This window comes from Thalassobacillus devorans (assembly GCF_011761345.1).
Taxonomy (GTDB): domain Bacteria; phylum Bacillota; class Bacilli; order Bacillales; family Halobacillaceae; genus Thalassobacillus; species Thalassobacillus devorans.
The window spans coordinates 1-57671 of the sequence record NZ_JAASRY010000005.1; the positions used below are offsets into that span (position 1 = coordinate 1).

Here is a 57671-nt window from a genome sequence, read left to right on the forward strand (position 1 = left end):
GTAAGATCCCTCAGAGACGATGAGGTAGATAGGTCCGAGGTGGAAGCGTGGTGACACGTGGAGCTGACGGATACTAATCGATCGAGGACTTAACTTCATAAATTCGTGAATGACGTACGTGGTTGAATGTTGCTTATCTAGTTTTGAGGGTTTACTAAAAAAACTCTTGATTTTTTAGCGAAAAGTTAATATAATTAATCTTGTCGCTAATATTAAAGGTCTAGTGGCGATGGCGGAGAGGTCACACCTGTTCCCATGCCGAACACAGCAGTTAAGTTCTCCAGCGCCGATGGTAGTCGGGTTTATCCCCGTGAGAGTAGGACGCTGCTAGGCTGTCAATTTTATACTTATCGTAAGTGCAGGAAGAAATGCATTTACATTATCGCGGGGTGGAGCAGTCTGGTAGCTCGTCGGGCTCATAACCCGAAGGTCGCAAGTTCAAATCTTGCCCCCGCAACCAAATTATTTCAACTTCCTACGTCGAGTAATCTTCTTAGCTAGTTGAAAATCGTGTACTGAAAAGTGCAACCAATTTATTTTCACTAACAACGTCGATTATCATTTACATATAGGTTAGTTTTGGTCCGGTAGTTCAGTTGGTTAGAATGCCTGCCTGTCACGCAGGAGGTCGCGGGTTCGAGTCCCGTCCGGACCGCCATTATAAATTCGATATGATAAGCCTTAGGTAAACCCTAAGGCTTTTGTTGTGTCTTCATTTAATAGAAATATTTTTAATGCTAACAAATATGTAGTGGGGACTTCCGCATTTGTAATTGTTATGCATTTTTTTATCTTTGGACAAGTTATTGATATAATGAACTTATCTTTTTACGAACGTAGGAGGCTCACCATCTATGGATGAATTTTCTTTCATCGATTCCATCAAGCAGGATGTTTATTTTCAGCCCTCCGTGTTGAAGGGCATCGGTGATGATGCAGCAGTTTTTCGGGCGAATAACCAGGATATTATAACCGCTGTGGATACACTGGTAGAAGATGTACATTTCTCACGGGATACCATGGCGCCGTTCGATGTGGGCTATCGTGCTCTCGCGGTCAATATCAGTGATTTAGCTGCTATGGGGGCAGCCCCTGCTTTTTATATGGTATCTATTGTGATTCCGGAGGATTGGTCTGTAGAGGAAATTGATGAAATTTATTCAGGTATGAAGGAGCTCGCAAAGCAATACAGGATGGATCTGATTGGTGGCGATACGGTTTCAGGAAAAGAGCTGGTGGTTTCTGTTTCGGTATTTGGTCTTGTACCACCTGATAAAAGCAGGTATCGCAGTTTGGCCAAGCCAGGGGATGTCTTGTTTGTGACTGGCACATTGGGGGATGCACAAGCCGGACTGGAATATTTATTAGGCAAACATCATTTCGATGAGGCTGTTGCTGACTATTTTATTAGCCGGCACAGACAACCGGATCCTCGTGTAGCGTTTGCTCTTCAGCTGCAGTCACTGAAGCGTGTCGCTTTAAATGATATCAGCGATGGTATTGCCAGCGAGTCAAATGAAATTGCTGCAGCTTCCGGTGTTGATCTACATATCAAGTATGAGGATTTGCCGAGAGTAGAATATATGAACGGGCTGGAAAAGGAAGTATGTAAACCATGGATGTTATCAGGAGGAGAAGACTTCGAGCTGCTCGGAGCTGTCCCGGAAAAAGACTGGGAGGCTGTACAACAGGCTGCTGAAGCGTCCTCCACACGTGTAACGAAAATTGGTTCGGTGTCCGAAAAAAAAGCTACGGAACCGGTTGTGTTTTTATATGAAGAAAATGAAAAGTCACGATTAACGAAATCGGGCTATACACATTTACGACAGGATAGGTGATGAGGGTGAAATCTTTTAAAATCACGTCAACTTCCGAGGCGCAGACAAAGGAACTAGCCAGACGGCTTGGCGAGCGTTTACAGGCCGGTGACGTTTTGACTCTTGAAGGTGATCTAGGCGCTGGAAAAACAACTTTCACTAAAGGCCTGGGAGAGGGGCTTGGAGTCAAGCGGACGATCAGCAGCCCGACGTTTACGATTGTGAAAGAGTATGAAGGTCGTATTCCCCTCTATCACATTGATGTCTATCGCCTGGAAGACAGCGAAGAGGATATCGGTTTCGAGGAGTATTTTGATGGAGAAGGAGTTACGGTGGTGGAATGGGCACAGTTCATTCAGGATTTTTTACCGAAGAGAAGACTGGATCTTACTATCATTTATCTGGATGAACGGGCACGTTTCATTGAAGGGAAAACAGAGGATCCTCATTTGGAAAAGATATGCGAGGAGCTATTTTTATGAACGTATTAGCTATAGATACATCTAATCAAATCTTGGGAGTGGCTGTTGTTAAAAATGGAGAAACAGCCGGTGAGTTGATTACAAATATAAAGAAAAACCATTCTGTTAGATTGATGCCGGCCATCGCTCAATTGATGAAGGAAACAGGAGTGACTCCTTCCGATTTGGATAGAATCGTTGTTGCCAAAGGACCGGGTTCCTATACAGGTGTACGGATTGGTCTTACTACAGCAAAATCAATGGGATGGGCATTGAATATCCCTGTTATAGGTGTTTCAAGCCTGGAAGTATTAGCTTATCAGGGGATGTATTTTAATGGCAGCATCTGTCCTTTCTTTGATGCCAGAAGAGGCTTAGTTTACACTGGCTTATACGATCAGGATATGAAGCTTTTGAAAGATGAAACCAATATGCTGATGGCAGAATGGCTGGAAGAATTGAAGGAAAGGGAAGAACCGATTTTATTTTTAAGTCAGGATGTTGAGTTACACCGTGAAGCTATTGAAGAAATATTAGGTGATCAGGCGATTATCCCTCCGCAAGCATGTCATGCCCCTCGCCCAAGTGCTTTAGCTCTGGCAGGGGAGAACAAGGAAGCCGAATCTTTGCATGGTCTCGTTCCTAATTATTTAAGACTGGTAGAAGCTGAAGCTAAATGGCTGGAACAGCAGGAGAAGAAATAAATGGACAACGTAACGGTCAGGGAAATGACTGTCGACGATATTGATGAAGTGATGGAAATCGAGCATGCTTCCTTCGCAATCCCCTGGAAGCGAGAAGCTTTTGTCGGGGAAGTCGAACAGAATAATTTCGCTGTTTATTATGTAATTGAAGACGAAAACCGTATTTTTGGCTATTGCGGATTATGGATGATCATTGATGAAGCCCATATTACCAATATCGCTATTCTTCCAAGCCATCGGGGGAAAGGTTATGGAGCTTTGCTGTTTGGCCATGTCATCGAACAAGCTGTCGAGAAGGGGGCTATCATGCTCTCCCTGGAAGTGCGTGTATCTAATACAGGAGCACAGCACATGTACCGGAAATTCGGGTTGGTTCCTGGTGGGATTCGCAAGCAATATTATACGGATAATGGAGAGGACGCATTAGTGATGTGGGTGAATTTTCATGACGAAAGATAATTATATACTAGCGATCGAAACGAGTTGTGATGAAACAGCTGCAGCAATTGTGAAAAATGGAAGGGAGCTAGCGGCTAACGTTGTAGCTTCACAAATAGAAAGTCATAAACGCTTCGGCGGAGTTGTGCCGGAAATAGCATCCCGCCACCATATCGAGCAGATTACAATTACATTGGAAGAAACATTGTCCCAGGCAGGAATGGTGATTGATGATATCGATGCCATTGCTGTAACGGAAGGGCCTGGACTGGTTGGTGCATTGCTTGTCGGTGTGAATACGGCTAAAGCCCTCGCTTTTGCTAAAAATAAGCCATTGGTGGGGGTCCATCATATTGCCGGACATATTTATGCCAACCGGCTGGAAAAAGAATTTGAATTCCCTTTATTATCATTAGTCGTCTCGGGCGGACATACGGAATTGATTCTGATGAAGGAACATGGTTCTTTTGAAGTAATTGGAGAGACCAGGGATGATGCTGCCGGGGAGGCCTATGATAAAGTAGCCAGAACGTTGAAGCTGCCTTATCCGGGCGGTCCCCATATCGATAAGCTTGCTCAAGAGGGCGACGAAACGATTGATTTCCCGCGAGCCTGGCTCGAAGAGGGGTCTTATGACTTCAGCTTCAGTGGATTGAAATCCGCAGTTATCAACAAGCTGCACAACGCGAAACAAAAAGGTGACACTTTGGAAGACAAAAATGTAGCAGCAAGCTTCCAGGCGAGTGTAGTTGATGTGTTATCCACAAAAACATATCAGGCTGCCAAGGAGCATCAGGTTAAGCAGGTGATTGTAGCTGGAGGAGTAGCTGCTAATCAGGGGCTGCGTAAGGCTTTGGCGGACAAGTTCGAAGGGGAAGAGATCGAATTGTTAATTCCTCCATTAAAACTGTGCACAGATAATGCGGCAATGATTGCAGCTGCAGGTGCTGTTGCTTATCAACAGGGTCATCGTGCCGGATGGGATTTAAACGCCAATCCATCGTTAAGCCTGGAGCGTTATGCGAGCAGATCTATAAAGCATCGTTAAAAAACTCCCTAAAACAGGGAGTTTTTTTATTTGTAATTTAATAATCTTCACCTTTGGTAAAGGATAAAATATTCATTAGGTTCAAACCAAGGTTTTAACAGTGTGTATAAGTCATTGGGGGAAGCATGGGATTATACACAGATGCATAAATATACTGTGGATAATCATTATTAAAGACTTAATTTTAAGTGTTCATATTATCTGTGGAAAAAGTGGATAAATGCGAACCTTCTTGTGGATAATGTGTATAAACCTGTGCAAAAGTAATAAAATAGCTGTTTGACTGTGAATAACTATGTGGATGCTGTTAGCTATTGGATTCATAGGATGCATAAAAGAAGGACTGTCTTAGCAACAGTCCTTCATGCTTAGTTATTGTTCTTTTTTATTGTCATTACAGAGTGTTAATGGACAAAGAATGATCAATGCAATCACTTGTACCAAAAACACTTTTTTGCTTTTTTAAAAATAATCTAAGGAAAGCTCTTTGACTTCCTTTACCATTTGTCGTATTAACTGGCCTGCAGGCAGTTCACGGCTGAGGGAGGCATTCTGTCCTGCCCAGAGGGACATGTAATCGGGTTTGTTTTGTTCAGCGGCTGCTTTCCGCAGTTGTTTCGTTAACGTGTTCATGATGGGATAAGGAGGCAGCTGGTGCTCCTGCTGTCGCATCTGGCGAACGAAGTCATTTTCAATTCCTCGGGCGGGTTTTCCGCTGAACGAGCGGGTGAGCACTGTATCATCTCCGTCACTTTTGAGGATCGCTTGTTTATGAAGCGGTTTTGCGCCACTTTCTGGAGAGGTCAGGAAAGCGGTACCCATTTGTACACCTTTTGCGCCAAGCTTATTTACAGCGACAAAGCCACGCGCGTCCATAATACCGCCGGCGGCAATAACTGGAATAGATATACGGGCTGCCATTCTTTGAACAAGTGACATGATACCGACCGCTCCCTGTTCAAACGAAGCAGCGAATGTTCCGCGGTGACCGCCGGCTTCACTCCCTTGCGCGACGACAAGGTCGATTCCGGCATCTCCATTGATGATTGCTTCTTTAACCGTAGTTGCCGTACCTATCAGGCGAATCTGATGGGATTTTAAACGACTAATCACCTTTTCGGATGGTACTCCAAAAGTAAAACTGCAAACCGGAACTTTTTCTTCTACAATAACGTCCAGCTGCTTTTGGAATGTAGAGGAGGAATGCGATACTTCCTGAGTTGGTTCTATTTGTAATTTTTCATGAAAAGGCTGCAACAGTGCATTGGCGAACGAGATATCTGCTTCAGATCCTGTGCTTTCCTCCGGTACGAATACGTTGACGCTGAACGGCTTATCTGTCCGTTTTTTTGTTTCCCGTATAGCTGTCTGTAAAGCGTCTGCAGTCATATAGCCGGCTCCAATCGTTCCTAACCCGCCGGCATTAGATACTGCGGCGACCAGTTCCGGAGTAGTGACGCCTCCCGCCATGCCTGCTTGTATGATAGGGAACTTAATATTAAGCAGGGAGGTCACTTCATTGTGCTGCCACATCCAATCATCCTCCTAGTAAAGGGTAGCTTTCTTAGCTGCATTTTCATATTCTAGCTTTTTTCTTCACTGCTTAAGATTTGAGGGTTTTTGATATCACAATCGAATACGATTTCACAGCCAATGATGCGGTCATTCAAAGTTATGACCGGCACATTAGCACTAAAGATACCTAAGCATTTCCTATACTCCTATACTTCCAGCTTACCATAGGAGGTAGGAAGTTGAGTCGCCTTTCTGAGGGAATTTTATTATTTTTGTCATATCAACTTTCACCAAGTTGATAATATGTTACACTCGGATGAAATGAAATTCTGCATTGTAGGAGGGTCTCAAATGCCCGATGTATGGATTGGTCTGCTGCTGTTTATTGGAATGGCTCTCAGTGTCTATACTTCCCTTAAATTCACAAGGGCGTTAGTCAGGAAGGGGACTGGCTTAAAGATTGCCCGGGTCATTTATGGATTATTAAGTGGTGCAGGAGTAGCTGCTGTCATGATTGGACTCCTGATAATAGATATGGGTGAAGTGGAGAGCGTCCTTATGAATTTTCCGGTTATAGCGGTTGTTTTCGGATCCATTTTTTATTTTAATAGTAAAGGTAAGCATCGATATCGGCGGAGAGGAACATTTCGGTTTAAAAAGGTCAGCTATGACTTACTGATTGCTGATATCAATGTAAAGAAGCAGTTGAAACAATTCCCGAGAAAGATGAAAATGGCTTGGCAAGACCTTGTAGAGGAAAGTCGTGTATTGGCATTCATTTTGGTTCTTTGTTTCCTCATTCCTGTCGTAATTGGGGGAACGGGAATTTATTTTGAATTCATTCATCCCATCGTTACATAAAGAGGGGGATAAAATGGCAAAAGAGCGAGGGAAAAGGGATAAGATAAAGAGTTTTAGCAAAGCGTTCGGTAATGAAATTCGTGAATATTTTATTATAGGTCTTATATGGAAGGGCCTAACATTCCTCCCGAGACTGCTCATTCGTTTATTCAACTAAAAAACTTTGCTACAAAAAGTAGCAAAGTTTTTTATATACTTTATATGAGTTTTAGCTATAAGGACTTGGAGATAAGCCAAGTTCTTTTAATCATTCAGTATGAAGTTCTTCCCATTCTTCCATTAAACGCTCCAGCTTGTCGTTCAGTTGTTCGTTTTCGGAAGTTAATTCCAGTGATTTTTCATGATCCTGGTAAATGTCCGGATCACATAATAGTTCATCGTTGGTTTCGATGGCTGCTTCGATTTCTGCGATTTCCGTTTCGATTTCTTCGATTCGCCGCTGGCGTTTACGGGCTTCCCGTTTCTGGGCTTTATCCTGATGGAAGCTCGTCTTCGTGTCCGGTGACGTGCTGGTTTCCTGTTGGCGATCTTGGCTTTCCAGCTGTTCCAGTTCATATTCTTCCTGTTTTTTTCCTATATAATAATCGTAATCACCGAGGAACATACGAGATTCCCCAGGGGTCATTTCAAAAATCTGTGTCGCGATTTTATTAATGAAATAACGGTCGTGGGATACGAAAAGAATCGTGCCTGGGAAGTCCACCAATGCCGCTTCTAATACTTCTTTGCTGTCGAGATCCAGGTGGTTGGTAGGCTCATCGAGAATCAACAGGTTCGCTTCCTGCATCATCAGCTTAGCCAGGGACAGCCGGGCTTTTTCGCCGCCACTCAAAGACGAAACAGGCTTCAGCACATCCTCGCCGCTAAACAGGAAGTTTCCGAGAATGGTGCGGATGTCTTTTTCATTTTTCATCGTATAATCATCCCAAAGTTCATTGAGCACAGTTTTTGTAGAATGCAGCTTTGTCTGTTCCTGGTCATAATAACCGACCTGGACATTGGTTCCGATTTGAATCGTTCCCTGGCTGGCTTTTAAGTCGTCGATGATGGTCTTGAGCAGGGTGGTTTTGCCGACTCCGTTCGGACCGACAAGTGCGATGCTGTCCCCGCGATTAACATCCAGGTTGACGTTTTCGAACACGTTTGTTTCACTATCTGGATAACGGAAAGCAAGATCACGCAGGCGGAGGACGTCATTGCCACTTTGTCTGGAAACCCGGAAAGAGAACTTGGCCGATTGATTCTCATCTTTCGGCTTATCGACACGGTCCATTTTTTCCAGTTGCTTTCTTCTGCTTTGCGCTCGTTTGCTGGTTGTAGCCCGGACTATATTTTTTTGGATGAATTCCTCCATCCGTTTGATTTCAGCCTGCTGCTTTTCGTATTGTTTCATTTCCAGCTCGAAATCGGCCTCTTTCTTTTTCAAATAATCACTATAGTTTCCGTGATATTTCCTGGAAGATTGAAAGGCGATTTCATAGACAGTCTTCACAATTTTATCGAGGAAGTACCGATCGTGGGAAACGATGACGACTGCCCCCTGATAACCCTGAAGGTAGTTTTCCAGCCAGCTGAGTGTATCAATGTCCAGATGGTTGGTCGGCTCGTCCAAAATCAGGACATCCGGTTTGGAAAGCAACAGCTTCCCGAGCGCGAGCCGCGTTTTTTGCCCGCCACTCAACGTATTGATCGGGGTAGCAAGGTCGAAATCATGGAAGTTAAGACCGTTCAGTACGGCTTTGATGTCGGCTTCATAATGATAGCCGCCTTCCATTTTGAATGTTTCCTGCTTACTGTCGTATTCCTTCAATAGTTGCTGGTATTCTTTTTCGTTTGCCATCAGGTCTGGGTCCGCCATCTGGCTTTCCATGGAACGAAGCTCGCTTTCCAGTTTCTTCAGGTGGCTGAAGACTTTCTCCATTTCATCCCAGATCGTCCGGTCGGATTCAAGGCCAGTGTTCTGGGCCAGGTAGCCAATGGAAACGTCCTTTGGCTGAAACTTTTCCCCGCCGTCATGGGCCATCTCTCCTGCCATGATTTTCAACAGGGTAGACTTCCCTGCGCCGTTACGACCGACAATGGCAATCCGGTCATTCGTTTGTACTTCTATTTTAATATTCGATAGAATGAGTTCAGCACCGAATCGTTTTTCAATCTGGTTCATCTGCATTAGAATCATGTTTGTTCACCTCAATGAGTCAAGTGTATCTCACATCAAAGCTGGCAGGCAAGAAGCATGATGGCAGATTGTGAAAAACTTAACGACTATCTTTTGCATTTTTGGTAAAATACAAGTAATGTAAATACACATAATAGAATTTCTGCTTCAAGGGAGGCTTTACTTTGACAGAGTTCACTCATTTCAATGAGCAGGGAAGGGCACGAATGGTCGATATCTCGGAGAAGGATGTCACCACACGAACAGCCACTGCTGTTTCCAGTGTCCAGGTCAACCAGGAAATATATCAGAAGATCACCAATAAAGAGATCTCCAAAGGGGACGTGCTGTCGGTTGCTCAGGTTGCCGGAATCATGGCAGCCAAAAAGACTCCCGACTGGATACCGATGTGCCACCCATTACAGCTGAAGGGTGTCGACGTCAATTTCGAATGGAAGCAAGAAGGGGAAGATACCTACCAATTGATGATCGATGCTTCTGTCAAAACAAAGGGAAGTACCGGTGTAGAAATGGAAGCGCTCACGGCAGCTTCAGCGACTGCACTTACCGTTTATGATATGTGCAAAGCCGTTGATAAAGGAATGGTCATTGGACCTACTTATTTGATGGAGAAAAAAGGCGGGAAAAGCGGGGACTTCTATAGAGAAAGCAAGGAGTGAAAGAAATGGATATCGAGCAACATAAAATACCACAAGCGACAGCGAAGCGGCTGCCATTATATTATCGATTCATTAATAATCTACACAGCCAGGGGAAACTGCGTGTATCTTCGAAAGAGCTAAGTGAGGCGGTAAAAGTTGATTCTGCTACCATCCGCCGCGACTTTTCTTATTTTGGAGCCCTTGGTAAAAAAGGCTATGGCTATAATGTCGAATACTTGCTTTCCTTTTTCAGAAAAACGCTTGATCAGGATGAAATTACGAAAGTAGCCTTGATTGGTGTCGGTAATCTTGGTACCGCGTTTTTACATTATAATTTCATGAAGAACAATAATACTAAAATCGAGTATGCATTCGATTCCAATCCGGAGAAAGTGGGAACCGAAATTGGCGGAGTTCCTGTGAAACATATCGATAAACTTGAAGATATCGTAAAAGGGGATATCACTGCGGCGATACTCACTGTTCCGTCTGCAGCAGCCCAGGGCATAACGGATCGGCTTGTCCACTCTGGTGTTTCCGGGATCCTGAATTTCACCCCGGCCAGGATTACGGTGCCGGAACATATCCGGGTCCACCATATCGATTTGTCGATCGAGCTTCAGGCGCTGGTGTATTTCCTGAAACATTATCCACTTGAAGCCGGAGAAGAACAAGAAGAATAAAAAGGGTGACCATCATGGTCGTCCTTTTTTGGTTACTTGGTTCCAATCCCTTAGCCTCCTCGGGCTACCGCCCTGTGGGGTCTTGCCAGTCATTCTATTCCCACTGGAGTCTCGCTGTTTCCCCCTCACCTTTTACAAAATGTAAATATGGAACCTTCTTACCTATGCTTTCTAGTTTAAAGTTTGGTGTGAAGGTGTATATCAAGGGATGGGCAAGTTGAGGGAAGTGGCTTGGTTACTATGGTATAGTAGATAATAGTTCGTGTTTCGAAATAGATAGAATGGGGGGAGCAGAATGGACAAGTTGCCATCCAAGTGGCTGGTTGTCGTTTCGGTATTGTTTGGAACTTTCACGGTCATATTGAATAACAGCATGCTGAATCCGACGCTTCCCCGATTCATGGAAATTTTTGATGCTAACGCAGTTGATGTCGGCTGGATGCTGACGATTTTTATGGTTTCCATGGGGATGACGATGCCTCTCACCGGGTATTTCGGAGACCGGTTCGGCAAAAAGAAAGTATATTTGATAGGTCTCAGTGTTTTCATTATCGGTTCAATTGCCGGTTCGCTGGCTCCTTCGTTAGGTATGATTATTGCTTCTCGTGCGATCCAGGGGATGGCAGGCGGTCTCATGATGCCGATCGCAATGGCACTGATTTTCAATGCTTTTCCTAGGGATGAACGGGGGCTGGCTGTCGGTATCTACGGAATCTCTGTCATGGTCGCTCCAGCCATCGGCCCGACGATCGGTGGCGTTATCATCGAGTTCTTCGCCTGGCAGTGGCTGTTTTTATTCAACATTCCGTTCGGGTTGCTTGGCATATTGTTATCGAGCAAGTATTTGAAGCCGACCGAGACAAAGCCTGATCTGAAGTTCGATGCAGGCGGCTTTGTGATTGTCACCACAGGGATCGGGGCCATCCTTTATGCACTCGGAAGAGGGAGGACGCTGGAATTACTGCTGTCTCCTGTGAGTATGGTTCTAATCATCGGAGGTATCCTGACGTTAGCAGCGTTCGTTTTTTATGAAAACCGCCAGGAACAGCCATTGTTGAACCTCTCTGTATTCAAGGTACCAACGTATTCGGTATCCATCCTTGTCACATCGGCGGCATCGATCGGTCTGTTCTCTGGTATTTTCTTATTGCCATTATTAATTCAAAATGTTTATGGGTTAGGGGAAATCAAAACAGGACTTCTGTTCCTGCCGGCTGCAGCGGCCAGTGGATTATTCATGACGATTGGCGGAAGGCTGCTCGATAAAAAGGGGCCGAAATTCGTCGTTCCACCCGGTCTTGCCATCATGGCAGTAGCAACTCTGGGTTTAAGTTTTCTGAGCCTGGATACGCCATATTGGTGGATCTTATTATTGAATACGATACGAGGTCTTGGTATGGGGATGGGGAACATGCCTGCCACGACATCCGGTATGAACGCAATTCCGGAATATCTCGTAGCACAGGGTTCTGCGATGAATAATATCTTACGGCAGATATCGTCTTCGTTAGGGATCGTTTTCTTCTCTATTTATTATGAAGTAAGACGTGCAGCGATTGCCACCTCGCCCGATTTGGATATGCAGGCAGCAACCTTGCAGACCCTTAATGAAGCTTTTCTAGTTTCCGCAGTCATATTGATCATTGCGATTCCGTTTTCTTTCATCTTAAAAGGTGTCGAAAGTGATAAAAAGGAAAGCCAGGAAACCAATTAACGCCTCGACTCAGCCGAAGAGCTGAGCAGAGGCATTTTTTATTTGATCCATTCATGGTCTAGCAATCCATACAGGTGCATATCGAAGGCTTGTCCGTCACGAAGGAGAAATTCCCGGTGGGTGCCTTCTTTTTGGAAGCCAAGTTTTTCGTACATGGAAATCGCAGGCAGGTTATAGGAGAATACCGTCAACTGCAGGCGGTGGAGGTTGCATTCATAAAAGGCGAAATCGATCAGTAATTGCATCGCCTCCATGCCGTAACCCTTTCCCTGATGTTCTTCATCTCCGATGGCAATGCTGACCCAGCCGTTCCGATGAATCCATAAGATGCTTTCTAATTCCACATATCCGACAAATTCATTGCTTTCATTCCGAATCGCGAAGGTGTATTGGTTGTTTGACTCATTGGACTCATTCAGCCATGATTCCAGCTGGTCCATCGTTCTCGGGGCTGCAGGCAATGCGTCAAACATTCGGGAGAAATGAGAATTGTGATACCAGTCTGCTATCGCCTCCAAGTCGTCCTTGGTCACCTGCGTCAGTCTTACACGTTTTCCTTGTAATAAAGTTTTCATCGTTATGTATCCCCCTCTAAACAAAAAGAAGCCTGTTAAAAAAACAGGCCTCGTGTGTTATTTCTTATTTGAGTTTTTCAGCCTGATGTGCAGATTGAATAAACGGATCGAAACGGCAAAATCAAAAGTGGCCAGGATAGCCAGAAAGATCGTAATGAAATTCCATATCGTATCATCGACACTTTGTGCCGCTATATAGGTAAACACCACTCCCATTATAAAATAAAGGAAGGCCATGAATAGCGGTGATGTTCTCATAGTAAGAAGCCTCCAAAAATGGTTTGTAGCTGGTCAAATTGGTCCTGCATCCGTTTGAAATCTTCTTCCGACAGGCTGTATTGTCCAACGACTACAACGGTATTCATTGCCATATGGGCAATGATCGGGGTAATGATGCTTTTCGTTTTTACATAAAGGTATGCGAAGACGATCCCCATTGCCGTGTATACTACCATATGCGTGAAATCGAAGTGGGAAGCGGCGAATGCCACTGCTGATACGAGCACTGCCACAATAAAGTTCGTCCGTTTATAAATCGTACCGAAGATGATTTTACGGAAAATGATTTCCTCTAAAATCGGTGCAAATAAGACCATGACGATGATAAATACCGGTGACATGCGGGCGAACTCCATCAGGTCTTGCGTATTTTCAGATCCTGGCTTGATGCCAAAGACAAATGTTTCAATTAAAATCGCAATCATTTGAGCGAAATAAGCAAGGAATACCCCAAGGAACGACCATAACGCTATGTTTCCTGCACTTGAACGTTCCCGCTGCATGGAAGCTTGTTTCATATCAGGCTTCAATAAAAATAGAATGATTAAAGTGGCGATAAAAAAGCTGAACACTGCCCAGCTTGTAATCGCTATGCCTTTCTCGAGGCCAACTGCCATCAGGAACGGTACGCCAACGATGGATGATAATTGTGCTGCAATATATATAGCGATAATATACCAATATCTATTTGGCAAAATCGAACGACTCCTTTACGTACAATTTCAATCACTCTCCGTATTTTAACATAGTTTAAAAAGCCGGCGTAACAATAAGGATTTACCCGACATTTTTCACCAATCTTTTTCGAAAAAAATTTACACTTCTTACTTGCAAAATAAAATGTGATTGATTATTATAATAATTGTGTTAGCACTCAAGATTGTCGAGTGCTAATAAATCAATAAGTAAATGAATAGAATCACATTGAGGAGGGTGTCCGAATTGTTAAAACCACTTGGTGATCGTATTGTGATTGAAATTGTAAAACAGGAAGAAAAAACTGCGAGCGGAATCGTACTTCCAGACTCCGCGAAGGAAAAACCTCAAGAAGGTAAAGTAGTAGCAGTAGGATCTGGACGAGTTACCGATAATGGCGAAAAAGTAGCACTTGAAGTTGCTCAAGGCGACCATGTCATCTACTCCAAATTCGCAGGAACAGAAGTTAAATATGAAGGCAAAGAATACTTAGTGATTCGCGAAAGCGACGTATTGGCTGTCATTCAGTAATTCCTTAAGTTTCAAATAAAATACGTACAGATTCGAGTTTGATAAGGAGGGCATTTTTTTATGGCTAAAGAAATTAAATTTAATGAAGACGCACGACGCGCGATGCTTCGTGGTGTAGATTCACTTGCTAACGCTGTAAAAGTGACACTAGGACCAAAAGGACGTAACGTCGTTCTTGAGAAGAAATTCGGTTCTCCACTAATCACAAATGATGGTGTAACCATCGCAAAAGAAATCGAACTGGAAGACCATTTCGAAAACATGGGTGCCCAGCTCGTGTCCGAAGTCGCTTCTAAAACAAACGATGTAGCTGGTGACGGTACAACAACTGCAACTGTACTAGCCCAGGCTATGATCCGTGAAGGGTTGAAAAACGTTGCTTCCGGTGCAAACCCAGTAGGGGTACGCCGCGGAATCGAAAAAGCGGTAGCACTTGCTACACAAGAACTAGCGAACATCTCCAAGCCAATTGAAGGCAGAGAATCCATCGCCCAAGTTGCTTCCATTTCTGCTGGTGACGATGAAGTAGGTCAATTGATCGCAGAAGCAATGGAGCGCGTTGGAAATGATGGTGTCATCACGATCGAAGAATCCAAAGGCTTCAACACAGAGCTTGAAGTAGTAGAAGGTATGCAGTTCGACCGTGGATACGCTTCTCCATACATGGTAACAGACCAGGATAAAATGGAAGCCATTCTTGAAGATCCATACATCCTGATCACAGATAAGAAAATCGGCAACATCCAGGAAGTATTGCCTGTACTTGAGCAAGTCGTACAACAAGGCAAGCCGCTTCTATTGATCGCAGAAGACGTTGAAGGTGAAGCTCTTGCAACATTGGTTGTGAACAAGCTTCGCGGTACATTCAACGCCGTAGCTGTTAAAGCTCCAGGATTCGGTGACCGTCGTAAAGCAATGCTTGAAGACATCGCTACACTAACTGGTGCTGAAGTTGTAACAGAAGACCTTGGTCTTGAACTTAAGAACACTGGCATCGAGCAATTGGGCCGTGCTTCTAAAGTGGTTGTTACAAAAGAAAACACGACAATCGTTGAAGGTGCAGGAAACGCTGAGCAAATCGCTTCCCGCGTAACTCAAATCCGTGCACAAGCAGAAGAAACTACTTCTGAATTCGATAAAGAAAAACTACAAGAGCGTCTTGCTAAGCTTTCTGGCGGCGTAGCAGTCATCAAAGTCGGTGCTGCGACTGAGACAGAATTGAAAGAGCGTAAGCTTCGCATCGAAGACGCATTGAACTCTACTCGTGCTGCGGTTGAAGAAGGTATCGTAGCCGGTGGTGGTACTGCATTCGCTAACATCTACGAAAAAGTAGCAGGCCTTGACCTTACTGGCGACGAAGCTACAGGTGCACAAATCGTCGTACGCGCTCTAGAAGAGCCAGTACGTCAAATCGCACACAACGCTGGCCTTGAAGGCTCCATCATCGTTGAGCGCCTGAAAGGTGAAAAAGTCGGTGTTGGTTTCAACGCTGCATCCGGCGAATGGGTCAACATGGTTGACGCTGGTATCGTAGACCCAACCAAAGTTACACGTTCCGCACTACAAAACGCAGCTTCCGTAGCAGCTATGTTCTTGACTACAGAAGCAGTCGTTGCTGATCTTCCAGAAGAAGACAACGGCGCAGGCGGCGGCATGCCAGACATGGGTGGCATGGGCGGAATGGGCGGCATGATGTAATCATGCACCCATGACCCTTGATATCAAGGGTTTAGCTTCACCCATAATGTCAAAATGACATACTTTTGACATACTTGGCTTAAAAACCTATAAATTTAAAGAGCCTCTCATAAGTTCACTGAACTTTTGGGAGGCTTTTTCTTCCATATTTTCAGTGATATGCGCATATATGTTCATTGTGGTATTAATATCCCCATGGCCTAAACGTTGCTGAATTTCTTTAATCCCAACACCTGCTTCTATGAGAAGAGAAGTGTGGGTGTGTCGTAAAGAGTGAGGAGTGAGGTTTTTGTCTATCCCACTTAGTTTCAATAAACGTTGCATTCTTGTATTTACCGTCTTTAAAAATTCAGGATATCCTGGATTATTGATTTCTTTGGCAAAGACGAAATCTAATTGATTGTAAGAACCGCTAGATTTTTCAATGAGTTTGTTTTGGTGCTCCTTGTGTTTTTTTAACACCGTTATCACATCTGGATCCAACTTAATAGTTCGAATCGATCCTTTTGTTTTTGGAGTAAGCAATTGGTATTCTTTTGTACGATTTGAAGGATTATAGTAGGTCTTTGTCACTCTTAGAGTTTCTCTAGACATATCGATATCTGTCCACTTTAATGCCATAAGTTCTCCAACACGTAATCCACTATAGGCTAAAGTTAAAAACATGGGAAAGTCTTTATCAATTCCATCTTCCTTTGCAGCTGTAAGAAAACGAATGAGTTCAGGTTTCTCCATGAATTTAATTTCTTCTTTATTGTTTTCAACTTCCTCAACCGTTTCTACTTTACGTGGAATTTTAGCAAACTCACATGGGCTATTTTTAATAATGTTAAATTCCACAGCTTTTTTAAATACCATCCGACCTGTTGAATGTATACCATCAAGCGTGTTAAAAGCATAACCTTCTTTATAAAGAGATGTGAGCATAGCTTGATACTGTTTTCGGCTGATATCTTTTATCTTCTTATGGCCAAAGAAGCGATTTAGATGATCTAAATTATGCTTTCGATTTCTTACAGAGCTTATTTTGGCGCTTTCACTATATATTTTAATCCATTCTAAAGAGAAGTACTGGAATGTCGTATCTTGTTCTTTGACATATGTGTTCTCATATACTTCCTTTTCAATTTCTGCTGCAGCGAGTTGGGCTTCTTTTTTCGTTTTAAATCCACCCTTAGATGAAAATTTCTTTTTTCCAGTAATGGGATCTCTCCCTAAGTAAATCTGGCAATACCACTTATTACCTCTTTTTCTGAAATTAGCCATAATATTTCTCTCCTTTTTACATTATGCTACTTGGTTATGGGTTAATATTCGGTACAACTCTCCTTTTAATTTGTTCTAATCGCTCCGCACATAAGTAACTAGGAATTTTAAAATCTTTAGACCATTGCTCAATAATATTAGGGCTATGTAACGAATAATCTTGTATCATATGAGAAGGAAGAGCAGCGTAAAGAGTAAAGTGCTTAGCATCTCTCTCCTGTAGTTCGTAAAAATCTTTAGGCATCATCGATTGACATCCTGCATGTCGCAAAGCATGACAGAGCTCATGAAAGAATTGTTCTCGTTGAACAACATTAGGTAATCGACTATCTACTACGATGGATTTTATATTGCCGATTCTTATATAACTAGCTTGAATCGGTCTAAATTGTAGAGAAATTTCATTCTCCCATCCAATATCTTTAATATCTAAATCTTCAGGGTGGAAAAATTCATGTTGGATGTACCATTGAGTAACTATGTCTTCAAGAGCAGTGGTTGTATAGTAGGGGAATTTCATGAAGTATCACCATCCTTGAAAACATTATAAGAACATATGTTCGATAAAGCAACGTAAAAAAGCACTATTGTATATAGTGCGAATATAATTTTAGCAATCTATATATTTTTTTATTAGAGAAACCTTGTTGGACAAGTGATATAATAGTTTTAGTACAACTCCTCTAATTAACTTCAATAATTTAACTTCGTTTCAGAATCCCCAATAAGAGATGGTGATCATTCTTGAAAGACGTATTGATTATGACCCAAGCATATGAACTACTATACAATATAGAAGTTATATTGAGACAAACCATTAATGAAAAGATGAGGACTGGGTATGGTATTGCCTGGGAACATCGTATTAAAGAGAAGCATAGTTTCGCTAATTGCTATTACCACGAATTAATCCCATACTTTGCAAAATATTCTCCCCTTCAAAAAATTTTCACAGAAAAAGAGCGTAAACAACTTTATCAATTAACTCCAATAAGAAATAAAATTTGCCATATGAAAAAGCTGGATCCTAACGATTATACCTTTCTTAAAGAGTGTCATCTCTTAGTGAAAAGGACTTGCCAATATTACCATGAACCTATATAAAAATAATTTATGTTATCTAGAGACACAATGAAAGAGCAGTATATGATTAGTGTAAACTTCTTACAAGACTTTTGGGATTCTAGATTTGATACCTTTTAAAATTTTTGATAAACCTAATTTCAAAAATAATGATTATAAAATGATTGCTGAATTTATTTTAGATAAGGTAAAAGAAACAGAATGGTTTTCTAAGCTTACAAATAATAAGAAGAGGTTCTCTTACACTTATAGATTTCTATCGGAACATAAATTACCTCTAGATAGCCATTTTCTTCATACCTTTCCTAAGAGTATAAAAGTGTACCAAGAAGCTAATAAAAAAAGTATTAATAAAAAGTAATCCACGACTAGCCTTTTGGAAATGTAATATAAAGAGCCCCGTACAAAAGGGGCCCAAGTCAAGTCTGTACCTAGGGGAGCAATTATCATTATTTGACCCAGATTTGACCAAAAAAGGCCAAGGGGTCATTTCAAAGGCTGTAAAGAGATTATGGAATCCTGTACACTTTTACCTCGCCTGACAACCTCTTGCAAAGCCCCTCGTAGTCCCCCTTAATTGGTTCATTCGTGAATTTAACCTTGGAAGCAGGAAGGGTTTTGTTTACATACACTTCATCATCAAACAATTTTTCGGTACTGATGCTTCTGCTTCTCCAGGTACTTCCATCGATATTGATCCTCTGGTATATATACATAGTTATCTCCTCCTTACCTTATAATCGTTTTAAGGAGGAGATTTGGTGTTATATGTCATTTACTCTTTGTAGGCTTTGGCAGCATGTTTATTAGCAAAGCGGTATAAGTAAACGGTTTCGACTGAAGTTGTATATTTATATAATTTTATCTCGAAACTGAGTCTTCCATATAAGGGCAGGATTGTAGAAGACACAGTTTCGAGATATTAATTCAATAAGAGCTTTTTAATACTGGGTTTTAGAAGATTGAAATTGTAGCCTTACATAAGTAAGTATGAGTAAATGGTTTTAGGCGTGTAGAATTTAATCGAAGGAGCATATTATATGGTTGACTTGAGTCGGAAATATTCTTGGAACGGAAATGAAGCATTGATTAATGCTGCTCATATGGTAAATGAGTTACATGGTGTAAATGACTTACAAGTAGAAAACTGGTTAGATTATGATGAAGTTGATTTATTAACTAAAATCTCAAAGCCTCACAAAGAAACATTATTACATGACTACATTAGTTTTATTACCTTTACAATGTATGAGTATACACTGGATAAACATTTTCCTATGGCAGTAATCAATCCACTAGTAGAGCTTATGAACATATATGACGTGGATTATTCTTATTTAGGTGAAGCTCCTTTTATTGGTTTGGACGATGAAGATCTCCATCTCTATGGGTATGATCAAAATTTGGTGGAAAAGTTCGCACATAAGATTTTTAAACTTTATGGAGAAAAATTAGAACCTACTATGGTTAGTGATATATTTACAGTACTTTTTGCAAATAAACAATTTCTATATGAATTTAACAAGCAACTCCAAGAAGTGGTAGAGGTTCTGAAATTGAAAGACCACCCGGACTATTTAAAAAAAGATGGAGTATTTAAAAGGTGTAAGTATTTGCCGAAATGGTTACAAAAAGGTGTTTTTATGAGGGATAAAGGTAGGTGTCAAATCTGCGGAACAGATTTGACTAAAGTATTACATTTAGACAATCAAGAGAATTATGATCATATTATCCCTTTAGAATCTGGGGGGACGAATGATCCAACTAACTTCCAGTTAACTTGCGAACATTGTAATAAGTCAAAAGGTGACAGAAGCACGATGTATCACAGTTTAGGAGCTAGATTTTGGGAAAATGAGAATCTTTTCCCAAAATAATTTTATAATTGTGTATGTTCTCGAATGTTATAGCTGTTATCTTTTGTATACGTGAGTCATCAAGAGTTCTGTAATATTAGAAGATGACCTTGCGACTTATAACAAATCGATCAGATCGCAATTTACTTTAAATTAAAGTCTTAACAATCGAGGCGATTATTCAATAAGAATATCGCCCTTATTTTATTTAATTAATAATTAGACAGGATTGTTGAAGGTTCAGCTTCAATGTAAACTGTTATTATACAGGTTTTGGAAATATGAGGAGGGAGTTTTTTGAGTATTAAATTTATTCCTGATGAATTAAGACAAGAGGTAAGTGATCTGTTAGATTTTTTTGAAAGACATTCTATTGGGTGTAACTTTGTATTAGACGATTATGAAGAAGACGATGAAAAGGAAGTAATAGATGAGAGTTATGAACTAGAGGTTTTGTTTCCAGAATCTTATTCCGAAGAAACCTTTACCATTGGTGAATTACTTGACATAGTTTATGAAGCTCATCGAGTCAAAGTTTTTAATGAATATAAGTTTGTTGGTAAAAGAGTAGCATTATTCTATATAGACAGTCAGTTACAAGAATTAATGCATGTGTATGGTATTGATATACCTACTACAAAAGAAATAATAGACGACCAAGAATACGTTATAGAAGTTGTGAGTGGTTTAACAAGCTATGGAGTTAAATTGATTATGGATAAGAAATTTGACGACCATGTTCCTCCAGTAGATGATAGCTACGATAATTTTATAGAAGTTCGTGCTGAAGACTCGATAGATCAGAGTGTTGCAGAAAGCTTAGTTGAAGCATATTTGTTTGAGCTGAAATCTACTTTAGGGATCAGTATTCATCTCTCTGCTAGGCTAACCAGTGGTGACTCTCACTATGATGAGCTCGATTACAATGAAGGTACATCAAGGCTTAGACCTTTATTACGCGGGAAGGGAGTAGAGGAATTATTAAAGTTATATAATTCTTCCTTAAATACTTCAAACACTGAAATCCTTGTATTGACTTATACAAAAGTATTAGAGTATGTTTCTCAGACAGTTATACAACAAGACTTAATTAACTCTGTTACGAAAAAATTGTTTAGTTCAAGAGCTCTCAATCCAGACGCAAACTACATAATGGAGTTAAGCAAGGTTTTCGAAGAAAATAGAACAAATAAAAAGGACTATCATGCTATTAAATTGACTATCGAAACATGTTGTGATTTACATGAAATTATAGAGCAAGCACCGAGGTTTTTAAGGTTTACTAAGAAACTGGATCATGACAGCAAAGATACTGATAAAATAAAAGCCTTGGAAGAAGTGGCTAATGCTATTAGTAATACTAGAAATATGTTCGCTCATGCTAAAACAAATTATGAAAAGAAGGGTATGGAATGTCCTCCTGAACAGTTAGGTGACTTCACCAAGTGTTTAGATGTTCTTACACAACAAGTTATTAGGTGGTTTGCTAAAGAGCATGAAGATAACAGAGTTGTTTAATATTTAAAGGGAATTTATAGAGAGTATCTTGAAATCAAGTCTTTCAGTATAGGGGGCAATTCTTTAACAAGGATTGCCCGATTTCATATTTGAAACAAATTCTGAAAGAAAGGAGAAATGATAAATGGAGTGCCAATTTTGCGGTAATAAAACAAACGAAAATGATCCTTATCCTACGATTTGTGAAAGTTGCTATGATGAAATAAATCTTGAAAGCCCTTCTGGAGAATGGATAAATTACGAGTAATCTTTTATAGGAATACGCACATATTATGTAGTAATTTATTCAAGAATAGGTAGCTTAAATAACATTAGATTGAGTTAAAACAAATATTTTGAAATAATCGGTAGTAATTAGGTGAGAAAAGGAGATTATATGTGAAAAAAATTGAAGCAATTTTTATAGACCGAGATGGAACCATTGGTGGTGACGATACTGTCCACTATCCAGGGGAATTTGAACTTTTTCCTTACACAGCTACTGAGATTAATAGATTAAAAAGAGATGGAATAAGGATTTTTTCTTTTACAAATCAGCCGGGTATCTCTAAGGGTTTAGCTAAAGAGAAAGACTTTGAAGAGGAGCTACTAGCGTTTGGGTTTGATGATGTCTATATGTGTCCACATGATCATAATGAAGGGTGCTCATGTAGGAAACCCAATACGGGGATGTTAATTGAAGCTCAAAAAGATTACGAGTTAGGTCTTGAGAACTGTGCAGTGATAGGGGATCGTTGGAGTGATATGGTTGCTGCTTCAAGAGTAGGAAGCATAAATATCTTAGTTAGGACCGGAGCTGGTGAATCTTCTATTTCTGAACATTACGATAAACTGCAGGATGTAAAAATAGATTACATAGCAAATAATCTTCTGGAGGCAATAGATTGGTTGTATGAAGAATATTTAATAAGTAGTAATACTTAACCTTAATTCCAGATAAGGGGGCGATTGTTCAATATAGACAATCGCTTTTTAACTAACTGGACAGATTAGTTTAATTGAAAATTTAAAAATCAAAGTACAAAGAGCAAGTTCTGAAGAGGAGAGGCTAAAATGAAAAAGAAAGTGAACTATTTGATTTTACTTTTGATGACCATCTTTATAGTTGGATGTAGCGACAACGTAGAAGATGCATCCGCAACAGATGAAAAAACAGATCTACAAGAAGAGACCGCAGTTGAAACAAATGTAAATAGTGAAAAGGAAGAAGAAGCAGATCCACAAGGAGAAGCCGCAGTTAATACAAAGGAAAAGGAAGAAGCTGACACTACGGTTGTTGAGGAGCCAGTAGTAGAGGAAACGCCAACCGAAACTGATGATGAACTGTTTTCAGGATACGAACTAATAGAGGTAGATGGTGGTGACTTAAGCGGAGATAGAGAATCAAATGTAGTAGTAGATATAGGATTTGGTGACAGGGAGTACTGGGCATTCACTAATGAGTACGGTCAATTAGTAAGAGTCGTTGCTGACGAAATTATTCTACAAGATGATAAAACGGAACCAGTCCTATCGAGTGGCAGATACTTCTCTGACGAGGCTAAAGTTCCAGGTGTCGAAAGTGATGTATTAGATGAGGGTCACATTATTGCTGACTCTTTGGGTGGGGTATCTAACGCCTATAATATTACACCTCAAGAAAGTACTCTTAACCGACATGGTGACCAAGCGTACATGGAGGATGCGATACGTAAGGCAGGGGGCGCAACTAATTTTGAAGCAGTCATCTCTTACTCAGAAACGGACACACAAATACCTTCAAAGTATCAATATTCATACACGATAAACGGTAACGAGGTTGAAGATACTTTCGATAATGTAAATCCTGATGAAGTTAATGAGTCGTTAGGATTAACAGGTGGTAACGAATCTTCTAGTTCAGATGACTCTATTTCTGATGAAAAAGGAGATATTTCTAGCGTTGATACTAATGGTAATGGGCAAGTAACAATTAAAGAAGCGAAAGACGCGGGTTTCAGTATGCCGATAAGAGACGACCATTGGTTATACCCTTATATGCGAGATAATGATGGAGATGGTATGGTTGGAGAGTAAGCCTCTAGGACTGTGAAAACAAAATAAATTAACGCAAGAACATTTTCTTCGTTGGACGATTTATACCAATTTGCAAAATTCAAGATTATGGGGATATGTCCTTTGTTCCGTTAAAGGGAGCTTATCTGTAATAAAGAATATTGAGGTATATGTAAGAGTTAATTCTTAAACAAACAAAAAAGCAGGTAACTTTTTTAAGTTATCTGCTTTTTTGTGCATATATAAAATGCAACCTATTATGACATGATTTATTCCTTGTTCTTGTTTTCGCGCTCCTTGGATCTTCTTAGTAAGTATTGAAAGTAACTTTCCAATTCCCGGATTTGCTCTGGGCCCATAGCCTTCCATTTTTCTAAATCGAAAAATGCAGCATCTTCAATCCCATACTTATCCATGAGCTCATTTATTTCATTGATAGTATTGTACTCATTTTCTTTTGTTTCGTTTACTGTAGTCTCAGACCTACCTAATAAATAATCAACACTCACATCTAATGCATTAGCAAGACTAATTAGCATCTCATTTGAAGGTGTACTATAACCATTTTCGTAGTTACTAATTGTACCCTTTGTCGTTTTAATCTTATTTGCTAATTCATTTTGAGTGAGTCCCTTGGTTTTTCTAGAATATTTAAGTCTTTGTGAGAGCATTTTTAGTATCCTTTCACTTTTTCATGTACAAGATTATTGTACCATCTTTCTAGGTATTTATAGATATTTTTAACTAAAGTACAAGAATCTTGTTTTCATCTATTGACATACAAGAATCTTGTACATATACTTTAAGTACAAGTTATTCATACTAAGGAGGTGAAATAGTGAAGAATAAACGTTTAAAAGAGGCAAGAATTCAAGCTAACATGAGTCAAACTGAGCTTTCTGAATACTTGGGTTACAAGGGAAAACAAAGTGTAGCTAATTGGGAAAATGGATATTCAACACCAACTCTTAAAGTAGCTATTTGTTTAGCAGAAGTTTTGGGAAAAAATGTCCATTATTTGTTTGGTTATAAAGTACAAGATTCTCATACAAAAAACGAGGAATTAAAATCTAACGAAAGAAAGGAAATGATTTAATTGTTTGAAGCAAAATTACAACCTGAAGCTGATTTCAATAACAAGGTTTACGATATTTTTTATGAAATTGCAAAAAAAGCCCATGAAGATGTGCAAAAAGAAACAGAATTACCATACTTGTTAGATCGCACTAAATTAGCCAAATATGTCTTTAATGTAAGTGTACAGTCGTTAGACGCTCATATTTTAAGGCGAAAAGATTTTCCAAAGGTTCATGTTGGAGGACGGACACTTTACCCTAAAGATCTAGTAATAAACTGGATTAGAGATCATGTTGAGGTCTCTGATCAAACAGCTCCAGAAAGAAATTTTGGCGTGATATAACTCTATAAATCTATCATATATTATTTAGTTACAACTACTGGTACAAACCAAGGGGTGAGTTCAATTTATAATAGTAAGGCTGCAGATATCATGAAGAAAACAAGAAAAGGAATTAATAAAACACAGCAACAACTGGCAATTGACATGCTTCAATCTAGAGAGTATATCTCAAAGCAAGAAAGGGGAGAACGGAAGATTCCCCCTGTAACCACCAAATATTTTATAGAGAAATACAATAGTCCTTGGCTAGCACTGGAAGCAGTTAATGAATATATCGGATGGGGGATTACACAGTTAGATAGCCCGAGGGCTAATAGCGATAAATATTTTCTTCAGTTGTTACTAGAGAAAGAGTTACTGGAAGCACTTGAAACCATTGCTCAAGTGACATGGACGAAAGATATAGATTATGTTCACTCTATGGAATTGCAAGATATCCATAGATCTGCTGAGACAATGGCTAGTGTGGTTCACTTTTCAACGCTTTATTTAACAAGTTTATGTGAAACATATAATATCAGCTGGTTAAGGGTGTGGAGAAAACATCATTCTGATTTAAAGACATTGGGCTATCATTTTTAGTAAATAGCTAGATAAGAAAAGAGGTGAAAGTATGCAGGGGTGGGTAAAGCTTCACAGGAAAATTCTCCATAGTGAAATTTTCGAAAATGAGAAGATGTTGAAAGTCTTTATATACTGTCTAACTAAATCTAGTCATAAAGATACTGAATCAAGAGTGGGGAGACAAAAGGTAGAAATTGAACCTGGGCAATTCATATTTGGTAGAAAAAAAGCTGCATCTGAGCTAAATATGACTGAATCCACCGTCCGTGATTATATAAAAACATTAGAAGAAGATGGTGTGATTACGGTTAAAACCACCAACAAATATAGCATCGTAACCGTTGATAACTGGGCACTTTATCAATCGAATGGTGAAGAATACGACAACAAAACAACAGCAGATAAACATCAAAAAGACAGCTCCCCGACATCAGAAAGACAGCAAAAAGACACATACAAGAATGAACGAGAACTTAAAGAAGTTAAGAATGTAAAAGAATTTATTACTACAACTACTTCTGAAGCCATGAATAGTGAGTCCGTTCAATTTTATCAAAACAATATCGGAGTATTACTTCCTCATATTTCTAATGAAATAGCTGGATGGAGCGAGGAGCTTGGCGATGAATTAACAATTGAAGCCATGAAACGTTCTTTGGAACGAAATAAGATTTCATGGGGATATGTGAAGAGTATCCTTCAATCTTGGCTGAATAAAGGAATTAAAACTATTGAACAAGCTGAAGCTGAAGAGGTTGAACATAGAGATAGAATTTACCACAAACGCCAGTTTTCTAAAGTACCATCAAGTCAGGAAGTAATACCTGAATGGTTTAAAAACCGTAACGAACAAAAACAAAATGAAAATAAAAAACCAACTATTGAGGATACGGCCTTAGCAATTGAGTTAGGAATTAAGTTAAAACGATCCAGGGAGAATATTCTAGAAGCTATTCATAACAGATATGATCTTTCGGAAAGAGACCTACAAGCTATACGGGAAGGGAAGAGCTCAGCTAAAGAAATCTTATTAAACAAAACGAATTTGAAAGTCGTAGGAGATCCATGACCTTATTTAAAAGGGAGGTGGTAATATGAAGACATCCGGCAAACATCGTTTAGCTTACTATGATATTTCATCACAAGCAGATAACGTAAAAACTTTTGAAGGGAAAGTGTACAATATTCACGGTCTTTGGGCGATAGATAGAAATGGTGCTGCTGAAAGGCTATCTAAAATCTATTATCGAATCCGAACTGTGAAAGACAAACATTTTAAAACAATTGCAAAACGGAAAAATCCTATGAGTGAGCTGAAATCAGTAAGGTAAAATATAACGATTTTAATACGTGCTTGAACAGCACTTATTGAACATTGAAAAGTACATATCTAAGTTAGGAAAAGAAAAGTCACGGGATTTTCCTAGCAGTCGATCAGCGTTCGGTGCGTGTAACGTGAAACGTATCTTGTGACTGGGAAAAGCATTGCATCAATAATGGTTATACTCTTGAGGTGAGGCATTGCCAACGAAGCTCTGGAGAGTTTGACCTAGATGCATAAAGTTCTACGTATATGCTAGAAACGTTGTGCATTGCAGCAAAGGCTATTCGAATGTTGCATAGGGTTGATTGTACCTAGCCATAAACAATCAAATAATTTTATTCCTTTCCATAATGTGGTTTTTTGTTCGAGTAGGTGTTAGAATCGTTATACAAATCACTTAAGAAGGGAATGATCTGATGAAAAGACATTGGATTGGTGGTTTGGCTGGATTATTATTGGCCTTAATTCTCGTAGGCTGCGGAGCTGAGGGAGCCACTGGCCAAGTCGAGTCTTTATCACCTGATGAACTTAAAAAATACACCGAAGACAATAATCAAGCTTTTATATTGCTAAATAATACGGAAGATGAAAAAGAGAGAAAAGATAACATTAATCTAGTAGAAGAGCAAATTAAATCAATTAGTGTAAAAGAAATAAATGCTAAGTCGGAGGAGATGTTGGATAATAATTTAAAACCTGACGACTTAGGACTTAAGGATATCCAGTTTGAGACATTAGGTTACTACGAAGATGGGACCTTAGAAAAATATGTTTCTTTAAGAGATGTTGATTATTCTTCAGAAGATGAAAAACAAAAAGCAATAGAAAAATTTATAGATGAGACTACATCATAAGAGAAGTGATCTTTATTAGATCGCTTCTTTTTTATGCCAAATTTCTTTGAAGGGGGTGATTATCATGGGTGCTACGAACCGTGAACTAAAACAATCTAAAGACTTGGTTCAGACTCTATTAACCATTCAGGACCTATCTTATAACGATTGGCTGCATAGCAAACATCAAGAGTATATTCAGGAAAATCAAGATGTAGTCATGAAATCTTTGCTGCATTACAAAGGGATAAGTGAAGAGAAGGAAGATAAAAATTTTTAAAGGAGCGAATGAATGATGAAACTAACTAATTTTGTTTTCCTATCTGCCATAAGTAATTTACAGTCTACAGGTGCTTCCATTCTTACAGCCATGCAATTGCTTGGGATTATTTCGGCAGCTATTGCTTTTGGTATAGGGGCTTACCATCTTATCTGGGGTGGAGTAAGAGGCCGTCAAAGCTCTATTGTATGGTTTATTGGTGGTGCCGTTGGGCTTGTAATTCTAATGGGAGCTACAGCTATCGCTGAATACATTGACAGTCAGGTGATTTTTTAAGGGGGTAGGGTCCATGAAGGTATTATTCACATCAAAAATGGATGGTGAAATTTCGAGCTTTCACCCTTATTCCTTCCAGGAAGTTGTCTTGCTAACGGAAGAATTGGATACTAAATTAAAAAAGAAAAATGCTAAGCCAATTACGCTTGATTTTATGATATTTAATGAAGAGGGAGACAAGCTGTACAACGGCTCCTATGAAGTGGGAGCAGAAGGAACATCAAATATTTATGACCATGTTTGTCAAAAGCTTTTACAGTTACCTATGGAAAATAAAAATGAAGAAACAAAAAGGGATGTCTTTCTTCAACAATTAACTTCTAATACACCACCATCGTATCAAATTGATATGACAGAAGTTTTGAAAGAGAAGGAACTACAAAAATCGAGTTGGAAGCAACTTGGTAAGCGTGGCAAAATATTTGTGAGTGTTATCAGCACCACGTTAATGGTAGCCATAGTTACATCCATCATTCTACTTATACTTCTAAGCAATCAAGGCAAAGATCTAAGAGCCACGACACAAGAGCTGGAAAGAATGGGTGAGGTAAAAACGGCTTATGAAGGTTATTGGACAGGTGAGCAAAAACAAGCTGTTGATCAGTTACAAGGAATGGGAACATTAACGGAATCGGAACGTCAAACATTGCTTCATTTTCTGGTGGAACTTAAAAAGTATGATCAAGCTTTTCAATATGTAGGAAAGGAAAACATTTCTTTTCTGGCTGAGCAAGTTATGCAAGTTCATGGTCTAGAAGAATTGACTTCCTTTCAAAAATCTCATCCGAGTCCTTTAGGTGAATTTAAACTAGCCTTTCATAATGGAGAATACAAACAGGCGGTAGATATTCGAGATATGCCGATGTCTCCTAAACTCTATAAACAAAAGGGAATTGCTTACTTGAGGATTGATAAATTGGAAGAAGCAAAAAAGATGGCCAGTGAAGCGAAAGACGATGAACTGAATAAAAAGATTAATGAGTATCAAGAAATTGAGGAACAGTTGACTAAAATAAATAGCCAAATAGAAACAGAGAAAAAGTCAGAAGACCAAAATCAATCTAAAATCGATTCGCTTAAAGAACAACAAGATGATCTGGAGAGTCAAAAGAACAATATATAAGAGGGTGATTCATTTGAAATCAGTCATTGCTAAAAAACAGGTGCTTATTCTATTAAGCATCTGTTTTTTTATATCCACGATGCTGGTCAGTACTTTCCTATGGAATCTGGGATATGCCATGTGGTCAACCTTAAAGACTTTCCCAGAATTCAGTAAACCAATAGAAATTAAAGCTTCATTTTTAACAGATTTTCATATTCAGGAACAACCACTCTACTATGGCATAGCTGCCTTAACTGGTTTTGTCGGCATAGCCCATATGATTTATAAACTTAGAAGTAACTTTAAACCAATAGGTACAGACGAAAAGGGTTCTCAGAGATTTGCAACGAGAAAAGAAATTCAACGACAGTACAAGGCCATTCCTGATCGAAAACAACCATATCAAGGTAAAGGAGGCCCTGTTTTATCTAGAAAAGGGGACAAAGCTTTTATTGATCCGTCACCTGTCAATAATTTAATTATTGGTACGACAAGAAGTGGTAAGGGCCAAACCTATGTTATTCCAACCATAGATGCTTATTCTCGTGCTGAACATCAGCCCTCTTTAGTCATCAATGACCCTAAAGGGGAGTTATTTGCTTCTAGCCGGGATACGCTAGAGAGAAGAGGGTATGAGGTTGAGGTTTTAAACTTAATGAATCCAATGCAAAGCATGAGCTTCAATTTGCTGGAGTTGGTTAAACAATCTTATAAGGATGGGGATTATTCTACAGCCCAAACGCTTTGCGAAACTATTACTCATATGCTTTACCACAATCCAAACGCTAAAGAACCCATGTGGGATGATTCAGCTAAATCACTTGTGAATGCGATGATCCTTGCGGTTACAGAGAAAAGCATAACAGAAGGGATGGAAGAGAAAATTACGATGTACACGGTCGCCAATATGCTCTCGGAGTTAGGGACTAGAAATGAGGTGGATGAAGATGGTCAAGAATACAATGCATTGGATCAATTTTTCCAAGAACTACCCCAATCACATGTAGCAAAAGGTCAATATGCAACGAGTAATTTTTCTAAAGGGAATACTCGATCAAGCATTTTTACGACAGCTATGAATGGATTGACTAAGTTTACAATGAGTGAAACAGCTAAAATGACAGCAAAAAACTCTTTAGATTTAAAAAGAGTGGGCTTCGGTCAAAGTATTAAGGGGCGAGGTGATCCTTTTTCCAAAGTGATGATTTCATTCCCGGATGGATCCACTGAAATCAATCAATCAGGAGAGAGTGGGACATGGACCATTAACTTTAAAAACTCTTTAGAAGCCGGAGATCATTTAGTTATTTCTCAAGACTCGGCACCTGGTACTTCAAAAGATAAAGAAGTTCAAAAGGATAGCTCGACGATTCGGATTGACAAAGTAGAGAAGGAAACGGGCAAGGTTTCCTTCTCTTATATTTCTGCTAGCAGCACTATGGAAGTAAAAGAAATTATTTACTCCAATAAGCCTATTGCTGTGTTTATGGTTACACCCGATTATGATACGTCTACTCATGCTATTCCGTCTATTTTCGTTAGCCAATTGTATTATGTATTATCAAAAAATGCAGCCATTGCCAAAGGACAAAAATGCTTGCGAGAAGTGGTCTTTATGTTAGATGAATTTGGAAATATGCCTGCGATAGCAGATATGGAAAATAAAATCACGGTATGTTTGGGAAGAAACATTCGCTTTCACTTAGTTGTTCAATCCTATGCTCAATTAAAAGATTTGTATGGAGAAGATGGGCAAGCCACTATCCGTGGTAACTGTGGGAATGAAATTTATATATTGAGTGCTGACTATGATTCTGCTTCCTATTTTTCTTCCAAGTTAGGAAAGAAAACGTTAAATACTCAAACACGGTCTGGATCTACTTTTTCACTGGATAAGTCAAAAACGGAAAGTACGGAAGGAAGAGATCTTCTAACTGCTAATGAACTGCAGGAATTGGAGGAAGGAGATACGGTAGTGCGACGTGTACTATTACGTCGTGATAAGAAAGGAAGAAAGATTCGTGCCTTTCCTATCTATAATACAGGAAAATACAGTATGAAATATGCTCACACGTATCTTAGTTCAGAATTCCGTCCAGGGCGATCGATTACGGAAGAAGAGATTTCTACCCCACACCGCCATGTTCATCCAGCAGAATTAGTTATTGATTTCCAAACTGGCTATTCTAATAAAGCACAGACAGACGAGGCGGCAGAGGATATGGAAAATCAATCGCAATATGGACCATTCAGTGATTCAGAACCATCTACGGAATGGTGGAGGAAGGAAAAAGTAGGAGAGTTCTTTGATAAAAGCACATTCTCACTGATCCATCAACAAATTGCTCCTCATTTAGAACACAGTGAGGAGGAAATGAATGAGGAACCTATGGAAGCTTTTCTTTATAACTTAAAGCTTTTAGGCGATCATCAAGTAATTAACCGACAAGTGTATAGTCACATTCGCAAACAAATAGATAAATTAATTGAAGAACAGGAAACACCAGTGGAGCAGGGATGAAAAATGGGAAAATAATAAAGGTGGTGATGGAGTGTCCGATGAAGAGCTTATAGAGATATTGTTAAGGTTTTCCGAAGTTTTATCAACGAATAATATCTTCACATCTGGGTTAAGGATTGTAGGATGGGGAACGATATTATTCTTGAAAATGATTGTTGATGGTTTGGAAGGAATGGTTGATCAGGTCTTAACCTTAACTGACTTCTTTTCGAGCGATCCCGTGACTAACTTTCTCGAAACCATCCAGCCAGTTCTCTATATTCTGCTGGCCATCTCATTGGGAATGATCGGCTTTAGATTAATCTTTAATAAAGAAAAGAATCGATCTGAAATTCCAATGAACCTATTTATATCCATCATGACAATTACCCTGTTATCTTTTGGAATGGGGAAAGTGGATGACTTTACTGGAGATGCAATGGACGTAGCGAAAGTACAAACAGATTCTTTTACCACCTCTGATCGAGTGATGGAAGACCATATTACAGATATTTCTGTTTATGATGAATATGGATGGGAAGACCCAGAAGTAGAAAACCGGCACCATGTTGCTCCTAGTAACATTGATAAAATTTCTATAAATGAGACGATGACTAAGGAATTCGAGAAAGCAAATGGAGATCAACTGACATCTAAAGGGAAAGAAATTTTAATGAATAAGGTAGGATTAGAATCAAATGGCGAAGAAGGGCTTGTTGAGCTAGGAAAAAGTGGTCTGTTTGATTTCCTTCCAGAAAATTATTACAGGTGGCATGTGGACTGGTTTACTGTCATTGTAACCCTTTCCGTTATGGCTTTTACCATGATATTAATATCCATTAAAGTAGCTAAGCTCTGTTTTGAGCTTGGCTTTAATCATATCGTGGCGCTAATTATGGCGTATTCGGATATATCCACGGGCCAGCGATTGAAAGCGATCATTAAGAATATTGGAAGCATTTTTGCTTCTCTTATCATGATTTTCTTAAGTCTACGTGTGTATATGTATTACACAACCTTTATAAATTATAATCTTGAAGGACTTGGGTATTTGATTGCTTTGATTGCAGGAAGTTTGGCCGTCATTGATGGTCCTAATATCGTACAAAAGCTCTTTGGAATTGATGCTGGATTGAAAAACGCCTGGCATGTTGCGATGGGTGGTTATCTAGCTTCTAAAACACTCGGACCTCCCGTGAAGAAAGCTGCAGGACCTATTACAAGTGGTGGTGCATCAGCCTTGATGAATACAGGTGCCGGGACAGCTGGAGCAGTCGCTGGTATCTATGGGCGCAAAGGTGATGGAAAAGCGCAGACAAATGGAAAAAGTGATCCATCCTCTAGTTTCTCTTCAAAAGAAGGAAACAGAAGTCGAGGAAACCTGCAAAAGCAAGAGCCAAGTCCAATGACATCCAATCAGAAGGGCCAAAAAGGTTCTTTAGGAGGAAAGGAAACCAGAAGATCTGAGGAAATAAATAGTCCTTCTACTCATGAAAATCAGGGGCTATCACAGCCTTCTTCAGGGAGGGGCTCCTCTATGGCCTTTCTACAAGAAGGTTCCCCAAGAGGATTGGGCGTCCCGTCTTCGAACGACAGCTATGATCAGCCTTTATCTAATAAACCTAAAGAGAAGGCTGATCAAATAGCAGCAAGCACCAAAACAAAAATATCAGATGTAAAAGCTCCAGAAAGTACAGATGATATTCCTATGCCAAATCAATATAGAACAGAGCAGCGAACGATAGGGAATTATATGAAAGATCGCATGGGTGAGAGATTCAATAATAATCCTAAGATTCAGAGTGCAAAAAGGACGTATAACTTATCACGAAACACTACGGAGAACTGGATAAATAAAATTAAGAAACGCGGGCCTGAGTCTTAACTTGGTCCGCGCTTTGTTATGAAGGAGTGATTTTATTGCAATACAAGATTCCATCCGAAATTGGAAGTGAGTTGAAGATCAACCGTCTATTTTACCTTACAGACTTACTTGTGGTCCTCATTCTCGGCGGCATAGGCTTTACATTCCGGTATGTCGTTTATTCTTCATTCGTTTGGTACTATGCGATCTTTTGGATCTTATTAATGGTTGCTTGGTTGATCCGACCCAAAACGAACCCCAAACTGCGTATGGCCAAAGCTTTGTTCTTAGCTGTCACAAGGGACCGAATTGCTTATTGTGCCATCGATAAAAAAGAGAGGGAGGATGGTAAGGATGAGAATCAAATATGAAGAGTTTAATGACGAAGAATATGCCTTCCAACAGTTAAAGGTACTTCTTGAAGAACAGCTTGGACGAGACTTAACAAAAATAGAAGCACGGAAGATTCGGTGGTTGTCTGGATGGGAGCAAGAAACGGTCGGCGTATTGTTTGACCTGATTCAAGAAGTAGCAGGTAAGGAAAAAAGCATGATAACCATAAGGATCATATGAGGGAGGACTTTAAATGAAGAAGAATAAAAAAGACCACCCTTTCTTCAAAGAAGAGAGTTCCGAAAAAATGGCTCTTTTTGATGAACGAAAAACTATTGAGAGAAATAAGAAGCAGCAAAGGTCGAAAGCTAAAAAGAAAAAAAGAGAGGTGGCCATTCCATCCATAGCTGAGATTCTTCCCATTCAGGACATGACGGAGGAAGGATCCTTTCAATTAAAAGGAGATGGGGGCTATATGGACGTGATGCAACTTCATAGTAAGGACATATATTCGCCATCTACCCAAGAAACTGAATACGACATCATGAAGATGGCCAAGTTCTTTCAATCGTATGCGTCCGATATCAAGATAGTCTCCATGAATTTTCCGGTAAATATGAAAAAGCAGCTCGATGCGATTAATTACAAGATTGCTCAAAACAAAGCGCCTCTATACGAGCGCTTTTTAATTAGGAAAAGAGAGGAGCTGCACTTTTTAGAGACCCACCGGACGAACAGAGAGTTTTATTTATATATTTACGCGACTAGTCTTAAACAGCTTGCTGAGTACAGAAACAATTGTCGACGCTATCTTGGTCGAGTCGCTCCGATCATTGAGTTAACCGATGAAAAGAAACTTGATTTGCTCTATAAGCTATACAATCAAAATTCTAAACTAGAAAAGAAGGGATAAGGAATGTTCTCATTTCTAAAAAAGAAAAGTGATGGCGAAGAAACCCAAGAAAAAGGATATAACCCTTTCTTACTGGCCCATATCCAACCACAAGGAGGAATTAAATTTCACGAAACATTTACCCGAAAAGGAGACGGTTATGAAGTTTGTGTCCATGTCTATTCCTTCCCGAAAAATGTTTCTGACTTTTGGTTAGAGCCTATTTTCAATATGGAGAATGTCATTACTACGATGGATATTGTCTCTGACGATCGTTACAAAGTCCGAGATGGTTTAAACAAAGGGATGGCTGAACAGAGTTCCAGAATGATTAATGAAAAAGATAATGCAGGCATTATTGAAGCGCAAAATAACTACGATGATTTGCGGCAGCTATATAATCAGGTCTCTGAAGAAGGAGAAATCATAAAACGTGTTCATCTTAGGCATTATGTAAGTGCCCCAACAAGAGAAGAGCTGGAAGACAAAGTGAAAGTGGTCTTATCGACGTTACAGGACGAAAACTTTCGAGGATCTATCTTCTTAAACGAACAGGAATTTGAATGGAAATCACTACTGACGAATTATACGGAACAATCCACTTATCGAAACAAGAGGGAAGGTCATCCGATACCCGCTTTAGGGTTAGCAGGTGGCTTTCCTTTTCATTTTACTAGCTTAAACGACCCTTATGGTACGTTTTATGGCACGACACTCACGGGAGGAAATGTGGTCTTTGATCTTTTTCATAAAGATCAGCAGCGTAAGAGTTATAACGGAGTCATGGTGGGAGCGATGGGAGCAGGAAAGTCCACAACTCTTAAGAAAATTATGCTAGATAACGCGATTAAAGGATATAAAGTTCGGACGTTTGATGTCACAGGAGAATTTGTGGAGTTAACAGAAGCTTTAGGCGGAAAGCAAATCGCGTTAGACGGGTCAGATGGGGTCATCAACCCTTTGCAGGTGTATCGAACGGCAGAGGACGAATATACGTCATTTACTCAGCACTTATCCAAGTTGACGACGTTCTATAAATTCTTAGCCCCAGAAGCGAATGATAGTGAGTTGAAAGAATATGAAAATCTATTAAGAAAGCTCTATGAAAAACTTGGCTTATGGAATGACGATTCAGAATCAAATATAACCGAGCTTGCCGTCCATAAATACCCGATATTCACAGATTTTCTTGCCTTTGTTGAAGAACAACTCTATGAAAATATCAAGGAAGGGAAGCAACGGGAAAAGTTGAGTCAGGAAAGGAAACGACGGCTGGAAAGTATTGAATTAAACATACGGAACCTTGTAGAAACCTACGCGCACCTTTTTAATGGCGTATCAACCATTGAACACTTCAATGAGCAACAGGTTGTTACTTTTACACTGAGAGGCCTATCTCAAATGAGGGCAGAGGTTTTCCAGGCACAATTGTTTAATGTACTCAATCTCTTATGGGACTCTATGCTAACGAATGGTTCTCCTCAGTTTGATGCTTATGATCGAGGAGAATTAGCTTTTGAAGATGCTGTAAGATATCTCATATTGATGGATGAAGCTCATCACATTATAAATACAAAAAAGAAAAGCGAGAGTGCTCTTGACTTCCTTACAAAGTTTAGTCGTGAGGCAAGAAAGTATTTTGGCGCCCTCCTTTACGCGAGTCATACAATTCGCGATTTTGTTCCTGAGGGGTCGGATCAAAGTATGGTAGAGGAGATTAAAAAGCTTTTTGAACTAACGCAATACAAGATTATTATGCAGCAGGATAGTAACAACTTAGAGATGATGCAGCAGATATTCATGGGGCAATTAAGCCAAAGTGAATTAAAAGATATCCCTTACCTACAAACAGGAGAGACGATGTTAAGCATCCGTGCTGTTGAAAACATTCGTTTCAAGGTGGAGGTGTCTGATGAAGAGTTAGCCTTGTTTGGGGGAGGTGCATAAGAATGCCTTGGTCCCTTCTCCTTGGGTTAGTACCTCGGAAAGTATGGCTTTGGTTGATTGGTATGCTGGTAGCTCTTTTCCTTCTGCAAATGCTCTTGTATGCTTCCGTCATTACAGGACTGATCGGTTATCAAAAGTCTTCCTCTAGTGAGGAGGTGAGGTCTGTAGATGTAGTGAATGGAACAGCGCAAGTTTCGTCTGCATTAGAAGAGTACCGTCCTCTATTCGAAGAATATGCTGAAAAGTATGGGGTCTCCAAGTATGTGGAGCTTCTCTTGGCCAAAACGATGCAGGAATCGGGAGGACGTCTTGATGATGTGATGCAAGCCAGTGAATCTCTCGGTCTACCACCAAACACGATTGAGGATCCCGAAAGAAGTATTAATGTTGGTATCAGATACTTCTCGGAGATGCTGGAGAAAGCAGGAGGAGATATTAAGCTAACACTCCAAGCTTACAACTTCGGTGGAGGGTTCATTGATTACGCAAACGAACACAACAATGGAGAATACAGTAAAGAGTTAGCGGTCGAATTTTCAAGAATGAAGTACCAGAGATTGAAGCATACAGGCATGTATTCCTGCATTAGACCGGAGTCGGCAGAAACAGGAGCTTGTTATGGAGATATTGGTTATGTTGAGGCCGTTTTAAGTTACCTTAAAGGTGGAGTTATTGAAGCAGATTTGCAACCAACGGGAGATTGGGTGATGCCCATTGAAGGAGCACTCACCCAGACATCTGATTACGGCATGCGCCCAGATCCTTTTGATGGAACACCGGATATGCATAGAGGTATAGACTTTGCTTGTACGAACGCCGTAACGCCAATTCAAAGCGTAGATAACGGTCAAGTTGTTGAGGTGGAAAGAAGTAACTCTGGCTATGGAAATAACGTTCTTGTGAAACACGAGGAGGGGCTTTATAGTCACTATGCTCATCTGTATACGATAAGTGTACAAAGCGGAGAGATGGTCCAAAAAGGGTCAAAAGTAGGCAAGTGTGGTTCGACAGGAAACTCTACAGGACCCCATCTTCATTTTGAAGTTATGACCAAAAATCAATATCGTTCGGACGTAGATCCTGCCCCTTATCTTGGGCTTTAAGAAAGGAGAAAATGGATGAATAGACGTTTACTTTTTGGCCTGTTTGTCGTTCTGTTAATCGTCCTCACTTCGGTTAATATTTATGCTGCACGCACATTACCGAATGACAATCTCCAGGAAGATCTGCATCACTTGGAAGTGAAAAACGAAAAGATAATGGAAGAAAAAACTGAATTAGCGATGAAGTTACAAACACAGGAACCTGCTGACATTCAAGCGAGATATAACGCTTTAGTTAAGCAGGTTTCTTCGTTTATAGAGGTAGCTTTTCAACAGAATAAAAAGACTTATCAAGAAAGGAAAGATGAAGCACACAAGGTAATGAGTAAAGGCTTAGCTGCAACTTTCTTTCCTACAGATACCTATAAAGGAGATAGGAAAACAGAGGTAGATGAAGTAGAAATATTCATCAAAACAGGTAATCTCACAAACAATCAAGCAAGTGTATTAGTTAAGTTTAAACATACTCTCTATTCTTTGCAGAGCGAACATAAGCAGGTATCTCCAGTGTTTCTCAAAATAAATGTTCATAGAGAAGAAGGGCGCTGGATGATAACAGATTTTCAAGACGTCGAAGAGGAGAGATATACATGAAAAAACAAACAAAACACATCACGGAAGGAACCACGAATAAATATCTTATTGGATTAAGCGTCATGGCCATGGCGCTTCTTTTTTTCTTATTTTCTGGTTTTATCTTTGGTGATGAAGAGCAGAGTGAAGTTCAACAAACGCCTGTCAATGAACCTCTGAACCTACAAGGAGCAGGCGAACTGACCATTAAGGATTGGGTTTATAATCCAACGAAAAATCTGATGGTTGTCACCATAAATATCAATAAATCAACAGCTTTATTAGATGAATCGTTGAGCTTTAAGGCTCAGGAAAAAGAGCATCCAAAGCGCGATCTTCCAACGCACGTAGAGTACAACGATGAAAGCAGATATGTCATTAGTATCCAACAGGTAAGTCCTTCCTTTGATGTCATGGCCTTAGATGTTAATAAGGAAGAAAACATTATGATATTCACTGAAAAGAATAACCAAAATTCCCTGAAAGGGGGTGAGGAAAAGAAAGAGCTGGCACGTATTTATACTGATCAACGTAAAGTGAAAATGGACAAACAATTAAACATTTTAACGGAGCAGGAATATGAGGTAGCTGCTGTATCTGAACAGATCGAAGAGTCGAAAGAAACAATAAAAGAGAAGAAGAAAAGTATTCAAGCGATCGATGAACGAATCAAAGAACTTGATCAGAAAACCGTAGAGTTGGAATCAGAGCTTCTTTACGATACGGAGGAAGAGAAAAAGCAAACAGAGTCTAGAATTCATCACCTAGAAAATGAAAAAGATCAGATCAATCAAGAGGCAGCTGAACATGAATTAACCATTCAAACCATCGTTGAGAAGATTGAGATGTTGGAAGAAAAACGGGAGATGATTTCGAAATAAAAGGGTCTTGGGTTGTGATAAAGGTCAACACAGCGTCCACACATCACCTGTGCAAGGACCACACATCAAGATGAATACACGAATGGTTGTTCCTGTTTTAGCAACACAGCGACCGCACATCTGGAGATTTTCTTGTTCCCTCGTTTTGCCCGGCTCTGCCGGGATTCACACGCCAAGTGGGAACAAAAACCCCTTATGCTCTTCTCTTTATTCACTAGTATTAGTGACTTCATCAAAAGGAGGGACTTTCATGGAAGTAAGAATTCGTTATATGGATCCGAAAACCGTTCAACGAATTGACGAACTTGCGGAAGAAAAAGGATTAAGTCGGCAAGAGTTTTTACATGCTCAGTTGCAACAGTTAGCTGTCTTTCGAGAAGAGAACAATCGTGAACAAAGACTACAGCAATTAGTCGATCGAAACATTCAAACGATGGTCCATTGTTATACAGCCATTCGAGAAATGAATGAGTTCTTACATTTTGATGAAACAGGTGAGGACGTATGAATGAAACTGTTACTCCGGGAGTGGTTTTAAAAACGAAATTTGTGACAGCCAATAAGAAAGGATTTCAAGATTATGTGCAATACGTGGACCGTGAAGAAGCGAAAGGAAAAGGGGAAGCTCATCGGTCCATGTTTAGTTTATATAATCACTATATGGACGACCCGGATAAAACCTCTGCCTTGTTTACTCAGCAATCGGATCGTTTATCGATGGAAGGAAAACAAGGGATTAAATCATTGTTTGAGCAGGCTCAAAAGAAGAACAGTATCATGTGGCAAGACGTAATCACATTTGATAATGAGTGGCTTCAAAATCGAGGCGTTTATGATTCAAAAACGCACACCTTAGATGAAGATGCTTTAAAGCAAGTGACAAGAAAATCCATGCAGGCCATGATGAAAAAAGAAGGATTACAAGAAAGTGCTATCTGGTCAGCGGCCATCCACTATAACACCGATAACATTCATATTCATGTAGCAACGGTCGAACCGAACCCGACTCGTGATCGTGGAAAGCGAAAACCCAAAACTTTAGATGCGATGAAAAGTGAAGTGGTCAATGGATTGTTAGATCGAACGCAAGAACGGAACCAAATTAACGATTTGATCCGTGACCACATGGTGAATACAAAGAAAGAGAATAGCAGCATGAGATGGAGCAATAGAGAGATGAAACCATTGTTCCTCGAAGTGTATAATCACTTGCCTAAAGATAAGCGACAATGGCACTATGGCTATCAGACTTTAAATCCTCTTCGACCAAAAATTGATGAACTAACAACAAGGTATTTAAATAAGTATCACGCCAAAGATATGAAGCAGCTGCATGATAAATTGGATCAAGAGGTGTGTGAATTAAAACGAGCCTATGGCGATGGACCTAAAGATAAAAAGCGCTATCAGCATTATAAAAAAAACAAGTTAGATGATCTCTATAAACGAATGGGCAATGCATTCTTACAAGAAATGAAACGGTACGATCACCAGCAGAATCCTAGACAAACTACTAATACAAATAGCCCTTATAAGTCCATGCCTTCAGGTATTCATTTGCAACGTTCCCTAAGAAGCATTCAGCGTTCAATGGGACAAACCTATGATCAGTTTATCAATGACTTGGATCATCAAAAGTTGGAACGAGAAATCGAAAGGGAAAGGTAGGGGTACATGAATGAGAAGGCGGCAAAATATAACGCTTCATGAAGAGACGATATCGTTAATCAAAGAGTATCAGGAACAGCATCATATTCGTTATCCTGGTGATGCTTTAGACCGAATGATTGAGGAATGGGAAGCTCAGAAATCGAAGGACCATTCCCAAGAATACCTCCTGAGGTTGATGGCCCAACGCTTTCAAGAAGTGTTTTCAGAAGAGATGAAACGGCTGCGTTTAGCGGCCAATCGTAGTGATAAGAATACGCAGGTGCTTCTTGAATTAATGAATGGTTTTGCGATGGATCAAAACTTAGAAAGCTGTGTTACGACACCGATTTTCGAGAGCCAAGCGATGAAGGATGCGAGACAAGCAGTAGAAGAAAGAATCAGTCATCAGCGTCAAAAAAGAATAAGTGCGACATAAACACAACCAGCATCAATCTAATGGTACTCATGAGGAATTATCAATAAAGGAGATGAACGGATGTTTTTATTTAACAGCAATTATGAGGTAGGTGTATTTAATCGTTTAAGCGATAATAACGAACTGGTTATGGATGTGGGCCAAGAGGAATATAGCCTGACATTGAGTGATGAAGAAATGGACGATCTTGAACAGCATTTAATGAATCAGGAAAACTTGCTCATTCCTTTTAATAAATCAACCAAGGAACTGATTCTGGATACCCAACCAAACTACGATGAAGAGGAAATGGAAGAGCTCATGAACATCAGTGAGGGAGCTGAATATCATGACGAAGACTAAACGATCTTATAGAAAGAAAACGCCTGAACAAGTGAAAGAAGAGATCAATCATTTGACGGAAGGCATGGAGAAGAGCATCTCCAATCACTTTCATTCTCCCGAACAAATGAAGGAGTATCTAAACTTTATGGGGAAGTTCAACCAATATTCCCCACGCAATACAGCGCTGATCGATTCTCAGTTTCCAGGAGCAGAAGCTGTTGGTTCCTATGCATTCTGGAAAGAAAAAGGATATCCCGTAAACAAAGGAGAGAAAAGCTTAAAGATTCTCGTGCCCAATCGATTAGGTCAGCAATTTCAAAATGAAGAGGGCGAATGGAAACCTTTAAAGTATGCGACGAAAAAAGAAAAGCAATTAGTTAAAGACGGTCAACTCGACAAACGAGATGGCCGTCTTGTTTATTCTACAGGAAGTGTTTTTGATATATCTCAAACCTCAGCTACTCAAAAGGATCTACCCGAGATCTTCCCTAACAAATGGATTGATGGACAGGTTGAAAACTACAGTCAGCTTCGAAGAGGGATGGAGGATATAGCTGAGAAAAATAACATACGAATTGTAGAGCCTTATGAAGAGTTAGGGGCAGCCAAAGGAGTGAGTTATACCGGACGAGGAGAAGTAGCTCTTAATCCACGTAATTCAGAGCGTCAGGACACAAAGACTCTGTTACATGAACTGACTCATGCCAAACTTCATACAAAGGAAAACATGAATGACTACACCAAACCGGAGAAAGAATTTCAAGCAGAAATGACAGCTTATACTGTTGCCTCTTATTTCAATATTGATACCAGTGACTACTCATTGGATTATCTGCATCACTGGACCAAGGATCATGAATTTAAAGATCATGAAAAGCTATTACAAGAAGTTCAGTCAACAGCTAAAGAATTCATTATGACCATTGAAGAATCAATCGAACAAGAAAAGGAAGGGGAGAAAAGTATGGATGCTAAAGAACAAAAACATGTAGTGGAAGAGGAGAAACAAGAAAGGGAGAAGTTACCTTCAGAAAAACTTCGGGATATGTATAGAAGCCAAGTGAACAAGTCTGAGAGGGATAGTGGACCATTTGCTAAGAAAGAAAAGACAGAAGAGGAGTATTCCCACCAAGACTTCAAAGTTGCTTATAAGAAGGAGCTCATGAATTTTATTGAACCAACCGTCGGAAAGGAGTTAGATAAAGAACAAAACGCTGACCGACAAGAACGGTTAAACCAGATGCTTGCTTTTCAAGAGACTCATAGTAAAGAAGAGGTGTATCAACTCAAAAAGGAATCTCTTCAAGAATTGAAAGAACTGCCATTAACGGATCGCGGAGAGCAGCGACTATCGCAAATTGAAAGTAAGTTGGATCGAGAGTTCCATGAAGAGAAAGAAAAAGAAAGCACCACTTTGGAAATGAAGAAGGGGAGTAAGGAGGCTTTTAAGGAGAAGGAAAATCAAAAAGAAAAGATAGAGGTTGAACGCTAGGCAGGGAGATTTCTCCCTGTCTTTTTTTATCAAAATTTTAGAGAGGAGGAAGTGCTGCATGGCCAAACATGTAAGCGCGAACCAAGTGGAGGTTGCTCGTAATGTGGATCTTGTAGACTATCTTCAACGTAAAGGGGAGCCATTGAAGAAAGAGGGAAGATACTACCGGCATCAAGTGCATGATAGCTTAGTAGTTAAAGACCAATTGTTTGCCTGGAATTCCAGAGACGAAAAAGGAGCAGGAGTCATTAACTTCGCCAAAATGTTTTATGGAATGAGCTTTCCAGAAGCTGTGCTCGATCTGAATGCGCAAGGTTATAAAGTCAAAGAAAATGTCCAAGAGGAAGAGCCTAGGGAGCCTTATCAATATCCTTCTCATTATGAAGTGAACGATAGGGCAAAGGCCAAAGGTTATCTTACGAATGAACGGAAGATTCACCCGAAAATTGTTGATTGGCTTGATAATAAAGATTTAATCGCACAGGACAAGCTTGGGAATGTGGTGTTTAAGTGGAAGCAGCAAGGTAAGATAGTTGGAGCTGACCGTCAAGGGACCTCTCCAATGAAAGATGGTCGTATGTTCAAAGGGATTGATAGGAACAGCCATGGATCTGCAGGATTTTCATTGGATATTGGTAATCCTAATTCCATTTATCTGTTTGAAAGTCCGATTGATGCGTTATCTTATTGGAGTATTAAGAAAGAAAAGCTGCAGAATACTCGCTTAGTATCCATGTCAGGGCTTAAGAGGCAGACCATGATTGATGAAATAAAACGATTGGGTAAGGAAGGTCACAAAGTACGACAAATAACGTTTTGTACGGATAATGATAAGGCTGGGAGGGAGTTTGCAAATAGATATCAAAGGTTGATGACTAATAACTTATCTACTTGTGATTTATCAAAAACAAAGGATTGGAATAACGATTTGAAGAGTATAGTTGAAAAGAATCACGATCTAGGGAATGTTACTAGTAGATGGTAAAAAGTTGAGAGTTTATTTATTATATTCATTAAATGGACTAGGCGGTGGATATGTGTTCAAGGTATAAAAAGAGAGTAGAGATCTATTCGCTTAGTAAGTGAATAGTGAAACCTTCTGTTTTAGCTAATTCGTTTAACAATTTCCAATCAAATTCATCATCGATTTCTTCATTGATGAAAAGTTTATCTATTTCATGTAAGGGCTGGTTAACTAACTCATTTAGTTGGGTTCTATCTTTATGGTCGTCAACAAAAACTCCCTTAATTAAGTGCTGATCATCAAATTTATGTATTTCTTCATTTATGAATTGTATTACCTGCCCTGTGTCTTCACTTTTTGTTAATCGATAATAAATTGCTACATTCGCCACTTGTATTACCTCCGTATTTTAGGGTATTGTTAACGATGCAACTAAACAATTTTAACACATATATAGACCAAAATTAATCACTTTTTGCTATAATAGAAAAAAGCACAAATGTTCGTGGGGTGAAGGAAAGTATGTTGTATAAATTTATAGACTTATTCGCCGGAATTGGTGGTATTCGTTTAGCATTCGAGGAATATGGCGAATGCGTTTTTTCTTCAGAGTGGGATAATAAAGCGAAAGAAACGTATAAGGTGAATTTTGGTGAGGAACCGGAGGGAGATATTACCCTAGTAGACGAAAAGGATATACCTAATCATGATATCCTTCTTGCAGGTTTTCCTTGTCAGCCGTTTTCACTCGCTGGTGTAAGTAAAAAGAACAGTTTAGGAAAGCAGCATGGATTCCTAGATGAAACACAAGGGACTTTATTTTTTGACATTGCCCGCATTATAAAAGAAAAACAGCCCCAGGCTTTTCTTTTGGAGAATGTAAAAAACCTTAGAAGCCATGATAAAGGTAAAACTTTCAAAATGATTAAGAAGGTTTTGCAGGAAGAGTTAGGGTACACTGTTTATGATAGAATTATTAATGCAAAAGGGCTAGTACCACAAAATAGGGAGCGTATATATATTGTAGGTTTTAAAAAGCCTCTTCATTTTGAGTTCCCTAACATTCCAGAACAAGGGCCACCACTAAAAGATATCCTTGAAGATAATGTAATAGATAAATATACTTTATCTGATAAATTGTGGAATTACCTTCAAGCCTACAAAGAAAAACATAGTAAAAAAGGTAATGGTTTTGGTTTTGGCCTTGCAGACTTAAATTCCAATAGCAGAACATTATCAGCGCGTTATCATAAAGATGGAAGTGAAATATTAATACCTCAAGAGAAAGGTAAAAACCCAAGAAGACTAACACCAAGAGAATGTGCTAGATTGCAAGGATTTCCAGAAACGTTTAAAATTGAGGTAAGCGACACGGCCGCTTATAAACAATTCGGTAATAGTGTTGCAGTTCCTGTGGTTAAAGAAATAGCTAAAAACATGATTTATGCTATAGAACAGGATAAACAGATTGAAAACGTTGAGGAGGTCGGAATCGATCATGCAGAGAGAGTTAGACAACCTACCTGATGCAATTGAAGCGGCCAGACAAAATGGCCGCTTTTTTTGTAAGTTTTTAACCCCAAACGATGCAGGGGTAAATGGAGCACACCAAGATGGAGTATATTTAAACATAGGTTCATGGGACATTTTCTTCAATGAAGTTTCCGTTCCAGCTACTGGAATAAGAGAAAGGTTAGTAATGATACATATAGACGGTTGGCAGCCATTTGAAAGTAGGATAGTTTATTATACTTCTAAGAAGGAATTTCGCATCACCCGTTTTTGGTCAAATGCTCCGTTTAATCGTAACGAAATGGTAGGAGCTTTAATTATATTTATACCATTATCAAAAGAAGATTATAAAGTTTATATTTTTAATACAGAGGAAGAAATAGAAGAATTTTCTCAAACATTCTCATTGTCTCTTGCAGATAATTATACGGTTTATCATGAAGATGATATTATCGTGGCTGAAGAAACATTTGAAGATAAGGTATTAGAGTTAGTTGCGGGGTATAAAGATTTTCCGGAAACAGCTGTTATGGCTGAAATATCACGCAGAGTTTATATGGAGTACTACAGTAAGAAGAAAATTCAACCTGATAAAGACTTAATTAACTGGGTAGATACTGAATATACGGTGTTCAGACTTATCGAACAGGAGGTATATAAAGATAAGCTTATTAGACCATTTGGAGAACTTCAGCCACTTCTGGACTTTGCAAGTAGTGCCTTGAATAGAAGGAAAAGCAGAGCTGGGAGAAGTTTAGAGCACCATATAAACTATATATTGACTAATGTAGGATTACCATTTGATAATCCTGGAAAAACAGAAGGAGAAAAGAAACCCGATTTTCTCCTACCATCTACAAACCACTATCATAATCCTGAATATCCTCAAGAGAATTTAATACTTTTGGGTGTCAAAACTACATGTAAAGATAGATGGAGACAGGTATTAAGTGAAGGGGAAAGGATACCAAATAAACATCTTCTAACATTACAGCAGGGGATATCCGAAAACCAGTTAAAGGAAATGGAGAATGCCCATTTGCAGTTAGTTGTACCAAAACCATATCATAAGCAGTATCCGGAAGCATATAAAGAAAAAATATGGTCTGTTAGTAAGTTTATAGATTACGCAAATGAAAAATATACGTTAGTTTAAATAAAGGCTCGCTTCGGCGGGTTTTTATTTAGCTTGATCAATAAATGCCGAAATCTTATTCACTGTTTCTTCCAAGTCTTCCTTTACTTCATGCTCCCATACCCGTAAGAGATTCCATTCCTTAGCCTCATAATGATTATTCACTTCTTTATCACGTTCTACATTTCTAGTTAATTTCTTTTTCCAGAACTCTGTATTTGTCTTAGGCATATTGCCGTGCAAGTGGCACCGGTGGAAGAAACAGGAATCAATAAAAATGACTACTTTGTATTTTTTAATTGATATATCAGGTTTCCCTTTCAAATTTTTAGTATTTCTACGGAAACGATAGCCTCTCTTCCATAATTCACTGCTAACAATCTTTTCAAGCTTCGAAACAGACTTGATTGCTTTCATATTTTTTCTTCGCTGCTCTTTATTCATGACATCAGTCATAGGCTCACCTCTACTTATACTCAAATACATATGCGATACAGATTTAAAATGCTCCTATAATTAATTAATAATATTTGGTAAAATCTAAGTGTATTGGTCTATGAAAAATTTCATAGAATACTTAATTTACCTAGGAGGTCAAAATGACTACGCTGTCTCTTGAAGTAATGAATGATTACTTATCTAGTAGTATAACCAGTAACCGTAAAACTGGACAATTAAACAGAAATAAATTGAATGGACTATTGGCTGAGATCGATTTTCGGGAGTACTTAAATACGTTAGGTTTTGCTGAAAGGATTTCTGTAGGTGGATGGATTGCAAGGTCTGTAGGTGCTGGAAATTTTGGTGTTGAGACAGTTGCTATGTTTCCTGAGACTATATTCCCAAATCAAGACTACTCCCCTACTAGAACATTAACAAATCCCTCTCACGGATTACATACGATTTGTTCTACTTTTCATCAGATTGGTATAAGAAGTTACTTCTGTACACCTTCTATACATAACATTAATGATACACATACCATATCATGGAAGGCTGTACAGTTAGGGCTTCCTACTGAACAGAATTATTATGACTTTCCTGATAATATTAATGGATTTAGTAATAGATCTAGGCGATATAATTTTTTAGGTTATGAAACTGATGTTAGCGAGATACCTTCTAGGGCAATACCAGAGGAGTTTACCAAAGAACATTTGAGGGTTACATTTCAAAATCGGTATATGCAAGAAACGTCCGATATTGATGGTATTTTATGGGGGAATCAATTTACTTATCCAATTGAAATAAAAGAGAAGACACCAGCCCCCGATTCTGCATTAGGTGAATACTTTGGACTAGACTTGGGACCATTCGTAAAGCTGGCATACTATGCTTCTAAGAGAGGAAACTTACATTCTTTATTTATTGTAAGAGAAATTGATAATACAGAGGATAGAAATTTAGTCAATTGGTGGTTTATTCCATTTGAAAAATTGGCTCGATATGCTTCTTGGGTACCAAGGGCAGGAGGGAAAAATATGGTTGGAGGAGCAAGTGCCGTAGTTAAAATACCTAAAAACCAATTCGAGGAATTAAATCGGAATACTATTAACCAACTATGAAGAGAAGCCTTTTCCGCTTTGGCCTAATACATTAAATAGAAAAGAGCTTCATAAATTATTTGGTAGTCTTTCATATAAGTTAGAGGATGTGCATTTGATGAAAATGGATGTGTATAATATTCCTTTTTTTAATAATGGGTGGGCCTTATTTTTCTTAAAGCTAGGAGAATTATTTTATAAAGAGAATATTATTTGTGGTAACCAATCAAAGCTAAATATTGCTATTAGTATACCATTTAACGACTATATAACCTATACCATAGGTGCTGGAATGGCTCATGCATTGTATTTAAACGACAGTTCAGATGACAATTTTTGGTTGAAAGATTTGAAAAAAGGTACTCTAGTTTTTTATTCTAGCCCTACGGAAAGCTCAACTGAAACGAGTTATATATACAATGGTTTATCGGATTTAGGTTACCCTACTTTACAGGGTATAGGTGCAAATAGTGATATGGTAGTGACTCTTCAAAAGAAAGAGAGCTGGAAAAATATTCGTGTAGCTCCAGTGCAAAATAATTATAAAACCCAGCGTAACATAGAATATGATCCTTCAATAGAACATTTATCCCGGTTTTATGATAAAGGAATAAGTAATAAAATATTTAATCGTTCAATACCACTATTCTATATCACGGCAAATGAAAGCCAGTTAAGAAGAGAGGCTAAACTTAAACTTAACAAATATTTATCGTTACAAGACTTTGTTAGGATAAGAAAGATTGGGGAAGGCAAACAATATTCATTTGTATGTGACTTACTTTCAAAAGATGAAAATGTAATCAGTGATGGAGCACCTTTTATTGTTGATGGAGCTAATTTATATATTAGGCATAGAAAGGAACTTATAAATGAAGCAAAGATAATTGTTCTTTCTAGAGAAAATCCTATGGACAGTAATATCGATGCTTTAGAAGAATTAGAATACGAATTTATTACAAACAATACAGAAGAGGACCCGGAAACACTGGAGAAATTAAAAGAATTTCACCCCCCAAAAAATATTGAAATATTATGTTGGAGAGCATTTAATGAGTAATAATCTAGACTTTATAAATAAAGTGTACGAGATATCTAACTCTTATAAAATCTATTATGCTAGGATTCAAAATTCAAAGCTTGAAGACTTAATGCGGTTAGCACGAATTAAGTTTAATGGAGAAGAATATAATGATAAATTATTAGGTAAGTTTTTAATCCCCCTCCGTTTTATTTTATATAAAGTTTCTACTTACTTGATCCCATATAATAATTTAGTTGAAGAGAAAAAAATGGTTGAACTAAGCAATACTCTAAACTCTATATTAAGTATTTATCCTGAAAAGCAAGAGTACAAGGTGTTATTTGACCTGCTGTCTGATTGTTTAAATAACAATAGGAACGATATTTCTGAATATCTAAGTAAAAATGTAATTAAATATAATTCCCAAGCTCATGCTATTGTGACAAAGCGCGAGCTTGATGATAGCCAAAAAAAGTATATTATTATGTCAACGGGCGTTGATAATATTTCATTTTACTCAGATAATAGTTTTAAAAATATGAGAGATACTTTTGATCTTGTGGTTTTTATAGGAAACGAGAATTACTTTGATTATTCATTTAATAATGTTCCAAGAGCTCCTGTGAACTACTATGTCACTTTAAATATGTATAGTAATACATTTACAGATAATAACATGTTTAGTCATTTTAATGGTAAAAGTTATTATTCGACTCTTTACCAGGGACTTCATAAAAAGTTTATTGTAGAAGGAGATGAAAAAAGCGCTTTAAAAGATAAAACTAATATATCTACAAATGAAACGGTAATGTACCCAAACATTGAAGAACCTACCATAAGTATAGGGCTACTTAAAGAAATAATTATAAAATTTAATTCAGAATCTGAAGAAAAAAGATTTATAAATGTAGTGCCTATAGAATTAACACAAAATAGGTTTATTTTACTGGCCAGTCATAACAAGAGGTATGAAGTGTTAACACTAGAGAAGAATTTAGAAAAAAAGTTGTTAGATGATATTACTACAGATGATTTTTTGCTAGTGCGTAATGAGAGTGAAGGGACCTTAATTAGAGAAGTAGCAAATGAGATGTTTATGGATCAGAATATCTTAATTTATAGGAAACGACAACAAAGACTTAAAGAGCATTTACAGAAACTTGTAGATAAATATAGTGTAGAAAAGCTCTGTCTATTATTGGAAAAAAAAGGTTTAATAACAATTAATGAATTAAAAATTAAAAACCTTTTAAAGGAAGAATCATTTAAACTTCAAAATAATCAAGAATTTTTAAAGCTTTTATATATATTAACAGGAAATAATAAAGAAAAAGCTTACAAGTTCTTTAAATCGTCACGTATGCTCTCAAACTTTCATATTCAAGCAGGACGAAAAATAAGTAAAGAAATTAGAGGAGCTATAAATGAAGCTGACCTGACTGTTTTATACGAAAACGGGACTCAAAAAATTGAATTATCTCAATACAAAGGAGCCTCATTTAATTTAGAAAAGATAAAGTCAATAAGCTCTGAACATTTCAAAGTACCTGTATCACAGGAAAAAAAAATTATCTATGCTGAAGATATTGGTTATTATTAAAGGGGGAAAATTGAATGGGGCTTAAAGAAAATATAGAGAATAGGGAAGAATTAATATCAAGTATAGCACAAGAATTAATAGGACCAATTAAAGTAAACCCAACAAACATGTTACCTCTGGATATAAGTGATCCTACTTTTAAGAATATAGAAGATACATATGAGAAATATTATAATTCTGAAAATTTAGAAGAAATTTTACAGGTCAACACACCATTAATCCAATATTCTTCAGGCATACTTTTTCCATATGGCTCAGAAAAAGAACCATTGTTAGATCAAGAAAAAAATATCTTTCAAAAGGAAGAGGACACTCCAGCTTCTATAACTGATGAAGGTTTAAAAAACATAGAATCTCTAATAAATCGATCTGGTGGGGAGAGCACAGAAAACCAAGAAGATAGTGTGGAGCTCATGCCGCAGAAAAATGATTTTTCCCCAGCTAGCCTAGGGCTGAGCTATTTTGTTGAATTAGGTGAAGATAGCAATATATGTATAAAATTAAACGGTGGAGTATATAAAAAATTTACTCCTAAATTGGCGAATGGCAGAAGGTTACGTGATTGGTGGAGTAGGGACCCTGTAGAGTCTGATTTAATTAAATTATCAAAGGAGCAGATTTATAATAATAAAAGAATATTCTTTTCATTAACTGTTAAGGGACTAGATTTGCGTCTGCTCATTATTAATAGAAATATGGGGGACAATCGATTTTTAATGACTGTAAGTCTGACTAATGAAACTGAAGTATTAAAAAATCAACCACTTGACCAATATTGCTTGTTTCAAAGTCAAATTAGTATAACGGTTGCCCCGAAAAGTGGGGCGCTTTTCTTACCCTACCCAACGATAAATCCTAGTACAGAGAGTATGTATTTAGACGAAGATAAACAATCAAATGACTTATTATATAGAGAAGCTAAAACATTTGCGCTTGGTCACGGATGTTCTGCTAATTGGAGTAAAGTCGAAAATAGCAAACAAATAGATAAAATTTTCTCAACCTTTTTGCCAGAATATGAGTCAATGAGTATGACCCCGGATATTGTGGATGAGGAAGGAAACGAATTTTCAATTTCAATGTTAGAATTAGCAAGTCCATTGTCAGATTCTATTGAATCAATATTAGGTAAACTTGTTAGTTCTTATGAAAATTGGATTGAGTTAAGGCAACAAGAAGTTCATTCACTAAAAGAAAATTATGGCGCTACTCCTCAAAAACATATTGATAAATGTAGGGAATCAGCAGAGCGTATGCGGATGGGAATTGAATATATTAAGAAAGACGACCATGTATACACTGCTTTTAAAATGGCTAATCATGCTATGGCAATACAACAAAAAGTAGGTAATTCAATCAGAAAAGGTAAAGTAGAAAATGATAATCTTATTTTCAATCCCGAGTTAGTAACATTTGAAATTCCAAAATTAGAGGATTTTGAAGAGTTTGAAGGAAATTGGAGAGCTTTTCAAATAGCTTTCTTTTTACTTTCTATACCTTCAGTAGCTGATGGAAAAAGCTTGGATCGGGAAACTGTTGATTTAATATGGTTCCCTACCGGTGGTGGAAAAACAGAAGCTTACTTAGGTGTGGCGGCTTTTTCAATGTTTTTAAGAAGGCTAAGAAATAAAAATGACACTGGAACAGACCTGATAATGAGATATACTCTTCGCCTATTAACTACGGACCAATTTCAAAGGTCATCAAGATTGATTTGCTCAATGGAAATGATAAGGAGAAAATATAGGAATGATTTAGGAGAGACACCTTTTTCGATTGGGATATGGTTAGGTTCAAAAACTACCCCAAACCAAAATGAAGGGGCTTATGGTGCTAAAGAACAGCTCAAACAATGGAAAGAAGGAAATGATAAGAAAGCTTTTATTGTTAAGTCATGCCCTTGGTGTGGAGCAAGTTTAGGAAAATATACTATAAAAAAAGAGACTTCTTATATGAATTCTGGTGGCCTAGCAGTAAGAAGAAGAAAAAATAAAAATACTAACGTAAGCTCTAAAATCTTTGGATATGAATATAGCACAAAGGACAAAGAACTGAAAATCAAATGTCCTGATAAAAATTGTTCTTTTCACAAAGAGCTACCTATATATATTGTTGATGAAACTATATATGATAAAAAACCAACTTTTATAATAGGAACCATCGATAAATTTGCTATGCTTTCTTGGAAGCCGGAGGCTCGTTCTATATTTGGGTTGAATATGAATGGTGAAAGAGAGTTATCTCCGCCAAATTTAATTATTCAGGATGAGCTGCATTTAATTTCAGGCCCTCTTGGTTCTTTAACAGGTATGTATGAGGTGTTGATTGAAGAATTATCTACGGATTATCGTGAAAAATGTCCTGTCAAGCCAAAAATTATTTGTTCAACAGCTACTATTAGTCATTACGAGGACCAAATTTTATCTTTATATGGTCGCGATAAAAATAATTCCAAAATATTTCCTAGTCCAGGCTTATCACATGATGATTCTTTCTTTGCTAGAATTGCCCTTGAAGATAATCAATCACCTTCTAGAGGAAGAAAATATTTAGGGGTATATTCTCCAACAATAGGAATGCAAATGTTGCAAGTTAAGATATACTCTATTCTACTTCAAAAAGTGATGGAATTTAGAGATGAGGAAAAAGATCCCTTTTGGACCTTGTTAAGCTTTTTTAACAGCATTCGTGAATTAGGAGGAGCATTGACTTTATTACAAACTGACGTACCAAGTTACTTAAATCAAATTAGAAAGAAACATAATATTAAAGATAAAAAGCTTACTAGATGGTTAAATAGTTTCTTGGAATTAACCTCACGTCTAGATAGTGGGGAAGTTACGCAGGTTATAGATCAATTAAAAGTAAGGTATGGTACTGATAACATTGATGTATGTTTGGCATCTAATATTATAGAAGTGGGGGTAGATATAGATAGACTCTCATTGATGACAGTTGTTGGGCAACCTAAGAATACTGCGCAATACATTCAGGTAACCGGAAGGATAGGAAGGAAATGGAAAGAGAGGCCGGGCTTGGTTGTAACTTTATATAAATCAGGTATATCAAGAGATAAGTCACATTTTGAGCATTTTAGAGAATATCATGAAAAATTATATACAAAGGTTGAACCCACAAGTGTTACGCCTTTCTCAGACCCCTGTATTAGTAGAGGATTATATGGTTTAATCATTGGTTATTTAAGACAATTACACGGGGAGGATATAGCTTATTCCCCTGAAAATATTGGTAAATATGTCGAACCACTTAATGAGTTTAAAACGAAATTACTTAATAGAGTTAGAAAAGTTGACACTCAACAAGTTGACCTAGTTGAAAAAAGTTTTGATGATTGCGTAAGACGTATCACTAAATTGGGAGCAAAACATTGGGAACAGAAAGAAGATGGTGGATACTTCTTAATGTATCAATCGGGTAGTTATATCCCATCTATGTACAAAGAAACTGCTCGTCCGGTCCCAATGTCAATGAGAAGTGTTGATGCACCTTGCCACGGGGAAGTTTCAAATTCGTATTTGGTTGAGGAGTTGGAATAAAATATATGATTAACCATAAAACTACTAATATACCGTTAAGGAGAGCTGAATTAATTACTCCATTTGGAGTAGGGGCTATTTCTACTAATAATGAAGGTGTTAACTTAATGACTGGGGCTCTTGATCAATGGTTTACTGGCAAGAACGTTGATAAGTCTGAATTTAGTATTAAAGAACCTCGCCTTTCAAAGGTACTGGGTGTTAAAGAATTCAGACTGCCTCCTGATTATAGAACCTCATTGGGAAATACCGAGAAAAGAAATACTGAAATGAAAATACCTATGTTATTATTTCCGACTTGGTTTTACTGTAATCGATGTAGGAAAATGGAAAAATTAAATCCTGCAGAAATAAGTAATAAAAAGAATTGCAAGTATTGTTCAAATGGTCATTTAGTTCAAGTTCCTTTCGTTGTAGTTTGTAGAAAAGGACATATTGACGATTTTCCTTGGAAGGAATGGGTACATTCAAGTTTAGCGCCTTCTTGCACTGCGCCAATTAAACTTATTTCAACAGGAGGAGCAACCTTGACTAGTATGAGGATAGAATGTACCTCCCCTTCTTGCCTGGCAAGCCGCTCTTTAAAGGGAATTACTACTAAATTTGAGAATAACGATTCGCCATTATTTTCAAAAATTGAAGATGGAGAAAAGTATTATTGTACAGGTCGTAAACATTGGTACGGGACAATTGAAACATCCCACGAAAATTGTAAAGAAAAGCCATTTGTACTGCTGAAAAATTCTAATAATGTTTATTATCCAAGTGTTATAAGTGCGCTGTATTTACCCGGAGATTATTCAAACGAATTAGAAAAAACAATTTCTTTTTTTAAGAATGACTTAATTTTAAATGAGATTGAAATTCTTCAAGCTAATATAAGTAATGAAACAGTAGCCAAAATACTAAAAGAAAAGTTTCCTATTGATCTAGAGTTTGCTGAAGAGAATGTAATTATCAAAGCTCTTGAGTTAATACATGAAGAAACTAAAGAAATGGAAGAAGATCAGTATGAAAATATTCTGCGAGTAATGCGTTATCAGGAGTATTGTTCTCTTATTGATGAAAAGAAAGATGAAGATTTAAGAGTTCTGTCTGAATTTAATATTAATTACGATAAATCTCCATTCTATCAATATGGTTTACAAAAAATACACCTTGTTCCTAAATTACGCGATACACGGATATTGTACGGTTTTCAAAGACTAAATAGTAACCATTCTCTTAACAGAACCTCTATAAAAAATGGCAAAAGTCTTTTATTTAAAAAGCCGGATGCGCCCTCTAATAATTGGCTGCCAGGGTACACAGTGTATGGTGAAGGTATATTTTTTGAATTCGATAAGAAGTTGCTTGATTCTTGGGAAGAAAAACAATGTGTAAAAAAACACTTTACTGCAATGGAGTCTAGATATAAACAAGTTCTTTTAAACGGTATAATCGAAGAAAGGGAGCTAAGCCCGAGGTTTGTTTTGCTTCACACATTAGCTCATGTTTTAATTTCTGAAATGATTTTTGAATGTGGTTACAGTTCTTCAGCACTTCGAGAGAGAATTTATGTATCTAAACAGACTGATAGCGAAATGAATGGTTTCTTAATTTATACTGCTTCTGGGGATTCAGAAGGGACACTAGGGGGGCTGGTAAGATTAGGGCAAACACAAAACTTAATTCAGATTCTTCAGAAAGGAATAGAAAAGGCAAGATGGTGTTCATCTGATCCTGTATGTACTGATATCGGTATACAATCTGGTCAGGGAATCCACTCTTTAAATGTAGCAGCCTGTCATAATTGTGGCTATTTACCTGAAACCTCTTGTGAGGAATTTAATATGTTTTTAGATCGCTCATTATTAGTAGGAACACCAAATAATCCTGAGATTGGATTTTTTGGAAAAGTTATATAACCATAAGTTAAGTATATCCTATTGTACTTTTTATTTTGATGAGTGCCGTCAAAAGCGGTTATCTTTAAGAAAACCGCTTTTGGCTATACTCCAAATACTTGGTTGTTGTAATATCTCATCATAAAATAAAATGTTTTAAAACACTCGGTTAATATTGTAATACTTTTCTGCTATTTATTAAGGGCCTCATCAATAAATGGGGTAGCATCTTTTTCGGTATTTATTGCATGAACAATGTTATAATATTGCTTTTTACTAATTTCTTTATAATCTTCTTTTAAAGCTCGTTCAATTATATCTTCAGGAATTTGCTCATTCCATAAATGAATATGTTTGCTATTTTCAAAATCGCCCACAGTATGAATATACACCCACCCTGTTTCTTCACCATTGATACGGATAAAATAACGTTCATTCTCAATGCCCATTCTATTACTCCCTTTCATTTAATGTACTTAAATTATAACAACTGAAAAAATAACTACTAAAAGTATCATTAAACCTTGATACGAGCAAATACTTCTTACAACCTTTTTACCGTATTAAAAATATCTCTTAATGGGGTTGATATCCACATATATTTTTTTAGATTAAAAATTAGATTGTTATTTGAAAAAAGATCCTCTGCCACAACATTAGGATGTAGTCTGCCGGTTAAAAAGTAAATTTGCTTTTTGGGATTAGGTAAAATATCTCTAAAGGTTTGAATATATAAATTGTTATATTCTTTCAACTTATCAATATTTACTGGGTCAAGTATCTCCTTATTGCTAATCTTAGTGTCTAATAAAGCACAAACACTATTATTATCCAGTCCATTAAGGTTAGAAATTACAATTAAAAAAATATTCTCATGAGAAATACTTAACTCTGTAGCAATATTGGTGATGTTTGAGATATCTTTTTTCCAGTGGTCTGCTCTGTGAAACCCTAAGTCTGTATAAACCCTTATAAGTGCTTTAGGCATTTGATCTTGGTTTAATACAAATACAGCGTTGGAATGTTCGTAGGCTGTCATATTTGGTAGATGTTTT

Annotated in this window: 60 protein-coding genes, 2 tRNA genes and 2 rRNA genes (1 of these 64 running past the window's edge); 51 read left to right on the forward strand and 13 right to left on the reverse strand. The window is 38.2% G+C overall.

Going from position 1 to position 57671, the window contains the following annotated elements; genetic code table 11:
- The 9 genes from FHS45_RS15230 to tsaD all read left to right on the forward strand — a co-directional run.
- Nucleotides 1–97: ribosomal RNA gene (locus FHS45_RS15230) — 23S ribosomal RNA — on the forward strand; the annotation flags it as partial.
- 122 nt (nt 98–219) lie between these two features.
- Nucleotides 220–333, forward strand: a 5S ribosomal RNA gene (rrf, locus tag FHS45_RS15235).
- A 50-nt stretch (nt 334–383) separates the two neighbouring features.
- Nucleotides 384–460, forward strand: a tRNA-Met gene (locus tag FHS45_RS15240).
- A 121-nt stretch (nt 461–581) separates the two neighbouring features.
- Nucleotides 582–658: transfer RNA gene (locus tag FHS45_RS15245), tRNA-Asp, on the forward strand.
- A 196-nt stretch (nt 659–854) separates the two neighbouring features.
- Nucleotides 855–1838 (forward strand): thiamine-phosphate kinase, encoded by a 984-nt coding sequence (gene thiL, locus FHS45_RS15250; RefSeq protein ID WP_062440568.1) that lies wholly within the window; start codon nt 855–857, stop codon nt 1836–1838.
- Nucleotides 1839–1843: 5 nt separating this feature from the next.
- The gene (gene tsaE / locus FHS45_RS15255; protein ID WP_371872050.1) at nt 1844–2299 is read left to right on the forward strand and encodes a tRNA (adenosine(37)-N6)-threonylcarbamoyltransferase complex ATPase subunit type 1 TsaE; all 456 of its coding nucleotides are present in this window, start codon (nt 1844–1846) and stop codon (nt 2297–2299) included.
- Nucleotides 2296–2982, forward strand: coding sequence for a tRNA (adenosine(37)-N6)-threonylcarbamoyltransferase complex dimerization subunit type 1 TsaB (gene tsaB, locus FHS45_RS15260; protein ID WP_062440561.1), 687 nt, complete (start codon nt 2296–2298; stop codon nt 2980–2982). The genes tsaE and tsaB overlap by 4 nt, the downstream gene beginning before the upstream one ends.
- Nucleotides 2983–3441 (forward strand): ribosomal protein S18-alanine N-acetyltransferase, encoded by a 459-nt coding sequence (rimI, locus tag FHS45_RS15265; RefSeq protein WP_062440557.1) that lies wholly within the window; start codon nt 2983–2985, stop codon nt 3439–3441.
- Nucleotides 3428–4468, forward strand: a complete 1041-nt coding sequence (tsaD, locus tag FHS45_RS15270) for a tRNA (adenosine(37)-N6)-threonylcarbamoyltransferase complex transferase subunit TsaD (protein WP_062440554.1) — start codon at nt 3428–3430, stop codon at nt 4466–4468. The genes rimI and tsaD overlap by 14 nt, the downstream gene beginning before the upstream one ends.
- Nucleotides 4469–4930: 462 nt before the next feature.
- On the opposite strand, the gene FHS45_RS15275 is transcribed toward tsaD, so the two are convergent.
- Nucleotides 4931–6001 (reverse strand): NAD(P)H-dependent flavin oxidoreductase, encoded by a 1071-nt coding sequence (locus tag FHS45_RS15275; protein ID WP_062440552.1) that lies wholly within the window; start codon nt 5999–6001, stop codon nt 4931–4933.
- A gap of 333 nt (nt 6002–6334) precedes the next feature.
- Here FHS45_RS15275 and FHS45_RS15280 point away from each other — a divergent pair, with 333 nt between their 5' ends.
- Nucleotides 6335–6844 (forward strand): hypothetical protein, encoded by a 510-nt coding sequence (locus FHS45_RS15280; RefSeq protein WP_062440549.1) that lies wholly within the window; start codon nt 6335–6337, stop codon nt 6842–6844.
- 247 nt (nt 6845–7091) lie between these two features.
- Here the strand turns inward: FHS45_RS15280 and FHS45_RS15285 are convergent, their stop codons facing one another.
- Nucleotides 7092–9023: an ABC-F family ATP-binding cassette domain-containing protein gene (locus tag FHS45_RS15285; RefSeq protein ID WP_062440546.1), complete on the reverse strand. Its 1932-nt coding sequence runs from the start codon at nt 9021–9023 to the stop codon at nt 7092–7094.
- Nucleotides 9024–9187: 164 nt separating this feature from the next.
- Between FHS45_RS15285 and moaC the strand changes: the two genes are divergently transcribed.
- The 3 genes from moaC to FHS45_RS15300 all read left to right on the forward strand — a co-directional run bounded on the left by moaC (nt 9188) and on the right by FHS45_RS15300 (nt 12061).
- The gene (moaC, locus tag FHS45_RS15290; protein WP_062440543.1) at nt 9188–9682 is read left to right on the forward strand and encodes a cyclic pyranopterin monophosphate synthase MoaC; all 495 of its coding nucleotides are present in this window, start codon (nt 9188–9190) and stop codon (nt 9680–9682) included.
- A gap of 5 nt (nt 9683–9687) precedes the next feature.
- Nucleotides 9688–10347 (forward strand): redox-sensing transcriptional repressor Rex, encoded by a 660-nt coding sequence (locus FHS45_RS15295; RefSeq protein ID WP_062440540.1) that lies wholly within the window; start codon nt 9688–9690, stop codon nt 10345–10347.
- A gap of 295 nt (nt 10348–10642) precedes the next feature.
- Nucleotides 10643–12061, forward strand: coding sequence for an MDR family MFS transporter (locus FHS45_RS15300; protein ID WP_062440537.1), 1419 nt, complete (start codon nt 10643–10645; stop codon nt 12059–12061).
- A 38-nt stretch (nt 12062–12099) separates the two neighbouring features.
- On the opposite strand, the gene FHS45_RS15305 is transcribed toward FHS45_RS15300, so the two are convergent.
- From FHS45_RS15305 to FHS45_RS15315, 3 genes are read right to left on the reverse strand one after another with little or no spacing between them, the layout of a single operon-like run.
- A complete protein-coding gene (locus FHS45_RS15305; RefSeq protein ID WP_062440533.1) occupies nt 12100–12636 on the reverse strand; it encodes a GNAT family N-acetyltransferase in 537 nt (178 codons plus the stop codon).
- Nucleotides 12637–12693: 57 nt separating this feature from the next.
- Nucleotides 12694–12894 carry a YdiK family protein gene (locus tag FHS45_RS15310; RefSeq protein ID WP_062440529.1) on the reverse strand — a complete coding sequence of 67 codons (201 nt, stop codon included), beginning with the start codon at nt 12892–12894 and terminating at the stop codon, nt 12694–12696.
- On the reverse strand, nt 12891–13610 hold the full coding sequence (locus FHS45_RS15315; RefSeq protein WP_062440526.1) for a type II CAAX endopeptidase family protein: 720 nt from the start codon (nt 13608–13610) through the stop codon (nt 12891–12893). The genes FHS45_RS15310 and FHS45_RS15315 overlap by 4 nt, the downstream gene beginning before the upstream one ends.
- A gap of 247 nt (nt 13611–13857) precedes the next feature.
- Between FHS45_RS15315 and groES the strand changes: the two genes are divergently transcribed.
- Both groES and groL read left to right on the forward strand, forming a co-directional pair.
- Nucleotides 13858–14142: a co-chaperone GroES gene (groES, locus tag FHS45_RS15320; protein ID WP_062440522.1), complete on the forward strand. Its 285-nt coding sequence runs from the start codon at nt 13858–13860 to the stop codon at nt 14140–14142.
- A 60-nt stretch (nt 14143–14202) separates the two neighbouring features.
- Complete coding sequence (gene groL / locus FHS45_RS15325; protein ID WP_062440519.1) at nt 14203–15840, forward strand: chaperonin GroEL; 1638 nt, start codon at nt 14203–14205, stop codon at nt 15838–15840.
- A gap of 87 nt (nt 15841–15927) precedes the next feature.
- Here groL and FHS45_RS15330 read toward each other — a convergent pair whose 3' ends face one another.
- Both FHS45_RS15330 and FHS45_RS15335 read right to left on the reverse strand, forming a co-directional pair.
- Entirely contained in the window at nt 15928–17106 is a 1179-nt protein-coding gene (locus FHS45_RS15330) for a site-specific integrase (RefSeq protein WP_062440515.1), read from the reverse strand.
- 34 nt (nt 17107–17140) lie between these two features.
- Nucleotides 17141–17626: an ImmA/IrrE family metallo-endopeptidase gene (locus FHS45_RS15335; protein ID WP_062440513.1), complete on the reverse strand. Its 486-nt coding sequence runs from the start codon at nt 17624–17626 to the stop codon at nt 17141–17143.
- Nucleotides 17627–17850: 224 nt separating this feature from the next.
- Here FHS45_RS15335 and FHS45_RS15340 point away from each other — a divergent pair, with 224 nt between their 5' ends.
- Nucleotides 17851–18210, forward strand: coding sequence for a hypothetical protein (locus FHS45_RS15340; protein WP_062440510.1), 360 nt, complete (start codon nt 17851–17853; stop codon nt 18208–18210).
- A 488-nt stretch (nt 18211–18698) separates the two neighbouring features.
- Here the strand turns inward: FHS45_RS15340 and FHS45_RS15345 are convergent, their stop codons facing one another.
- The gene (locus FHS45_RS15345) at nt 18699–18905 is read right to left on the reverse strand and encodes a hypothetical protein (RefSeq protein ID WP_062440504.1); all 207 of its coding nucleotides are present in this window, start codon (nt 18903–18905) and stop codon (nt 18699–18701) included.
- A 324-nt stretch (nt 18906–19229) separates the two neighbouring features.
- Between FHS45_RS15345 and FHS45_RS15350 the strand changes: the two genes are divergently transcribed.
- The 4 genes from FHS45_RS15350 to FHS45_RS15365 all read left to right on the forward strand — a co-directional run bounded on the left by FHS45_RS15350 (nt 19230) and on the right by FHS45_RS15365 (nt 23618).
- Nucleotides 19230–20066 carry an HNH endonuclease gene (locus FHS45_RS15350; protein WP_062440501.1) on the forward strand — a complete coding sequence of 279 codons (837 nt, stop codon included), beginning with the start codon at nt 19230–19232 and terminating at the stop codon, nt 20064–20066.
- Between the two features lie 276 nt (nt 20067–20342).
- Nucleotides 20343–21563 carry a hypothetical protein gene (locus FHS45_RS15355; RefSeq protein WP_062440498.1) on the forward strand — a complete coding sequence of 407 codons (1221 nt, stop codon included), beginning with the start codon at nt 20343–20345 and terminating at the stop codon, nt 21561–21563.
- 378 nt (nt 21564–21941) lie between these two features.
- Nucleotides 21942–22487, forward strand: coding sequence for an HAD-IIIA family hydrolase (locus FHS45_RS15360; protein ID WP_062440495.1), 546 nt, complete (start codon nt 21942–21944; stop codon nt 22485–22487).
- Between the two features lie 129 nt (nt 22488–22616).
- Nucleotides 22617–23618 (forward strand): DNA/RNA non-specific endonuclease, encoded by a 1002-nt coding sequence (locus FHS45_RS15365; RefSeq protein WP_062440492.1) that lies wholly within the window; start codon nt 22617–22619, stop codon nt 23616–23618.
- A 248-nt stretch (nt 23619–23866) separates the two neighbouring features.
- On the opposite strand, the gene FHS45_RS15370 is transcribed toward FHS45_RS15365, so the two are convergent.
- Nucleotides 23867–24268: a helix-turn-helix domain-containing protein gene (locus FHS45_RS15370; RefSeq protein ID WP_062440489.1), complete on the reverse strand. Its 402-nt coding sequence runs from the start codon at nt 24266–24268 to the stop codon at nt 23867–23869.
- A 167-nt stretch (nt 24269–24435) separates the two neighbouring features.
- Here FHS45_RS15370 and FHS45_RS15375 point away from each other — a divergent pair, with 167 nt between their 5' ends.
- From FHS45_RS15375 to FHS45_RS15490, 24 genes are all read left to right on the forward strand, one after another.
- Nucleotides 24436–24693 carry a helix-turn-helix transcriptional regulator gene (locus FHS45_RS15375; protein WP_062440485.1) on the forward strand — a complete coding sequence of 86 codons (258 nt, stop codon included), beginning with the start codon at nt 24436–24438 and terminating at the stop codon, nt 24691–24693.
- On the forward strand, nt 24694–25017 hold the full coding sequence (locus FHS45_RS15380) for a hypothetical protein (protein WP_035507905.1): 324 nt from the start codon (nt 24694–24696) through the stop codon (nt 25015–25017).
- Nucleotides 25018–25107: 90 nt separating this feature from the next.
- Nucleotides 25108–25599 (forward strand): helix-turn-helix domain-containing protein, encoded by a 492-nt coding sequence (locus FHS45_RS15385; RefSeq protein WP_062440482.1) that lies wholly within the window; start codon nt 25108–25110, stop codon nt 25597–25599.
- Nucleotides 25600–25630: 31 nt separating this feature from the next.
- The gene (locus tag FHS45_RS15390; RefSeq protein WP_062440479.1) at nt 25631–26650 is read left to right on the forward strand and encodes a DnaD domain-containing protein; all 1020 of its coding nucleotides are present in this window, start codon (nt 25631–25633) and stop codon (nt 26648–26650) included.
- A gap of 25 nt (nt 26651–26675) precedes the next feature.
- A complete protein-coding gene (locus FHS45_RS15395; protein WP_062440476.1) occupies nt 26676–26912 on the forward strand; it encodes a hypothetical protein in 237 nt (78 codons plus the stop codon).
- Between the two features lie 409 nt (nt 26913–27321).
- Nucleotides 27322–27759 carry a hypothetical protein gene (locus FHS45_RS15400; RefSeq protein WP_035507911.1) on the forward strand — a complete coding sequence of 146 codons (438 nt, stop codon included), beginning with the start codon at nt 27322–27324 and terminating at the stop codon, nt 27757–27759.
- Between the two features lie 64 nt (nt 27760–27823).
- The gene (locus FHS45_RS15405; protein ID WP_035507912.1) at nt 27824–28018 is read left to right on the forward strand and encodes a hypothetical protein; all 195 of its coding nucleotides are present in this window, start codon (nt 27824–27826) and stop codon (nt 28016–28018) included.
- A 12-nt stretch (nt 28019–28030) separates the two neighbouring features.
- Nucleotides 28031–28294 (forward strand): hypothetical protein, encoded by a 264-nt coding sequence (locus FHS45_RS15410; protein WP_062440473.1) that lies wholly within the window; start codon nt 28031–28033, stop codon nt 28292–28294.
- Nucleotides 28295–28307: 13 nt separating this feature from the next.
- On the forward strand, nt 28308–29417 hold the full coding sequence (locus FHS45_RS15415) for a hypothetical protein (RefSeq protein ID WP_062440470.1): 1110 nt from the start codon (nt 28308–28310) through the stop codon (nt 29415–29417).
- A gap of 13 nt (nt 29418–29430) precedes the next feature.
- Complete coding sequence (locus tag FHS45_RS15420) at nt 29431–31920, forward strand: VirD4-like conjugal transfer protein, CD1115 family (RefSeq protein ID WP_062440467.1); 2490 nt, start codon at nt 29431–29433, stop codon at nt 31918–31920.
- Nucleotides 31921–31951: 31 nt separating this feature from the next.
- The gene (locus FHS45_RS15425) at nt 31952–33784 is read left to right on the forward strand and encodes a pLS20_p028 family conjugation system transmembrane protein (protein ID WP_062440464.1); all 1833 of its coding nucleotides are present in this window, start codon (nt 31952–31954) and stop codon (nt 33782–33784) included.
- Between the two features lie 26 nt (nt 33785–33810).
- Entirely contained in the window at nt 33811–34134 is a 324-nt protein-coding gene (locus FHS45_RS15430) for a DUF5592 family protein (protein ID WP_229717921.1), read from the forward strand.
- On the forward strand, nt 34118–34336 hold the full coding sequence (locus FHS45_RS15435) for a hypothetical protein (RefSeq protein ID WP_062440458.1): 219 nt from the start codon (nt 34118–34120) through the stop codon (nt 34334–34336). The genes FHS45_RS15430 and FHS45_RS15435 overlap by 17 nt, the downstream gene beginning before the upstream one ends.
- Before the next feature lie 13 nt (nt 34337–34349).
- Nucleotides 34350–35009, forward strand: a complete 660-nt coding sequence (locus FHS45_RS15440; protein ID WP_062440455.1) for a hypothetical protein — start codon at nt 34350–34352, stop codon at nt 35007–35009.
- Between the two features lie 3 nt (nt 35010–35012).
- The gene (locus FHS45_RS15445) at nt 35013–36935 is read left to right on the forward strand and encodes a VirB4 family type IV secretion system protein (protein WP_062440452.1); all 1923 of its coding nucleotides are present in this window, start codon (nt 35013–35015) and stop codon (nt 36933–36935) included.
- Nucleotides 36936–36937: 2 nt separating this feature from the next.
- Entirely contained in the window at nt 36938–38038 is a 1101-nt protein-coding gene (locus FHS45_RS15450; protein WP_062440449.1) for a lysozyme family protein, read from the forward strand.
- A gap of 15 nt (nt 38039–38053) precedes the next feature.
- On the forward strand, nt 38054–38632 hold the full coding sequence (locus FHS45_RS15455) for a hypothetical protein (protein WP_062440446.1): 579 nt from the start codon (nt 38054–38056) through the stop codon (nt 38630–38632).
- Nucleotides 38629–39492, forward strand: coding sequence for a hypothetical protein (locus FHS45_RS15460; protein WP_062440443.1), 864 nt, complete (start codon nt 38629–38631; stop codon nt 39490–39492). Before FHS45_RS15455 ends, FHS45_RS15460 begins: the two co-directional genes overlap by 4 nt.
- A 250-nt stretch (nt 39493–39742) precedes the next feature.
- On the forward strand, nt 39743–40000 hold the full coding sequence (locus FHS45_RS15465; protein ID WP_062440439.1) for a hypothetical protein: 258 nt from the start codon (nt 39743–39745) through the stop codon (nt 39998–40000).
- On the forward strand, nt 39997–41160 hold the full coding sequence (mobP2, locus tag FHS45_RS15470) for a MobP2 family relaxase (RefSeq protein ID WP_062440437.1): 1164 nt from the start codon (nt 39997–39999) through the stop codon (nt 41158–41160). Before FHS45_RS15465 ends, mobP2 begins: the two co-directional genes overlap by 4 nt.
- A gap of 10 nt (nt 41161–41170) precedes the next feature.
- On the forward strand, nt 41171–41578 hold the full coding sequence (locus FHS45_RS15475; RefSeq protein WP_062440434.1) for a hypothetical protein: 408 nt from the start codon (nt 41171–41173) through the stop codon (nt 41576–41578).
- Between the two features lie 60 nt (nt 41579–41638).
- Nucleotides 41639–41920, forward strand: coding sequence for a hypothetical protein (locus tag FHS45_RS15480; protein WP_062440431.1), 282 nt, complete (start codon nt 41639–41641; stop codon nt 41918–41920).
- The gene (locus FHS45_RS15485; RefSeq protein ID WP_062440428.1) at nt 41907–43394 is read left to right on the forward strand and encodes an ImmA/IrrE family metallo-endopeptidase; all 1488 of its coding nucleotides are present in this window, start codon (nt 41907–41909) and stop codon (nt 43392–43394) included. Before FHS45_RS15480 ends, FHS45_RS15485 begins: the two co-directional genes overlap by 14 nt.
- Nucleotides 43395–43452: 58 nt before the next feature.
- Nucleotides 43453–44379 carry a toprim domain-containing protein gene (locus tag FHS45_RS15490; RefSeq protein WP_062440426.1) on the forward strand — a complete coding sequence of 309 codons (927 nt, stop codon included), beginning with the start codon at nt 43453–43455 and terminating at the stop codon, nt 44377–44379.
- 82 nt (nt 44380–44461) lie between these two features.
- Here the strand turns inward: FHS45_RS15490 and FHS45_RS15495 are convergent, their stop codons facing one another.
- Complete coding sequence (locus tag FHS45_RS15495; protein ID WP_062440423.1) at nt 44462–44749, reverse strand: hypothetical protein; 288 nt, start codon at nt 44747–44749, stop codon at nt 44462–44464.
- Nucleotides 44750–44880: 131 nt separating this feature from the next.
- Between FHS45_RS15495 and dcm the strand changes: the two genes are divergently transcribed.
- Both dcm and FHS45_RS15505 read left to right on the forward strand, forming a co-directional pair.
- Complete coding sequence (dcm, locus tag FHS45_RS15500) at nt 44881–45885, forward strand: DNA (cytosine-5-)-methyltransferase (RefSeq protein ID WP_148349987.1); 1005 nt, start codon at nt 44881–44883, stop codon at nt 45883–45885.
- On the forward strand, nt 45857–47026 hold the full coding sequence (locus tag FHS45_RS15505; protein ID WP_148349985.1) for a type II restriction endonuclease: 1170 nt from the start codon (nt 45857–45859) through the stop codon (nt 47024–47026). Before dcm ends, FHS45_RS15505 begins: the two co-directional genes overlap by 29 nt.
- A 24-nt stretch (nt 47027–47050) precedes the next feature.
- Here FHS45_RS15505 and FHS45_RS15510 read toward each other — a convergent pair whose 3' ends face one another.
- Nucleotides 47051–47461, reverse strand: a complete 411-nt coding sequence (locus FHS45_RS15510) for a very short patch repair endonuclease (RefSeq protein ID WP_062440419.1) — start codon at nt 47459–47461, stop codon at nt 47051–47053.
- Nucleotides 47462–47604: 143 nt separating this feature from the next.
- Between FHS45_RS15510 and FHS45_RS15515 the strand changes: the two genes are divergently transcribed.
- From FHS45_RS15515 to drmB, 5 genes are all read left to right on the forward strand, one after another.
- Entirely contained in the window at nt 47605–48570 is a 966-nt protein-coding gene (locus FHS45_RS15515) for a hypothetical protein (RefSeq protein WP_062440416.1), read from the forward strand.
- 97 nt (nt 48571–48667) lie between these two features.
- Nucleotides 48668–49609 carry a hypothetical protein gene (locus tag FHS45_RS15520; protein ID WP_062440414.1) on the forward strand — a complete coding sequence of 314 codons (942 nt, stop codon included), beginning with the start codon at nt 48668–48670 and terminating at the stop codon, nt 49607–49609.
- Nucleotides 49602–51173 (forward strand): hypothetical protein, encoded by a 1572-nt coding sequence (locus FHS45_RS15525; RefSeq protein ID WP_062440411.1) that lies wholly within the window; start codon nt 49602–49604, stop codon nt 51171–51173. The genes FHS45_RS15520 and FHS45_RS15525 overlap by 8 nt, the downstream gene beginning before the upstream one ends.
- 14 nt (nt 51174–51187) lie before the next feature.
- Nucleotides 51188–54730 carry a helicase-related protein gene (locus FHS45_RS15530; RefSeq protein WP_062440407.1) on the forward strand — a complete coding sequence of 1181 codons (3543 nt, stop codon included), beginning with the start codon at nt 51188–51190 and terminating at the stop codon, nt 54728–54730.
- A 5-nt stretch (nt 54731–54735) separates the two neighbouring features.
- Nucleotides 54736–56637 (forward strand): DUF1998 domain-containing protein, encoded by a 1902-nt coding sequence (gene drmB, locus FHS45_RS15535; protein WP_062440404.1) that lies wholly within the window; start codon nt 54736–54738, stop codon nt 56635–56637.
- A 170-nt stretch (nt 56638–56807) separates the two neighbouring features.
- On the opposite strand, the gene FHS45_RS15540 is transcribed toward drmB, so the two are convergent.
- Both FHS45_RS15540 and FHS45_RS15545 read right to left on the reverse strand, forming a co-directional pair.
- Nucleotides 56808–57065, reverse strand: a complete 258-nt coding sequence (locus FHS45_RS15540) for a hypothetical protein (protein ID WP_062440400.1) — start codon at nt 57063–57065, stop codon at nt 56808–56810.
- Nucleotides 57066–57160: 95 nt separating this feature from the next.
- Nucleotides 57161–57671 carry the 3' portion of a hypothetical protein gene (locus tag FHS45_RS15545; RefSeq protein WP_062440397.1) on the reverse strand. It continues 296 nt past the right edge of the window, so the window shows 511 of its 807 coding nt (coding positions 297–807); its start codon lies beyond the right edge, outside the window; the stop codon is at nt 57161–57163.

What these genes read in the sequence shown, in the direction of transcription:
- thiL (WP_062440568.1), top strand. Translation starts at nt 855, where the DNA reads ATGGATGAATTTTCTTTCATCGATTCCATCAAGCAGGATGTTTATTTT.
- tsaB (WP_062440561.1), top strand. Translation starts at nt 2,296, where the DNA reads ATGAACGTATTAGCTATAGATACATCTAATCAAATCTTGGGAGTGGCT.
- rimI (WP_062440557.1), top strand. Translation starts at nt 2,983, where the DNA reads ATGGACAACGTAACGGTCAGGGAAATGACTGTCGACGATATTGATGAA.
- tsaD (WP_062440554.1), top strand. Translation starts at nt 3,428, where the DNA reads ATGACGAAAGATAATTATATACTAGCGATCGAAACGAGTTGTGATGAA.
- FHS45_RS15275 (WP_062440552.1), bottom strand. Translation starts at nt 6,001, where the DNA reads ATGTGGCAGCACAATGAAGTGACCTCCCTGCTTAATATTAAGTTCCCT.
- FHS45_RS15280 (WP_062440549.1), top strand. Translation starts at nt 6,335, where the DNA reads ATGCCCGATGTATGGATTGGTCTGCTGCTGTTTATTGGAATGGCTCTC.
- FHS45_RS15285 (WP_062440546.1), bottom strand. Translation starts at nt 9,023, where the DNA reads ATGATTCTAATGCAGATGAACCAGATTGAAAAACGATTCGGTGCTGAA.
- FHS45_RS15295 (WP_062440540.1), top strand. Translation starts at nt 9,688, where the DNA reads ATGGATATCGAGCAACATAAAATACCACAAGCGACAGCGAAGCGGCTG.
- FHS45_RS15300 (WP_062440537.1), top strand. Translation starts at nt 10,643, where the DNA reads ATGGACAAGTTGCCATCCAAGTGGCTGGTTGTCGTTTCGGTATTGTTT.
- FHS45_RS15305 (WP_062440533.1), bottom strand. Translation starts at nt 12,636, where the DNA reads ATGAAAACTTTATTACAAGGAAAACGTGTAAGACTGACGCAGGTGACC.
- FHS45_RS15310 (WP_062440529.1), bottom strand. Translation starts at nt 12,894, where the DNA reads ATGAGAACATCACCGCTATTCATGGCCTTCCTTTATTTTATAATGGGA.
- groL (WP_062440519.1), top strand. Translation starts at nt 14,203, where the DNA reads ATGGCTAAAGAAATTAAATTTAATGAAGACGCACGACGCGCGATGCTT.
- FHS45_RS15330 (WP_062440515.1), bottom strand. Translation starts at nt 17,106, where the DNA reads ATGGCTAATTTCAGAAAAAGAGGTAATAAGTGGTATTGCCAGATTTAC.
- FHS45_RS15335 (WP_062440513.1), bottom strand. Translation starts at nt 17,626, where the DNA reads ATGAAATTCCCCTACTATACAACCACTGCTCTTGAAGACATAGTTACT.
- FHS45_RS15345 (WP_062440504.1), bottom strand. Translation starts at nt 18,905, where the DNA reads ATGTATATATACCAGAGGATCAATATCGATGGAAGTACCTGGAGAAGC.
- FHS45_RS15350 (WP_062440501.1), top strand. Translation starts at nt 19,230, where the DNA reads ATGGTTGACTTGAGTCGGAAATATTCTTGGAACGGAAATGAAGCATTG.
- FHS45_RS15365 (WP_062440492.1), top strand. Translation starts at nt 22,617, where the DNA reads ATGAAAAAGAAAGTGAACTATTTGATTTTACTTTTGATGACCATCTTT.
- FHS45_RS15370 (WP_062440489.1), bottom strand. Translation starts at nt 24,268, where the DNA reads ATGCTCTCACAAAGACTTAAATATTCTAGAAAAACCAAGGGACTCACT.
- FHS45_RS15385 (WP_062440482.1), top strand. Translation starts at nt 25,108, where the DNA reads ATGAAGAAAACAAGAAAAGGAATTAATAAAACACAGCAACAACTGGCA.
- FHS45_RS15390 (WP_062440479.1), top strand. Translation starts at nt 25,631, where the DNA reads ATGCAGGGGTGGGTAAAGCTTCACAGGAAAATTCTCCATAGTGAAATT.
- FHS45_RS15395 (WP_062440476.1), top strand. Translation starts at nt 26,676, where the DNA reads ATGAAGACATCCGGCAAACATCGTTTAGCTTACTATGATATTTCATCA.
- FHS45_RS15400 (WP_035507911.1), top strand. Translation starts at nt 27,322, where the DNA reads ATGAAAAGACATTGGATTGGTGGTTTGGCTGGATTATTATTGGCCTTA.
- FHS45_RS15405 (WP_035507912.1), top strand. Translation starts at nt 27,824, where the DNA reads ATGGGTGCTACGAACCGTGAACTAAAACAATCTAAAGACTTGGTTCAG.
- FHS45_RS15410 (WP_062440473.1), top strand. Translation starts at nt 28,031, where the DNA reads ATGATGAAACTAACTAATTTTGTTTTCCTATCTGCCATAAGTAATTTA.
- FHS45_RS15415 (WP_062440470.1), top strand. Translation starts at nt 28,308, where the DNA reads ATGAAGGTATTATTCACATCAAAAATGGATGGTGAAATTTCGAGCTTT.
- FHS45_RS15435 (WP_062440458.1), top strand. Translation starts at nt 34,118, where the DNA reads ATGAGAATCAAATATGAAGAGTTTAATGACGAAGAATATGCCTTCCAA.
- FHS45_RS15440 (WP_062440455.1), top strand. Translation starts at nt 34,350, where the DNA reads ATGAAGAAGAATAAAAAAGACCACCCTTTCTTCAAAGAAGAGAGTTCC.
- FHS45_RS15445 (WP_062440452.1), top strand. Translation starts at nt 35,013, where the DNA reads ATGTTCTCATTTCTAAAAAAGAAAAGTGATGGCGAAGAAACCCAAGAA.
- FHS45_RS15450 (WP_062440449.1), top strand. Translation starts at nt 36,938, where the DNA reads ATGCCTTGGTCCCTTCTCCTTGGGTTAGTACCTCGGAAAGTATGGCTT.
- FHS45_RS15455 (WP_062440446.1), top strand. Translation starts at nt 38,054, where the DNA reads ATGAATAGACGTTTACTTTTTGGCCTGTTTGTCGTTCTGTTAATCGTC.
- FHS45_RS15460 (WP_062440443.1), top strand. Translation starts at nt 38,629, where the DNA reads ATGAAAAAACAAACAAAACACATCACGGAAGGAACCACGAATAAATAT.
- FHS45_RS15465 (WP_062440439.1), top strand. Translation starts at nt 39,743, where the DNA reads ATGGAAGTAAGAATTCGTTATATGGATCCGAAAACCGTTCAACGAATT.
- mobP2 (WP_062440437.1), top strand. Translation starts at nt 39,997, where the DNA reads ATGAATGAAACTGTTACTCCGGGAGTGGTTTTAAAAACGAAATTTGTG.
- FHS45_RS15475 (WP_062440434.1), top strand. Translation starts at nt 41,171, where the DNA reads ATGAGAAGGCGGCAAAATATAACGCTTCATGAAGAGACGATATCGTTA.
- FHS45_RS15480 (WP_062440431.1), top strand. Translation starts at nt 41,639, where the DNA reads ATGTTTTTATTTAACAGCAATTATGAGGTAGGTGTATTTAATCGTTTA.
- FHS45_RS15485 (WP_062440428.1), top strand. Translation starts at nt 41,907, where the DNA reads ATGACGAAGACTAAACGATCTTATAGAAAGAAAACGCCTGAACAAGTG.
- FHS45_RS15490 (WP_062440426.1), top strand. Translation starts at nt 43,453, where the DNA reads ATGGCCAAACATGTAAGCGCGAACCAAGTGGAGGTTGCTCGTAATGTG.
- dcm (WP_148349987.1), top strand. Translation starts at nt 44,881, where the DNA reads ATGTTGTATAAATTTATAGACTTATTCGCCGGAATTGGTGGTATTCGT.
- FHS45_RS15505 (WP_148349985.1), top strand. Translation starts at nt 45,857, where the DNA reads ATGCAGAGAGAGTTAGACAACCTACCTGATGCAATTGAAGCGGCCAGA.
- FHS45_RS15510 (WP_062440419.1), bottom strand. Translation starts at nt 47,461, where the DNA reads ATGACTGATGTCATGAATAAAGAGCAGCGAAGAAAAAATATGAAAGCA.
- FHS45_RS15515 (WP_062440416.1), top strand. Translation starts at nt 47,605, where the DNA reads ATGACTACGCTGTCTCTTGAAGTAATGAATGATTACTTATCTAGTAGT.
- FHS45_RS15520 (WP_062440414.1), top strand. Translation starts at nt 48,668, where the DNA reads ATGAAAATGGATGTGTATAATATTCCTTTTTTTAATAATGGGTGGGCC.
- FHS45_RS15525 (WP_062440411.1), top strand. Translation starts at nt 49,602, where the DNA reads ATGAGTAATAATCTAGACTTTATAAATAAAGTGTACGAGATATCTAAC.
- FHS45_RS15530 (WP_062440407.1), top strand. Translation starts at nt 51,188, where the DNA reads ATGGGGCTTAAAGAAAATATAGAGAATAGGGAAGAATTAATATCAAGT.
- drmB (WP_062440404.1), top strand. Translation starts at nt 54,736, where the DNA reads ATGATTAACCATAAAACTACTAATATACCGTTAAGGAGAGCTGAATTA.
- FHS45_RS15540 (WP_062440400.1), bottom strand. Translation starts at nt 57,065, where the DNA reads ATGGGCATTGAGAATGAACGTTATTTTATCCGTATCAATGGTGAAGAA.